Raw genomic sequence first — 57,144 nt, forward strand, 5'->3', positions numbered from 1 at the left:
TCGAAGGCGTCAGATTCAACGACGGCGTCGCACAATCCGACGCCACCCAGAGCCGCGCCGCCTGATCACGCCGCGTCACCCAAATTCCGCCATAGCTCCCGGGTTGCCGCAGGAAGGCGCTAATCAATTATAAACATGTTTGTTTCATATAACTTTTCACATCCCGGCGTCGCGGCGGACGGAAGGAGACCACGCAGCATGCCGCAGGCCATCTCTTGAGTAGCGGCCCGAGTCTGCCGGGGGGCGCGGGCCGATGACGACGAATGGAAGATCGCATGCGCTCGCTGTCCATATCCCTCAAATTCAATCTCGTTCTCGCCCTGTTTGCCGTCTTCGCCCTCGCATCCGGCATCTATTCCAGCCTTGCCATCGCCCGGATCGATCGCCACGCCGAAAACATCACCAGAACGCTGGCCCGCGCCGAGACGCTCGAAATCCTCGCCAACCGCGCCATCCAGACCTTCGTGGTCGATCGTGAGTGGCAGGCGCTGGCCACCACGCCGCACGCCTACGCCAGGGCAGGCGAGGGGGCCCGGCAGTCAATGACGTTCTTCAACACCATGCTCGATGACGCGATCAAGGCGTTGCCATCCGAGCGCAAGCCGCTGGCAGACTTCAAGCGCCGCGGCAACGCGCTCGCCCGCGAGAGCTGCGTCGCGGCGCAGCCGCCGGTGAACGGCAATACGGATGTGATCACCGATCCGCCGACCCGCCAGCGCCTGCTGACCGTCTGCCTCCCCACCCTGCCGCCGCTCACGGCGGACATGATCGCCGAGCGCGTCCGGATGGACAGGCTGACCAGCGCCCGCCTCGCCGCGATGTCGCATGAAACCCGGAACACGATCCTCGTCACCCTGATCGGCCTGATCGCCGGCTTCATCCTGGTAATGGCGGTGGCCCAGCTCATCATCCGCCGCGGTGTGACCGGGCCGCTGCGCGCGCTCGGCGGCACCATGATGCGGCTGATGCGGGGCGATCTCGATGTGCAGGTCGAGGTCGAGCGGCGCGACGAAATCGGCGACATGGCGCGCTCCGTCGCGGTGTTCCAGGAGAACGCCCGCAAGACGCTGAGCCTCGAACAGGAAGCCGCCGCGATGCGCGCGCGCGAGGAGGCGGAGCGCGCCCGCAGCGAGGCGGAAAAGGCCGAGGCCGCCGCGCAGCAGATGTTCGTGGTCGGCGAACTCGCCCAGGGCCTCGCCAGCCTGTCGAACGGCGATCTGACCATCCAGCTGACAAAGCCCTTCGCCGGCGTCCACGAGCAGTTGCGGCAGGATTTCAACATGGCGGTCACCCGCCTCGGCGAGACGACGCGCGCGATCGCCGAGGCCGCGCAGAAAATCTCCATGGTCTCGACCGAGATCACCGAGGCGACGGACAATCTGTCCAGCCGCACCGAACAGCAGGCCGCCAGCCTCGAGCAGAGTGCCGCCGCGATCAACGAACTCACCGCAACCCTCAACCGCACCGCGACCAGCAGCGCCGAGGCGCATCAGGTGACCCTGACCGCGCGCGAACGGGCGGAAACCTCGGGAACGGTGATGCGCGAGGCCGTCGTCGCGATGAGCGCGATCGAGGCATCGACCAGGCAGATTTCCGACATTCTCGGCGTCATCGACGAAATCGCCTTCCAGACCAATCTCCTGGCGCTGAACGCCGGGGTCGAGGCGGCGCGCGCGGGCGATGCCGGGCGGGGCTTCGCCGTGGTCGCAACCGAAGTCCGCGCCCTGGCCCAGCGCTCGGCCGATGCGGCGAAGGAGATCAAGACGCTCATCGGCAAGTCGGATCGCGAGGTCACCACCGGGGTGAAACTCGTGAGCAACACCGAGCAGGCAATGCTCGGCATCCTCGCCGAAGTCGGCACGATGAGCGGGCTGATCGCCGAGATCGCGGAAGCGGCGAAGGAGCAGGCCACCGGGCTCGACCAGGTCAACACCGCGGTCGGCCAGATGGACCAGATGACCCAGCAGAACGCGGCCATGGCCGAGCAGACGACCGCCGCGACCCGTGGATTGATGGGAGAAGCCCAGTTCCTCGCCGAGCGGGTCGCCCAGTTCAAGCTGGGCCAGCCAGTCGCGACGTCCGCCCCACCCCGTCCCGCCCCATCTCGTCCCGCAGCGTCCCGTCCCGCAACATCCCGGCCGGCAACCGCGCCCCGCAAGCCTACCGCAGCACCGGCTGCCGCGGCACAATTTGCCGAAACCGACGGACAGGCCTGGGCGGAATTCTGAGGGATCGCCCGCCGGCGCTGCGCCTTCCATCGGCCGAAAACGAAATCCCCTTTCCACCCGCGAGGATGGAAAGGGGAGTGTCGGAAGCTGGAGCACGTTCCGATCCGAAAGGATCGGATGACGCTCCAAGGGCCCGCGTCAGGCCGAACGCCGTGTCACGCCGTCATCGGCGCCGCACGGCACCCGGCCGGGTTTCAGGCGTGCAGGGTCTTGAGATAGGCGATGATATCCAGCGCCTGGGCCTTGCTCAGGCGGCCCTTCCACGCGGGCATGGGCTGATCGAGCCGGTCGCCATCCTCGTCGCGCGCATCGAGAATGGCGCGGACAAGCAGCTTGGTGCTGTGGTGATAGGTGTTTTCAAGCCCGGGGGCGCGCAGGTTTGCCGACACCGCCTTGCCGAAATGCACGCCACCGGCGCCGTTCGCACGATGGCAGCCGCTGCAATGCGCCATGTAAAGGGTCTTGCCGGTGGTGACCGCGCTGGCATGCGCAAGGCCGGTGCCGGCCAGCAGCGAGGCGAAGATCGCGCCAACGATAAAGCGTTTCATGATGTCAGGCTCCTGTGACCTAAGAATAATGCTGGATTGGACGCGGCGAACGGCGAAAGACCGATCATCTGACCTGAAGTTTTCAAACCTGTACGCCAGATGCGCGTGTATCTGCAACGAAACGACCGGTGTCAATCAGGTCGAGGGCCGTTCCCGAACCATCGTTCCGAAGACAAGGTGTGGTCTTTCCGTTCTTGCTGATAAATTGCAGAGGTTACGATTTATTTCATTACTGTGAAATCACCATGACAATTTCTCACCCGCACCCCAGCCCGTCCCGCTTCCCTTGCCGCGCGCGGCAAATCACATTTCTTCAATGTAACAAAAAAATCACCGAAATCCACCAAAGGCGTGATCCTATTTTTCAATTTATTCTGTAAAACAACTTTCACATATGAGTATCCCCGGCGAATTTCGGCTCGAAACCATCCGGAAACCCTCGCTCATCCGCCCGATATTGTCCTTCTGCCCGGGGCGTGACTTCAAACCTTAACGTGACGAAACGTAACCTCCCCTCTAGACGCGGGCCCATCGTTCACCGCTTGGCTGGAACCCGCGACATCGCCCTTGTCGCGCTCCGCGTTTACTCTGGGAGAGAGCCGGATAATGAAATTATCCAACATCGTTTCCGTTAGTTCGACACTGCGCACCGCCTTGCTCGCGGGCGCCAGTGTGTTCGCGCTCATGCCACACGCTCACGCCCAGACCGTCAGTGCCGGACAGGTTTCGGCGACGGCGACCACGAAATATTACACGCATCTTGGCAAATCGAGCGTCAAGCTCACCAAGAAGAAAATCTTCAAATCCGAGCAGTCGCAGGCGGTCGTCAGCCGGCAGGACATCCAGGCCCTCGGCCCGTCGACCAGCTCGGCCGGCGCGCTGTCCGCGGCGCCGGGCGTGCAGATCCGCGGCTATGGCGGCAATTCCGATACCGCCCGCTACCAGATCCAGCTGCGCGGTTCGAAGGTCGGCTGGTCATCGACGAACGGCGACGCCGAGCGCAACGGCCTGACCGTCCTGTTCGACGGCATTCCGATGAACAACACGATTTCCCATAACGGCCAGTGGGACTCCAACGAAATCCCCATCACCCAGCTCTTCAGCGGCATCAACGTCATCTACGGCCCGGGCAACCCGGATACCCGCTGGTTCGACTCGGTCGGCGGCACGATCAACTATGTCCCGGTCCAGCCCACCAAGCGCCCGCACTACCAGGTCGGCATCGCCTATGGCAGCCAGCAGACCGAAAACCTCCATTTCATCTTCGATACCGGCGAATACAATGGCTGGAGCGGCGTCATCGGCGGCGGCTATGCCGGTGCCAAGAGCTACTGGGGCGGAACCTCGGTCGGGCACTATAGCTGGCCCGCCCAGTCGCACGCGATCTATGCAAAGCTGGTCAAGGATTTTTCCAACGGCTCGCTCAGCTTCGCTGTCTATAACGACAACAACGTCGAATACGCGCCGCGCCCGAATTTCATTCCGCTGACCCCGATCCCCGGCGTCACCGTCACCGGCTATTCCGGCTCGCCGCTGTTCAGCCAGCAGACCTCAGGGTTCTACGGCACCGGCACGCCGGATATCTGGTTCAAGCAGCTGCAGGTCCGCGACACCATCCTCTACAGCAAGATGTCGGTCGCGCTGTCGAAGGACATGACCTTCCATAACAATATCTGGTATCGCTGGGGTCATCGCGTCCATTACCGCGTCAACAATTACGGCACCAATTCGCCGCTCGCGGGTGCGGCCTACGCCCCGAACTCGACCAACAGCGAATATTATTACCCGACCACGAATCAATATGGCGATAATCTCTATTTCGATTATCACCTGCCCTATAACGACATCAAGTTCGGCGGCTATGTCATCTACGAGCGGTATTACTCGCCCTACCGCGGCTACAACTATCTCGGCGTTGGCGGATCGACCCAGCAAAATCCGGCGCAAATCCAGAAATTCACTGTCTACACCACCTACGCCAACGCCTTCCTGCAAGACACGATCCACCCGTTCAAAGGGTTCTCGATCACGCCCGGCATCGCCGAGGTGTCCTACCACACCGATTTCCACAACGATCTTCCGATCGGTGGCACCAACCAGATCGGCGCCGGCGATGGCTCCAAGACCTTTGTCCGCGCCGAACCCTCGATCGGGCTGCGCTACGAGGTCACACCCTGGGCCGCGCTCTACGGCAGCATGGCGATCTCCTACCAGAACCCGACCGACAATGCCTTCGGCGCCAACCAGCAAAATCCTGTCAACCTCTCGATCCTGAAGCCGACCCAGGCGCGCGACTACGAAATCGGCCTCAAGCTGTTCAGCGATCACGTGCCCTATTTGCATCACGCGACGCTGAACCTGAACTACTTCAACGATACGCTGACCGACGAAGCGATTTCAATCTATCATACGAACATCGTCAGCTCCTCGCTGGCGGCGGCGAATGCCCGGCTGCAGGGCGTGCAGCTCGATGCCTCGGTCGAGCCGAATTTCCATTGGCGCGGCTTCGTCAATGCAAGCTTCGACAACAACAAGTATCTGCAATACGAGACCGGCGGTGTCGTCTATCACAACGAGCCGATCTCCTATAATCCGAACCTGTTGCTGAATTTCGGCCTGAACTACCGCACCTTCGTGGGCTCGACGCTGGTGACCCTCGGCTTCCTCGATCAATATACGGGTTCGCAGCACTACTTCAACAACAACACCAACAACGTCTCGTCGCGCAAGCTGTCGGGGTTCAATGTCGCCAACCTCTCGATCACGGCGAACATTCCGGTGCCGAAAAGCCTCTCGCGCGGCGTGAAGGTTCTCGAACTCTCCTTCAACATCAACAATCTCTTCGACACCAAGTATAACGACAACGGCTACATCACCGCCGGTGGCTATTTCGGCACCAACTCGCTCGGCACGAATACCGCCAACACGATCCTGGTCCAGCCGGGCGCGCCGCGGCAGTTCATCGCGGGTCTGACCGCGAAGTTCTGAGAGCGCTGTCCGGTCCGGTCGGGTGTTCCAACCCGACCGGCGCTATCGAAATGTTAGAGCACGTTCCGATCCATCCGGATCGGGACGTGCTTTATCCTCTCGATAACCGGCGCATCTTTATCCAGTCAGATGATTTCATCTGATTGGATGATGCTCTACCCCGGCCGCACGCCGCCTGCCGCCATCGCCATGTCCGCAGGTGCTGCCTGCGGCATCGGCCCGGCAAGCCGCACCTCGGAGACCGGCAAGGCAAGCTCCGCCCCGTGCAGCCGCACGATCCGCCCCAGCTCGATCAGCAGCCGCTCCTGGATCGCGAGCGACTCCGCCCACACCACCGTCCGGGTGAAGCACCACACCATGATCTGCAATGCGTGCGTGCCATACTGGTCGAAATACACCATCGCGCCGAGCGACTGGTCGATGTCGGGATGATTGTCGACATGCTGGCGGCACGCCTCGGTGATCGCTTCCAGCCGGTCGAAATCGGCGTAGCGGATCGCGATCGTGGTGCTGATCTGCCGCGCCTGCATCCGCGGCGGCGTCTGCACCACCGATGAATTGAAAATCTGGTTCGGCACGTAATAGGGCCTGGTGTCGAAGCCGCGCAGCGTCGTGGTCCGCCAGCCGATATGCTCGACCGTGCCATACACGTTCTGCGAGGGCAGCACGATCCACTCGCCCACCTTGAACGGCCGGTCGAGATAGACCACCAGCGCGCCGAACAGGTTGGCGGTCACACCCTGCGCGGCGAAGCCGACCGCGATGCCCGCCACCCCGCCAAAGGCGAGCAGGCTGGCGATCGAGAAATTCAGCTCCCGCAGCACCATCATCCCGATCACCGCGACCACGAGAATGCGCGTGATCTTGCCGATCGCATCGACCAGCATCGGGTCCGGGGTCTCGCCGCGCCGCGCCGCGACATGCGCCGGATAGGCGCGCTCGCCCACCGCGACCACGCGCAGCGCCGCCCAGGCGATCGTCAGCAGCATCACCACCTTGAGCACCACCGGCAGGATCGCCAGCAGACCCGTGAGGCGCAGCGGCGTCGCCACCGCGAGGGCGGTGAAATACAGCGCCAGCGCCCAGATCCCGACGACGACCGGCGGCAGCAGGCGGGCGAAGATCGCGGCGCGCATCCGGTGCCCGTGCCGCTCCGACCAGCGCGCGAGGATCCCCAGCGCCGCGCGCGAGGAAGCGGTGCCGCCGATGCCGAGCAGCAGCGCGACCGCCACGCCGATGATGGTCGAAAGATGGGCCATCCAGAACGATGCCGTTCCGGCCACGAGATTCTGCATTTGTGTTCGCTCCTCCGCGGATGGGCCCGGCAGGTGAGCGCCGGGGCGGAGTCCGTGCCGCGCACGGACCTTGGGGCATGAACGGCGGGCGAAGCCCCCGCGCACGCACGATCAGTCGGTGCTCTGGAGGTGGGGGCGGGGAGGGGCGCTGTAAACCCGGCGGCGGCGAATCCGCTTTCGCCTTGCCCACCCAAGGCACTTCATGGTCTTGTTTTGTTCATGACGATCGCCCTTCGCTTCGCCGCCATCATCGATGGTCTACGCCGCGCCGTCGCCGCGCGCGCGGTGAAGGATGCGTTCTTTGTGTTCGACCAGACGATGAAGCCCGCATCGCCGCACCGGCCGCTGGTGGTCCGGCTCTGGACGTGGCTCGGCCGTCTGTCCCGCCGCTTCGCCGCCCTTGCTGCCGGCGCCCCGAAGAAGCGCGCCCCGAAGAAGCGCGCTCAAGCCCCGCAACTTTCCCCCTCTCGCGCAGCCATCTCCAGCACGGCCAACCCCCTGCCGCGCCACCGCGCCTGGCTGCTCGCCCCGGTGCCCGAATCCCGTTGCAGCGCCAGCCAGCTCCGCGCCCTGCTCGACGATCCCGAAGCCCTCGCCCTGATCGGGTCCGATCCGCGCTTCGCCCGGCTGCTCCGCCCGCTCTGCCACATGCTGGGACTCCGCCTGCCGCCCTGTCTCGTCAGGACAGCGCGGCCGCGCCCGGCCCAGCCACCGCCGCACCAGGCGCATGATCCGCGCGTTGCACCCGCCGGCGCTTCGCCCGTCGCATCCCCTGGCACATCGCCCGGCATATCGCCCGGTACATCCTTTGGCATATCCTCGGACGTCCCGCCGCCATGGCTGCATCCGCCGCCGGTGCCCACCTGAAACGCGACACCGCATCGCTCCGCACCCACAGGGTCGCGGAGCCGCCCGCGCTGCCCGCGCGGGTCAATCCCGGCTCAGAGTTTCGCCGTCGTCTCCGCCGGCAGCTGCGCCCGCCGCTCGCTGTAGCGATCCACCAGATACTCGGCCCGGTCGCGCAGCAGCCAGGTGAAGCGCACCAGCTCCTCCATCACATCGACCAGCCGGTCGTAATAGGGCGAGGGCAGCATCCGCCCGTCCGCGTCGAATTGCTCATAGGCCTTGGCGACGCTGGACTGGTTGGGAATGGTGAACATCCGCATCCACCGCCCGAGCAGGCGCAGCGTGTTCACCGCGTTGAAACTCTGCGACCCGCCCGAAACCTGCATCACCGCCAGCACTCGCCCCTGGGTCGGCCGCACCGCGCCGATCTCCAGCGGAATCCAGTCGATCTGGTTCTTCATCACCCCGGTGATCGCGCCATGCATTTCCGGGCTGCACCAGACCTGCGCCTCCGACCACAGCGAGAGCGCGCGCAGCTCCTGCACCTTCGGATGATCGGCCGAAACGCTTTGCGCCACCGGCAGCTCGCGCGGATCGAAAATCCGCGCCTCCGCCCCCATCAGCCCGAGCAGCCGCGCCGCCTCCTCGGTGAGAAATCGCGAATAGGAGCGCTCGCGCAGCGATCCATACAGCAGCAGCACCCGCGGCCGGTGCGTCGCCCGCGCCACCGGCTCCAGCCGCGCCGGATCGGGCATGACAAGACACGCCCGCTCGAGCGCCGGAAACCCGTCACCGCCACCATCCCTGAACCGCTCGTCCTGCTGCATCACCCGCCCCATGTTCCCATCACGACCCCACCGCCAAGCGGCCCGATCCCCTATGACGAAACACCCCAAAGGTCCATGTGCGACCTGCAGCACCGAATCCAGTGGCGGAGGGAAAGTCCGCTCGTTTTGTATAAAATATGTTTTGGAGCATCATCCGATCAGATGGAATCATCTGATCGAATAAAGATGCTCTGTTTATCAACAAGATAGAGCACGACATCCAATCCGGATTGATCGGAACGTGCTCTAGAAGACGGCGTGATCTCCACGTTCCGGCGCGGGCGCTCCAGCTAGAACTGAGCGGTAGAAGTCAAAAAGGGTTTGCGTTCCCGTCGAAGGCGTTGCGGTTGCGTCGTAATCGCCCGTTTTCGGGTCCAATACGAGCATGGATTCAGTGGCGTAATAGCGGCCGATTCGCGCCAGTTCCGCCTTTTGCGCCAGCGACGGCGAGATGCGGCCCAGGGCCCCGAGCCCCCCCGCAATCATGTCGAGGAGGGCCACCGGCACCGATCGAAATTTGGGCGGGCGGCCCAGCAGCGCGAACAGGGCCTCGCCCTGCTGACGCGGTGTGATTGCGTCACCGGGGCCGCCGATCGGCAGGATGCGGTTCCAACGATCTTCCTCCTGGAGGCAGTCAGCAATGTAATCAGCCAGATCGTCATCGCTGATGGGCTTGCAGGCGGTCAGGTTGCCGTTGCCAAAGACCAGGAAGGGTTGCCCGCGCCGCACGCGCTCGATTTGGCCCGACAGCGACTTAAAGAAGGCTGTCGGTCGCACGATGGAATAGCTCAAGCCGGACCCGATCAGCGCCGCTTCGAAGGCAAGCTTGGCTTGCTGAAAGGCGAGGAGCGGCTTTTGTACACAGATGGCGGACAGCAGCACAAAATGGCCGACGCCGGCCTGCCTCGCAGCATTCAGAACGTTGAGGTGAGCGCCATAGTCGATCGCCCAGGCGTCTTTGGGCGCACCCGTGCGCGAGGCCATACAGGATACCAGGGCGTCGAACCGCTCGCCTGCAAATCCGTCGCGAGAAAGCGAAACAGCGTCGGTTGGATCCAGCACCCTTACCGTTGCTCCCTGCAAGGCCCTAGCGATCTCCGCCTGCCCAAGCGATCCGCCAACGCCAGAGCGCGTCCGGACGAAACAGACAACCTCGTGCCCACGCCGCACGAGTGCTGCGGCCGTCGCGCGGCCGATGGTGCCGCTGGCTCCAAGGACACAAACGCGTTTGCGCACCTTCGCGCGAGGTGCGTCTGGCGTAGTCGCGGGTTCGACGGTGCGGGTGAGCCCCAATTCCAGCACGGTTGTCCCTACGCTCTCCGACATGGTCTCATCAACAGCCCGGCTCGCACGTTGCAGCCAATTTTGAGGTTTGTACCACATCGCGCGGTATCGTGATCTGGGCCGCCTTGGTGCTGCTGGCCGAAGCCGGATGGCTTATTCGAAGTCTGGTTCAGCACGTGATCGGAGGGTAGGAAAGCGAGTCCGCAATTTTACGATATCATAGCATTCGTCGGTGTATCCCGGTTGCGAAATTCAATTGCTCCCTAGGTATTACCCATGAGCACCCCCATAGCCGGTCAGACCGTTGCCACTCTCGATTCCGCCACCGTCGCAGGCGTTGCGGACGAAGTACCCGGACTGATCGGCGACCTTCGCTCAGATCATGCGGGGGAGACCGGGGCTGTGGCGATCTACCGGGGGATCCTGGCGATATCCCGCGATCCTGCCGTCCGACATTTCGCGCTGGCGCATCTGGCGACCGAACAGGAGCATCTCGCCCGCCTCGGTGCGTTGCTGCCGCGTGGCCAGCGCAGCATTCTATTGCCAATCTGGCGCGTTGCCGGCTGGCTCACGGGCGCACTGCCCGCGCTGGTCGGGCCGCGGGCGGTCTACGCCACGATCGACGCGGTTGAGACCTTTGTTGACCACCATTACGAGGAACAGGTGCGCAAACTGCCAGATCATGGGCCTGGCGGCGCGCTGCGCGCGCTGCTGGTCGCCTGCCAGGCGGATGAGGTGGAACATCGTGATCAGGCGCGGGCCGCGGCCATAGCCGGCCCCGGCAGGCTGACGCTGGGATGGCAGTGGCTGGTTGGCGCCGGCAGCGCGTTGGCCGTTTTGGCTGCCCGGCGGGTGTAATGACCGCCCGTCCAACCGTTTATTACGATGGCGGCTGTCCGGTTTGTTCGCGGGAGGTCCAGGTCTACAAGGCCCGCGGCGGATCTGCTTCCTTCGTCTGGGTGGATGTGGCGCAGGCGGACGAGGCAGCGCTTGGACCCGGATTGACGCGCGATGCCGCACTGGCGCGCATGCATGTGCGGCGCGCGGATGGGACCATGGTCAATTGAGGGGTATCTCGTGAGACGGATTAGGACGCCGCCACGGAGGAAAGTGATGAGATTTCAGGTGGTTGATACTGATTGAGATCGCGTGAGAAGCGAAACTGGCGGAGGGAGTGGGATTCGAACCCACGGTACGTTTTCACGCACACACGCTTTCCAAGCGTGCGCCTTCGACCGCTCGGCCATCCCTCCGGCGCAGCGGCTTCATAGCCAACAACCGCGCCGGGCTCAAGCGGGGGGTGGCGTTATTCCTCGGCGGTGTCGAGATCGAGCAGGGCAGGGGCTTCGGTGGGGTCGAGCTCGTCGATGTCGCGCAGCTTGCGGCCGACGGCGCGGATGCGGACCTGGGTGCTGTCGATCCCTTTCGAGAGCTGTTCGGCACGTTTCGCCAGCGCCTCGATGCTCTCGCCAAGCTTGCCCCATTCGAGCTTCACCGCCGAGAGGATGCGGCCGATTTCGCCGGCGCGGCGCTCGAGCTGGACGGTGAAATGGCCAACCCGGATCGTGTGCAGCAAGGCGGGCAGCAGGCTCGGGCTCTGGATCAGCACCCGGTGCTCGCGCTGCACCTGTTCGACCAAGCCGGGAATCCGGGCAACCTCGGCGAACAGGCCCTCGCTCGGCAGGTACAGGATCGCGATATCCGTCGTGCGGGGCGGGCGGATGTATTTCTGGGCGATCTTCTTCGCCTCGTCGCGGATGCGGGCGCTGAGCGCCCGCAGCGCCTGGGTTTCGCCGTCGCGGTCGCCCGCCTCGGCGGCGAGCAGCAGGCGGTCGTAATCCTCGGTCGGGAATTTCGCGTCGATCGGTAGCCAGACCGGCTGATCCCCCTCGCGCACCGGCATGCGCAGCGCGAATTCGACCGCCTCGGCGCCGTTAGGATCGGCGCGGAAATTGGCTTCGAACGTGCCGGGCGGCAGCGTGTCGTCCAGCGTCTGGCGGATCTGCGCCTCGCCCCAGCCGCCGCGCGATTTCACGTTGGCGAACAGCCGCTTGAGATCGCCCACCTGGGTGGCGACCGACTGCACCTGGCCGATCGCCTGCTGTACCTGGGCGAATTGCTCGGCCACGCGCTGGAAGCTCTCGCCGATCTTCTGCTCCAGCGCCGATTGCAGCTTCTCGTCCACCGCGGCGCGCATCGCGTCGAGCTTGGCTTCATTGCCGGTGCGGATTTCATCGAGCTTCTGCTCGACGCGGCCGCGCAGCGCCTCCTGCCCCTCGCGCAGGGCGAGCGAGACGCCGCCGAGATCGCGGTTCATCCGATCGGCGAGCAGCGTCTGGCTCTCGGTCAGCCGGGCGATCGCGGCCATGGTCTCGCTGAGCCCCTGGGCGCGGCCGGCCTGCGCCGCCGATTCGGCCTCGGCCAGCTTGCCGGCGAGCAGGAGGGAGAGGTCGCTCATCGCGCCGTGCAGCCGCGCGAGCTGCTCGCCCTGCGCCCGCGCGCCGTCCTGCACGCGGTCGAACGCCTCGCGCAGCCCGGCGCGGGATTGTTCGGCGATCTCGCCGCGCAGGGCGGCGATCTGGCGGGATTGCAGGAGCGCGAGGGCGACGAGGATCGCGGTGCCGATCGCGGCGATGGCGGCGGCGAGCACCGGGCTCAGGCGTCCATCTTCAGGGCGGCGAGGAAGGCGGTCTGCGGGATTTCGACCTTGCCGAACTGGCGCATCCGCTTCTTGCCCTCCTTCTGCTTCTCCAGCAGCTTGCGCTTGCGGCTGATGTCGCCGCCATAGCACTTGGCGGTGACGTCCTTCGACAGCGCACCGAGGGTTTCGCGGGCGATCACCCGGCCGCCGATCGCCGCCTGGATGGCGATCTTGAAGAGCTGCCGGGGGATCAGGTCCTTCAGCTTGGCGCAGATCGCGCGGCCGCGGGTGTCGGCGACGGAGCGATGGGCGATGAAGGCCAGCGCGTCTACCGGCTCCTGGTTGACCAGGATGGAGATCTTCACGAGATCGCCGTCGACATAGTCGTCCATCTGGTAGTCGAAGCTGGCATAGCCGCGGCTGACCGATTTCAGCCGGTCGTAGAAATCGAACACCACCTCGTTGAGCGGCAGCCGGTAGACCGCCATGGCGCGGTTGCCGACATAGGTGAGGTCGACCTGCTGGCCGCGGCGCTCGTTGCAGAGAGTAAGGACGGCGCCGAGATAATCGTCCGGCACCATGATGGTGGCGCGGATCCACGGCTCCTCGATATGGTCGATGATCGAGCCGTCCGGCATGTCCGCCGGGTTGTGCAGCTCCATCATCTCGCCGCTGGTCTTGTAGAGCCGGTAGACCACCGAGGGCGCCGTCGCGATCAGGTCGAGATCGAATTCGCGCGACAGGCGCTCCTGGATGATTTCGAGGTGCAGCAGGCCGAGAAAGCCGCAGCGGAAGCCGAAGCCGAGCGCCGCCGAGGTCTCGGCCTCGTAATGGAAGCTCGCATCGTTGAGCCGCAGCTTGGCGAGGCTGTCGCGCAGCTTCTCGAAATCGTCGGCATCGACCGGGTAGAGCCCGCACCAGACCACCGGGATCGACGGCTTGAAGCCGGGCAGGGGTTCGGTGGCGGGGACGCGGTCGTCGGTGATCGTGTCGCCCACGTTGCAGTCGGCCACCGTCTTGATGGCGGCGGTGATGTAGCCGATCTCGCCGGGGCCGAGATCGGCCTGCGGGGTCAGCTTCGGCGAGAAGGTGCCGACCTGGTCGATGGTATGGACGGCGCCGTTCGACATCATGCGGACGCGCTGGCCCTTGCGCAGCCGACCGTCGCGCACGCGCACGAGAATGATCACACCGAGATAGGGGTCATACCAGCTATCGACCAGCATCGCCTTGAGCGGGGCGGCGGCGTCGCCCTTCGGCGGCGGCAGGCGGGTGACGAGCGCTTCCAGCACCGCCTCGATATTGATGCCGGTCTTGGCGGAGATCTCCACCGCGTCCGATGCGTCGAGCCCGATCACGTCCTCGATCTGCTGCTTCACCCGCTCGGGCTCGGCGGCCGGCAGGTCGATCTTGTTGAGCACGGGGACGATCTCGTGATTGGCGTCGATCGCCTGGTACACGTTCGCCAGCGTCTGCGCCTCCACGCCCTGCGAGGCGTCGACCACCAGCAGCGAGCCCTCGCAGGCGGCGAGCGAGCGGCTTACCTCGTAGGCAAAATCGACATGGCCGGGCGTGTCCATCAGGTTCAGGACATAGGTCTGGCCGTCCTTCGCCTTGTAGTTGAGGCGCACGGTCTGCGCCTTGATGGTGATCCCGCGCTCTTTCTCGATATCCATGTTGTCGAGCACCTGCTCGGTCATCTCGCGGGCGGAGAGCGCGCCGGTGGTCTGGATCAGCCGGTCGGCCAGGGTCGATTTGCCGTGGTCGATATGGGCGATGATCGAGAAGTTGCGGATCAGTTCGGTGGGGGTCGAGGTCATGCGCGCTCTTTAATCGAGATCGGGGCTTCTGTCAGCTTCATTGCGCGGCGGCGGCGCCCGGCCGGTGCGGCGCTGATCGATATATCTCGGTCGCATCGCGCCATTGAAAAGAGCGATCGGTTGCGCCACACACGCTTGCGGTCACGGAACGGTGACGCGGCGGGACGTGACATCGGCGCTGTGCCTTCCCATGTCCCGGACAGGATCGGCGTTCTGCCGATACGCCCGCTCCGGCACCGGACCGTCGTCCATCACGACCTGCGTTGAGGAGATCTGCATGAACCCCCTGAAACAACTCGCTGAAGCCGGGCAGGCGCCCTGGCTCGATTTCGTGCAGCGTGGCCTGATCGAGGGGGGTGAGCTTGCCGCCATGATCGAGCGCGACGGGATCAGGGGGGTGACGTCGAACCCGGCGATCTTCGAAAAGGCGATCGCGCATGCGCCGGAATACGGCTCGGCGTTCGAGCGCTTCGTCGCCGCCCATGACGGCACGCCGATGGAGATCTACGAGCATCTGGCGATCGCCGACATCCAGGCCGCGGCGGACGCGCTGGCGCCGGTCTACCGCGACACCTCCGGGCGCGACGGGTTCATCAGCCTCGAGGTCTCGCCCTATCTCGCCAACGACACGCAAGGGACGATCGACGAGGCGCGGCGACTCTGGGCGGCGGTGGACCGGCCGAACCTGATGATCAAGGTGCCGGCGACCTCGGCCGGAATCCCCGCGATCCACGCGCTGATCGCCGAGGGGATGTCGGTCAATGTGACGCTGCTGTTCGCCGTGCCGCGCTACGAGGCCGTGGCGCAATCCTACATCGCCGGGCTCGAGGATTATGCGGCGAAGGGCGGCGATGTCTCGAAGGTGGCCAGTGTTGCGAGTTTCTTCGTCAGCCGGATCGACAACGTGATCGACCGCGAGTTGCAGGCCCGGATCGATGCCGGCGGACCGGCGGGCACGATCCAGCCGCTGCTTGGTCAGGCGGCGATCGCCAATGCCAAGGTCGCCTATCAGAGTTTCCGCCGGATCTTCGCCGGCGAGGGCTGGGCCGCGCTCGCCGCCAGGGGGGCGCAGGTGCAGCGCCTGCTCTGGGCCTCGACCAGCGTGAAGAACCCCGCCTATCCCGACACGCTCTATGTCGAGCGGCTGATCGGCCGCGATACGGTGAACACCATGCCGCCCGCGACGATGGACGCCTTCCGCGATCACGGCACGGTGGTGCATGACGCGGTGGAACATGAGGTCGAGGCGGCGCACGCCGCGCTGACCGCGATCGAGGCGCAGGGGATTTCGCTGGCGAGCGTCACCCAGGACCTGGTCGAGGACGGCGTGCGGCAGTTCGCCGAGGCGTTCGACAAGCTGCTCGGCGCGGTCGCGGCGAAGCGCGAGGCGCTGGTCGCGGTCAATCCGGCGCGCATCGAGGCGCCGGAGGAGATCGCCCGCGCGGTGGACGAGGCCGCCGCCGGCTGGCGGGACGATGGCACGATCCGCCGGCTCTGGGCGGGCGATGCCCGCGTGTGGAGCGGGGCGGACGAGGCGGACTGGCTCGGGTGGCTCGGCATTGTCGGGCAGGAACACGCGCATGTCGGCACGCTGGTCCGCTTCGCCAACACGATCCGCGAGGCCGGCTTCACCCATGTCGCACTGCTCGGAATGGGCGGATCGAGCCTCGGGCCCGAGGTGCTCGCCACCAGTTTCGGCCACCGTCCCGGCTGGCCGCGGTTTCACATGCTCGACAGCACCGATCCCGCGCAGCTCCGCGCGCTGGAGGCGAAGCTCGACCTGGCGAGGACGATGTTCATCGTCTCGTCGAAATCGGGCGGCACGCTGGAGCCGAACATCATGCTCGCGCATTTCCGCGCCCGCATGATCGAGACGGTGGGCGAGGCCGGCTGGGCGCAGCATTTCACCGCCGTCACCGATCCGGGCTCCTCGCTCGAACAGGTCGCGAAGCAGGCGCATTTCGCGCATCTGTTCCACGGCGTGAAATCGATCGGCGGGCGCTATTCGGTGCTGTCGAAATTCGGCCTGGTGCCGGCGGCGGCGATGGGGATCGACGTGTCCGACCTGCTGGTGCGGACGGCGCGCATGGTCGCCTCCTGCGCGGCGAGCGTGCCGGCGGACCGCAATCCCGGCGTCCGGCTCGGCCTGCTGCTCGGCACCGCCGCAACGCGGTTCGGCCGCGACAAGGTCACGATCGTGACCACGAAGCGGATCGCCGGGCTTGGCGCCTGGCTCGAACAGCTGATCGCCGAATCCACCGGCAAGCACGGCCACGGGCTGATCCCGGTCGATGGCGAGGCGCTTGGCGCGCCGGCCGTCTATGGCCATGACCGCGTCTTCGCCCAGCTCGTGCTCAGGGGTGAGGAGGATGAGGCCCAGGATGCAAGGCTCGCCGCGCTGGCGCAGGCCGGGCATCCGGTGGTGCGGATCACGCTCGACGACGTCGCCCAGATCGGCCAGGAATTCTTCCGCTGGGAAATGGCGACCGCGGTGGCCGGCGCCATCATCGGCATCAACCCGTTCGACCAGCCGGATGTCGAGGCGAGCAAGGTGAAGACCCGCGCGCTGACCGACGCCTACGAGGCGGGCACGGCGGTGGCATCCCCCGCGCCGGCATTCAGCGCCAACGGCGTGGCCATCTTCGCCGACGCCGCCAATGAAGCGGCACTCGGCCGGCACAACACGCTGTCCGCCTGGGTGAAGCAGCATTTCCATCGCGCCGGGGCCGGGGATTATATCGGCCTGCTCGCCTATATCGAGCAGACGCCCGCGCATGAGGCGGCGCTGGCCGCCATCCGGCTGCGGCTGCGCGATGCCCGCAAGGTTGCGACCTGCGTCGGCTTCGGGCCGCGCTTCCTCCATTCCACCGGCCAGGCCTACAAGGGCGGGCCGAACACAGGCGTATTCCTGCAGATCACCGCCGACGACGCGGCGGATCTCCCCGTGCCCGGCCATCGCTACAGTTTCGGCCAGGTGAAGGGGGCACAGGCGGAAGGCGATCTCGGCGTTCTCGTCGAACGTGAGCGCCGGGCCATCCGCGTTCACCTCACCGAGGTGGAGGCGGGGCTGGCCGAACTGGCGAAGGCCATCGACCACGCCTTCGCCTGAGCCTCGAGCATCATCCGGTCAGATGAAACCATCTGACCGGACAAGGATGCTCAGGCTAACAGACTACAGAGCACGACATCCGATCCAGCAGGATCGGAACGTGCTCTCGAGCATCATCCGGTCAGATGAAACCATCTGATCGGACAAGGATGCTCGGGTTAACAGACTACAGAGCACGACATCCGATCCGGATGGATCGGAACATGCTCTAGCGGGCGCGCAGCTCCGCGCCCGACCGGAGACCATTGACGAGCGCCTGGCACGGCGGCCCCGCATCGCGGGACCGTCAGCGGCCCGGCGCGGCAACAGGAACGGAGACAGAGCCATGAAGATCGGTGTGATCGGCCTTGGCCGGATGGGCGCCAACATTGCCCGCCGCCTGATGCACGGCGGCCATGACTGCGTGGTGTTCGACACATCCGCGAAGGCCGTCGAGACGCTTGCGGCGGAAGGTGCGACGGGGGCGCGCGACCTCGCCGGCCTCGTGCGGGCGCTGGACCCGCCGCGCGTCCTCTGGGTGATGCTGCCGGCCGGGCGGATCACCAGCGAGACGATCGACGCGCTAGGCGAGATACTCGGGCGGGACGATGTCGTCATCGACGGAGGCAACAGCTTCTATCGCGACGATATCGCTCATGCCACGCGGCTGAACCGCAAGGGAATCCATTTCGTCGATGTCGGCACCTCGGGCGGCGTGTGGGGGCTGGAGCGCGGCTATTGCATGATGATCGGCGGCGAGGACGAGGTCGTCCGCCGGCTCGATCAGGTGTTCCGCACGCTGGCGCCGGGGCTTGGCGGGATCGAGCGCACGCCCGGCCGCGCCGCGCGCGATCCGCGGGCCGAGCTGGGCTACATCCATGCCGGGCCGAACGGCGCCGGGCATTTCGTCAAGATGGTGCATAACGGCATCGAATACGGGTTGATGCAGGCCTATGCCGAAGGGTTCGCGATCCTGCGCAACCGCGACGCCGAAGCGCTGCCCGAAGCGGAGCGATATGATCTCGATGTCGCCGACATCGCCGAGGTGTGGCGGCGCGGCAGCGTGATCTCCTCCTGGCTGCTCGACCTCACCGCCGCGGCGCTGGCGCGCGACGGGGCGCTGTCCGACTATAGCGGCTATGTCGAGGATTCCGGCGAGGGGCGCTGGACGATCAACGCCGCGATCGAGGAGGCGGTGCCGGCGGATGTGCTGACCGCCGCCCTCTTCGCCCGCTTCCGCTCCCGCCTCGATCATACCTTCGGCGAGAAGATCCTCTCGGCCATGCGCCAGGGGTTCGGCGGCCATCTGGAGCAGGGGCAGGGCGCGCAAGGGCAGGGCGGCACGACGCCGGGAGGTGCGGCATGACCGCGCCGGCGCAACCCTCCCGCCAGCCGGATGCGGCACCCGCCGGGCCGTGCAGCGTGGTGATCTTCGGCGCCGCCGGCGACCTGACCCGCCGGCTGCTGGTGCCGGCCCTGTTCAACCTTGCCAATACCGGGCTGGTGAACGAGCATTTCGGCCTGCTGGGCGCCGATATCGCCGATCTCGATGCCGCCGGCTGGACCGGCTCGCTGCGCGCGATGCTGGAGAGCTTCGTCGGCGATCCCGAGGCCGAGGACCAGATCGGCCAGGTCGACGATGCGGCGTGGAATCGCCTGACCGCGCATGCCGACTATGTGAAGGGCGATTTCACCGAGGATGCGTTCTACGAAGCCCTGAAATCCCGGCTGGAGGCGATCGAAGCCGCGCAAGGCACCGGCGGCAACCGGCTGTTCTACCTCGCCGTGGCCGACCGGTTCTTCGCGCCGATCGTCGAGCATCTCGGCCGCGCCGGCCTGCTGGCCGAGCACGCGGCGGGTGAGGGGGCGGCGAGCGAGAGGGCGTGGCGGCGGATCGTCGTCGAGAAACCGTTCGGCCATGACCTCGCCTCGGCCAGGGCGCTGAACCGGCGGTTGCTCGACGTGGTCGCGGAGCGGCAGATCTACCGGATCGATCATTTCCTCGGCAAGGAAACGGTGCAGAACATCATGGCGCTGCGGTTCGGCAACGGACTCTTCGATCCGCTCTGGAACCGCGACCGCATCGATCACGTGCAGATCACCGTGGCCGAGACGGTCGGCGTCGAAGGGCGGGCGAAATTCTACGAGCAGGCCGGCGCGCTGCGCGACATGGTGCCCAATCATGTGTTCCAGCTCGTCGCGATGGTCGCGATGGAGCCGCCGGTGGGCGTGCGGGCCGAGGCGATCCGCGACAAGAAACTCGAACTCTTCTCCGCCATCCGCACGATGCGGCCGGAGGATGCGGTGCGCGGGCAATATGGCGCGGGCGAGGCGTCCGGCCGCACGGCGCGCGCCTATCGCGAGGAACCGGGCGTTGCGGCGGCGTCGGACACCGAGACTTATGTCGCGCTGCGCCTTGCCATCGACAACTGGCGCTGGGCCGGCGTGCCCTTCTATCTGCGCACCGGCAAGCACCTCGCCGAACGCATGACGGAAATCGCCATCCGCTTCCGCAAGCAGCCGCTGGCGCCGTTCAAGGGCGCGTCGATCGGCGATCTGCCACCCAACTGGCTGGTGCTGCGCATCCAGCCCGATGAGGGCATCGCCATCGAGTTCGAGGTGAAGCAGCCCGGCCAGACCATGCGGCTTGCCCCGGCGCGGATGCAGTTCCGCTATCGCGACCGCTTCCGGCCGGAGCCGAATGTCGGCTACGAAACCCTGCTCTATGATTGCATGATCGGCGACCAGACGCTGTTCCAGCGGGCCGACATGGTCGAGGAAACCTGGCGCGTGGTCGGCGATGTGCTCGCTGACTGGGCCAGCCGGAAGGCGGAGGGATTTCCGAACTACCGCAGCTTCAGTGAAGGCCCGGAGGCGGCGGACCGGCTGCTGTCCGAGGATGACCCGACGCGGCGGTGGCGGCCGGTCGCGCTCGATCCCGCGGAGCACGGGGCGTGAGACGTGCGATCGATCTCGTGATCGCCGATGTCGACGGCACGCTGGTGACTGACGACAAGCGGCTGACGATGGCGACGCGGCAGGCCGTTGCCGCCTTGCGCGAGGCGGGCATCCGTTTCGCGATCACCAGCGGGCGGCCGCCGCGCGGCATGCGGATGCTGAGCGCGCCGCTCGGTATCGACACGCCCCTCGCCGGCTTCAACGGCGGCGTGATGATGGCGCCGGATTTCAGCCATGTCGTCGCCGCGCACGATCTCGATGACGGGGTGATCGGCCGGGCGGTCGGGTTGCTCGACGATCACGGGCTCGATGCCTGGCTCTATACGCATGACCGCTGGCTGGTGCGCGACGGCGCCGCGCCGCATGTCGCGCGCGAGCGGCGGACGGTGGCGTTCGACCCCGAGATCGTCGGGCGGTTCGACCTTGCCGGCCTGCATGGCGTGGTCAAGATCGTCGGCGTGACCGACGATGCGGTGCGGATGCAGGCCTGCCGCGAGGCCGCGCGCGAGGTGCTCGGCGAGGGTGTGACGGCGAATTGCTCGCAGCCCTATTATCTCGACATCACCAGCACGCAGGCGAACAAGGGCGCGGTGGTCGACGCGCTGGCCGAGCGTCTGGGCATTCCGCACGCGCGGATCGCGACCATCGGCGACATGCCCAACGATGTCGCCATGTTCGCCCGCAGCGGTTGCGCGATCGCAATGGGCAACGCGGATGATGATGTGAGGCGCAAGGCCCATTACACGACATCGACGAATGACGAGGACGGCTTTGCCGAAGCGATGCGGCGCTTCGTGCTGGAGGGGAGAACCGGATGAAACCCGTGCGTGGTGAACTTGTCGTGGTGCCGGATGCAGAAGCCTTCGCGGACCAGGGGGCGCGGCTCTTCGCGGCGGCGGCGGCGGCGGCGGCGGGCGAGCGCTTCGTCGCCTGCATTGCCGGCGGATCGACCCCGCGGGCGCTGTATGAGCGGCTCGCCGAGGCGCCGTGGCGCGAGACGATCGACTGGGCGCGCATCGATCTCGTGCTCGGCGACGAGCGCTTCGTCGCGCCGGAGGACGCGAAGAGCAATGTCCGGATGATCCGCGAGGCGCTGGTCGACCGGCTGCCGGTGCCGCCCCGCCTGCATCCGGTGCCCTTCGCCGGCATGACCGTCGATCAGGCCGCCGCCGCCTATCAGCTTGACCTCGCCGCGATCCATGGCGGGGAACTGCTCGATCCGGCGCGTCCGGTCTTCGATCTGTGCCTGCTCGGCATGGGCGATGACGGGCACACCGCCTCGCTGCTGCCCGGGCAGGAGGATCTGCTCGGCGAGCGGCAGCGCTGGGTGATGCCGGTGACCAAGGGGCGGCCGGAGCCGCGCGTCACCCTGACCTACCCGATCCTGGAGAGCGCGCGGCTGGTGGTGTTTCTCGTCTCCGGTGCCGGCAAGCGCGAGATGCTCGACCGCGTTCTCGGCGGCGCCGATCGCGATGCTCCGGCAGCCCGCCTCGCGCCGGCGGGGCGGCTGGTCTGGCTCGCCGATCGGGCCGCCGCCGGGCGCTGGGCAGGCTGAGGGGCGCGGCGCATGGGCATTGATCCTGAAATTGGCAAGCGTGCCGTGGCGCGCGAAGCCGCCGGTCTCGTCGCCGCCGGCATGCGGGTGGGGCTCGGCACCGGGACGACGGCGGCGCTCTTCATCGACGCGCTGGCCGCGCGCGTCCGCGCCGAGGCGCTCGACATCGCATGCGTCGCGACGTCGGAGCAGACGGCCGCACAGGCGGAGGCGCTCGGCCTGCGCCTCGCCCCGTTCGATGCGGCGCTCGATCTCGCGGTCGATGGCGCCGACGAGATCGAGTTCGGCACGCTGCGGCTGATCAAGGGCGCCGGCGGCGCGCTGCTGCGCGAGAAACTGGTGGCGCAATCGGCGCGGCGCTTCATCGTCATCGCCGATCGGCGCAAGCTGGTCTCACGGCTCGGCACGCGGGCGCGTCTGCCGGTCGAGATCGTCCAGCACGGGGCGGAGCGGACCTGCGCGCGTCTCGCCGAGCTGGGGCTTGCCCCGGCGCTACGCATTGCGGCGGGGACGCGGTTCATCACCGATGGCGGCCATCACATCGCCGATTGCACCCTGCCGGCGGATATCGCGCCGGAGGCGCTCGACTCTGGCTTGCGCACGATCGCCGGCGTTGTCGAGACCGGGTTTTTCCTCTCGGGCTGTGCTGCGGCGATCATCGGCGATGAGCATGGCGCGATCCGCAACTTCGACGGCGATCCGGTTTCGTCCGCCGGGCTGGCGCCGGTTGCCGCCATGCTGCGCCGCCTCGACCTGCCGAAGCCGGTCGCACCGCCGCGCCTCGCGGTCATGGGGGTGTCGGCATCCGGCAAATCCACCATCGGCCTGTTGCTGGCCGATGCGCTCGGCGTGCCGTTCTGCGACGGCGATGATCTGCACCCGCAGGCGAACCGGGCGAAGATGCACGCGGGCAAGCAGCTCGACGACGAGGACCGGATGCCCTGGCTGCACCGCATCGCCATGCGCCTTGCGGAATGGCGGAGGACGGGCACGGGCGGCGTGATCGTCAGCTCGCTGCTGACGCGCCGTTATCGCGACCTGGTGCGCGGCGGTGCGGGTCCATTCACGCTCGTTCATCTCGACGGGTCGCGAGAGCTGCTCGCCGCGCGGATCGCGGCGCGGCGCGGCCATTTCATGCCGGCCTCGCTGCTCGACAGCCAGCTCGCAACGCTGGAGCCGCCGGCGGCGGACGAGGATCCGATCGTCATGAACATCGATGCGCCGCCCTTTTCCATCGTGCGGCGGATCGTCGCCGAACTCGCGCGGCGACAGGGAGGCTGACAAGCAGTTTTGCAATGTCTGCCGCGGCCGCGGCGCGGCGGCGGACCCATGGCAGCGGGAGACAATCATGAGCCAGAGAATTGAGGATTACGCGATCATCGGCGACCGGCAGACGGCGGCGCTGGTGGGCAAGGACGGATCGATCGATTTCCTGTGCCTGCCGCGCTTCGATTCCGATCCGTGTTTCGCGGCACTGCTCGGCACGCGCGAGAACGGCCGTTGGCGGATCGCCCCGGATTTGCCGGTGCGCCGGGTGGAGCGGCGCTACCGGCCGGAGACGCTGGTGCTGGAAACCGATCTTCACACCGATGACGGCGCCGTCAGGATCACCGACTGCATGGTGCCGCATCCGCATGACACGACGCGGCTGGCCCGCATCGTCACCGGCCTGTCCGGGCGGGTCGCGATGCGGCTCGATCTCGTCTTCCGCTTCGGCTTCGGCGGGGTCGTGCCCTGGGTGCAGCGGCTGCCGGGCCATGAGGGGCTGGTCGCCATCGCCGGGCCGGACATGGTGGTGGTGTGGGGCGATGTGCCGATGACCGGGCGTAACCAGCACACCGAGGCGGCGTTCAGCGTCGCCGCCGGCGAGACGGTGGAATTCGGCCTCGAATGGCTGCCCTCGCACCGGCGGGTGCCGCGGCGGTTCAACGTCGCGGCGGGGGTGGAACAGGCGGCGGAGAGCTGGCGCGGCTGGGCGCGGCGTGTGCCGGTGGCCGGGCAGTGGGCGGAGATCGTCCGCCGGTCGCTGATCACGCTGCGGGCGCTGACCCATTGGGAGACCGGCGGGATCGTCGCCGCGGCGACGACCTCGCTGCCCGAGCAGCTCGGCGGCGGGCGCAACTGGGATTACCGGTTCTGCTGGCTGCGTGATGCGAGTTTCACGCTGCAGGCGCTGATGAATGCGGGCTATCGCGAGGAGGCGCATGCCTGGTCGCGCTGGCTCGACCGCGCGATCGCCGGCGGCGCGGATGATATCCAGATCATGTATGGCATCGCTGGCGAGCGGCGGCTGGAGGAGCGGACGATCGACTGGCTCGACGGCTATGAGGGCTCGCGCCCGGTGCGCGCCGGCAATGCCGCGGCCGGGCAGCGCCAGCTCGATGTGTTCGGCGAGGTGATGAACGCGCTCTACCAGGCGCATGTCGGCGGCGCGCAGCGGGACGAGAACAGCTGGAGCATCCGCCGCGTGCTGCTCGAAACCCTGGAGCGGATCTGGGCCGAGCCGGATGAGGGGATCTGGGAGGTGCGGGGCGGGCGGCAGCAATTCGTCCATTCCAAGGTGATGGCCTGGGTCGCCTTCGACCGGGCGATCCGCTCGGTCGAGGATTATGGCTATGACGGGCCGGTGGAGCGCTGGCGCGAGATCCGCCGGCAGATCCACGAGGAGGTCTGCGCGAAGGGGTTCGACAGCGGGATGAACAGCTTCGTGCAGGCCTATGGCTCGAAGACGCTCGATGCCAGCCTGCTGCTGATGACGATCGTCGGCTTCCTGCCGCCGGAGGATCCGCGCATGCGCGGCACCATCGCCGCGATCGAGCGGACCCTGTTGCAGGACGGGTTCGTCCGCCGCTACGACACGCAGTCCGGCAAGGACGGTCTGGAGGGCAACGAGGGCGTGTTCCTCGCGTGCAGCTTCTGGCTGGTGGACAATTACGCGATGATGGGCCGGCAGGAAGAGGCCGAGGCCCTGTTCGAGAAACTCGTTGCCCTGCGCAACGATGTCGGGCTGTTCGCCGAGGAATACGACACGGTCAACCGCCGGCAGATCGGCAATTTCCCGCAGGCCTTCACCCATGTCGCGCTGGTCAACGCGGCGCTGCGGCTCAGCGGCGCGGCACAGGTGGCGGGATAGGGGCCGGGCGGCGCATCGTCATTGACCGCTGCCGATCGCCGGGGACAGGATTACCAAATCTTCATCCAAGCGTGCGACGATCCGCCACCGGGTCCGGGAGACTGCCATGCCACGCCTTGCCAATCGCCTTGTCATTCGCCTCGCCGTGACGGTTGCCCTGGCGCTCGCCATGGTGCCGATCCTCGGCGGTAGGGCGCGCGCGGGTGAGGAGCAGCTGATTCTGACGCCGGGCAACATGCTGGCGCGAACCCATTCGACCGCGCTGCTCTTCACCATCACCGGCACCTATCGGCAGCTCTCCGTGACGCTCGTGTTCGACCCCGCGGCGAATACCTGCCGGATCGACGTGACATTCGTCACCGCCAGCCTCGCCTTGCCGAACGCGCTGGTGCGCGCGCAGGTGTTGTCGCGCGGGTTTCTCGATCCCGAGCAGTATCCGCAGACAAGCTTCACCGGGCATTGTGCCGCGGGCGGCACAAGGATCGACGGCAAGCTCACGATGCACGGGCAGACCCATCCGTTCAGCATGGTCCTGACAAAGCGGATGGCCGGCGGCAGGCTGGTCGGGTTTCACACGGTCGGCCGGCTGGACCGGCAGCGCTGGGGGATCGATGGGCTGAACATGCTGGTCGGCCGCACCATCACCGTGATCGACGACATCTCGCTTGACGGTCGGCGGCCGAACCCGGCCGGCTGACGCCATTCAGGCCTGCGCGCGGGTGGCAGGCGCGTGTGTGGCAGGCGGGCGGGCGTTGCGTGTCAGTGCGCGGCCGGCGGGCGCAACTCGCGCCGGAGGATCTTGCCGACCGGGGATTTCGGCAATTCCTCGTGGCGGAACTCGACGATCCTGGGCATCTTGTAGGAGGTGAGGTTGCGCCGGCAGTGTTCGAGCAGTGCCGCCTCGGTCAGCCGGTCCGATTTCGGCACGACCACGATCTTCACCCGCTCGCCGGAGACAGCGTCGGGAACGCCGATGGCAGCGGCCTCCCGCACGTCCGGGTGCATCATCACCACCTCCTCGATCTCGGAGGGATAGACGTTGAAGCCCGAGACCAGGATCATTTCCTTCAGCCGGTCGACGAGGCGGATGAAGCCCCGCTCGTCCATCACCCCGATATCTCCGGTTGCCAGCCAGCCCGCCGCATCGATCACCAGCGCGGTCTCCGCCGGGCGCTGCCAGTAGCCGCGCATCACCTGCGGGCCGCGCACGCAGATCTCGCCTTCCTCGCCGATGCCGGCCCAGCTGCCATCGGCACGGCGCAGCCGCACCATGGTCGAGGGCAGCGGCAGGCCGACCGTGCCGTTGAAGCCCATCCGGTCGGGATGGTTCATGTCGATCGGGTTCATGCAGACCACGGGCGAGCATTCGGTCAGGCCATACCCCTCGCTCACCGGCAGGCCGGTGGTGGCCTGCCAGCGCGCCGCGACGTCGGCCCGGGTCGCGGCGCCGCCGGCGATGACGAGGCGCAGGCGCGAGACGTCGAGGCGGCGAAACCCCTCATGGTCCAGCAGGTTGCTGAACAGGGTGTTGATCCCGACCATCACCTCGAATTTTTCGTGGCGGATGCTGCGCAGCACGTGGCCGGTATCGCGGGGGTTGGCGATCAGCACGTTGCGGCCGCCGAGCGCCATGAACATGAACAGGTTCACCGTCAGCGAAAACACGTGATAGAGCGGCAACAGGGTGAGGATGTTCAGCCGTGCGCCGGCGGCTTCACCGCCGCTCCAGGCCGAGGTCTGCAGGATGTTGGCGATGATGTTGCGGTGGGTGAGCATCGCGCCCTTGGCAACGCCGGTCGTCCCGCCGGTATATTGCAGGAAGGCGATATCGTCCTGGCCGGTCGGGACCGCGCGCAGGCCGGCTCTGCGTCCCTCCGCCAGCGCGGCGTTGAACCGCACCCCGCGCAGCCGGTGCGGCGGCACCGCCCTTGCGACGTGGCGGACCGAAAAATCGAGCACGAGGCCGCGCAGCCCGCCGATCAGATCGCCGATCGCGGCGATGACGACGGTTTCGACCCCGGTGCCCTCGATCCCGCGTTCGGCGGTGGCGGCGAAGGTCTCGAACACCACGAGCAGGCGCGCGCCGCTGTCGCGCAACTGGTGGTGCAACTCACGAGGGGTGTAGAGCGGATTGACGTTGACGACGGTGGCGCCGGCCAGCAGCGTGCCGAAGACCGCGACCGGGTATTGCAGCGAATTCGGCATCATCAGCGCAACGCGGTCGCCTTTGCCGAGCCCGCGCGATTGCAGGAACCCGGCGAAGGCCCGCGCCCGCTCAAGTGTTTGCGCATAGGTCATCGGCGCGCCGGCGCTGACGAAGGCCGGGTGCGGACCATGCTCCCGCACCCAGGCTTCCAGCATGTGGTTGAGCGAGGGAATGGCATCGAGCTGTTCTTCGATGTCGTGCGGAACGCCGTCGCGATAGGCGCCGAACCAGATGCCGTCCGTCGTGGCGTGGTCCTCGTATGTCACGGTCATCCGGTTGTCCTCCGTGAAATGCGGCAGGCGAAGATCCACCCTCGCCTGGCAATGATCCGTGATGGATGTTGTCTTTTGGTTAACGAGGTTACGTATACGACAATCAGTTCGGCTGACAAGGGGTCACGCGGAGATGTGAAGCGCCACGCCAGGCGCCGCGCGCAGACGCAAAGACTCGACACCATGGGTCGCGATCAGCGAGACATGGTATGAGTGGCCAAAAGCAGCGCCCGCGATCATCCGGTCAGGGCGAGCGATCCTGCCGGATGATGCGGGCGGCGGCGGTCAGGAAGCGGGGCGGAGTGCGGCGATCTCGCGCCAGGCGTGGCATGCGCCGGTATGCGGATCGATGACGACCGGCAGAACCCAGCGATGGGCGAACAGGCGCCGGATTGTGGCATTGCCGGCGACGGCGGCCTCGACGCGGGCGGCCGGCGCATGGATGACGACGAGCAGCCGCTGCGGCACATGCGCCGGGGTGCCGTCGTCATGGAACAGCGACTGGCGGGGCAGGCCGGTCCGCAGGTCGCCGCCATTGCCGAGCACCACGCCGATCCGGCCGACCGGGTTGTGCAGCGTCTTGTCGCCGGCGCCGAGGCGGTCGTTGTCGATCGTCGAGAACAGGTACTGGCAGTTGATCCATTGTGCGACGACCATCGGTGCCGCGAGGATGGCCGCCAGCGCCGCGCCGCTGTTGTCGTTTTCCCAGTCATAGCTGTGCAGGAAGGCGCGGCCGCCGAGATCGGCATCGCGGGTCATGGCGCGCGGGCCGATAATGAAGGCGGCGTTGCCGGTGAGGCCCCATTCGGGCCGGACATCCGCCCAGTGCGCGGCGGCCGTGTCGGGATCGTCGGTGGCGCGGCCCGGTGAAGCCGCGCGCGCGGCCCGGCTCGCGGCGGCGGCGCGGGCGAGATCGCGCGCGAGGGCGTCGATCGCCGCGGCGTGGCTGGCGGGGGCGGAAGCGGTGTCGAACAGGGTCACGGTTTCGGCCGTGGTGTTGTGTTCGGCGGCGAGGAACCAGGTACCCTCGGGGATCGGCTTGCCCTCCGCCGCGAGGGAGGTGCGAACCGCCTCGTCATTGAGGATGGCCGCCAGCGTGCGCGCATTGGCGCCGCCGCCATGGCCGCCGCAGGCGCCGCAATCCAGCGTCGAGCGATAGGGGTTGTTGCTGGCCTCGGCAGCATGGCCGACCAGCACGACGAGCGGCGCGGTGCCGGCCGTCGGCAGGCCGGTGAGGTCGAACAGCGCGCGGGCGCTGGCAAGCCGGGTCTCGAAGGGCAGGCCGGTGCATGTGCCATGCGGCGCGATTGCCGGCGCGAGGTGGGTCGGGTCGCCGTGCCACAGCCGCCGCAGCCGCCGCATCGCGCGCGGCGCCAGCGTGTTGGCGATCATCATCGCGGCCCCCAGCGGGCCCGCGGCCTCGGCGGTGGCGAAGCTGGTGCCGAGACCCGTCTTCAGCTCGCCAAAGCTCGCATTGGCCCGCGCCCCGGCGCGCCCGGCGGCAAGGCTGCGGCGGGCCGCCGCATCCGCTCCTGGCGCTGCGGCGAGTTCGAGATCGTGCAGCGGCGTGGCGAGTGCGGGAAGCTGCGGCCGGCGCTCGCCATCCGGCAGGCGCAGCGCGATGGGCAGGCCGAAAAATCCGGCATAGCCGAAGGTTTCGTAGGCGCCGGCCGCTTCGACCGCGCGGCGCAGCGGCTCCGACCGCACATCGATGCAGAAGACGAGTTGCGCTGCCGCGGGCGCGGCATCGGCGGTATGGTGCGGCTGGCGGGCGATGCGGGCGATCAGGTCGTCGCGATAGGCGCGCTCGGCGGCGTGCTGGAAGATCAGGCCGAGATCGGTGTCGTCCATCGCCGCGATATCGTCGAGCGCGGGGGCGGCGAGCACCGGCGAGAACCCGAAATGCCGGGCGATGCTGGCCCGGGTGGCGGCGGCCGCGTCACGCGGTGCGGGGAAGGCGGCGGCCGGCGCGCCGAGGGCGAGATCGCCGAGCAGCAGGAGCGCGATCAGGTCGGCCATGCTGGCCGGCGCGGCTTCGGTCTGCTCCCGTCCGGCATGCGCCTCGCGCCAGTTGATATGGCCGGCCCAGCCCGGCAGCCGTGCGACGCGCGCCGTCAGTGCTGCCATGCGGCCGGCATCCGGCACGCCCAGCCGGTCGAGCGCCCAGGCGATGGCGGGCAGGGCGGCACGCGGCGCCTGGCCCAGAAGGTCGGGGCGCGCCGCGAAGGCCGGCTCGTGCGGCAGCATGCCGAGCACGGCGGCGTAGAGTCCGAGGCTGCTGCCGGGCAGTTTCAGCGCGGCGGTGCCACGGTCGAAGAAGGTGGCGCACCAGCGGGCGACGAGCATCGCGGCAGGATCGGCGGGCGCGGGCATCGGCGGTGATGGCGGCAGGTCGAACAGTCGTGCCATCAGGCAGTCGAACGGGGTGACGTCCGGGCCAAGGCTGTGGAAGGCTGCATCCAGCCCGCCGAGCCGCTCGATCGCGATATCGCGCACGGCATCGCGCGGCGGCTGGCCCCGTTGCGCGAGGCTGCGCCAGAGATCGAGCTGCAGTGCCGCGCGGGCGCCATACTGCCGCGCCCCGGCGCGGATCGCGGTTTCGAACGGATGGTCCTCGAAGGCGGCGAGCGGGTTGACCGCGATAGCGCCATCCAGCGGCCAGAGCGCGGGGACGGCGCGCGCCGCGGCGGCGATCTGGGCGTCCAGCGTTTCGGTGGCCTCGGGAGCGGCGAAAGTGGGTCTGGCGAGATCGACATTCATGGGTCGGGTCCTTTCAGGCGTTCAGCAGCCGGACATGCAGCGGGCGGGGCAGGCCGGTTCCGCCCTGGCGCAGCAGCGCCTGCGCGACGCCGCCGGCGAGGAAGAGGGCCGCGAGCGCGAACACGAGGCCATCGCCGCCGGGGGACGCGGTGGGTGGGGCGGCGAGCAGCGCCTCGGTCGCGCCGAGCCCGGCGAGGTACAAGCCCGACAGGACGGGCAGCAGCAGGAACATCCGCTTCGTGCCGGCCGAGAGGGTGGCGCCAACCCCGGTGGCGATTGCCAGGGCGGTGGGCAGCAGCGCCGCGCCGGTGACCAGGCCATGAGCATCAAGCCAGGCGATGGCAGCGAGGGCGAGCAGTGCCGCGATCGCGGTGATGGCTGCGCCCTGCGGCCGCGCTGGCCGCAGCACCGGGCCGATGGCGGCGCCGGAGCCGAGGAACAGCCAGGCCTTGAACAGCCCGTGCGCGAAGAGGTGCCAGAGCGCCGCGGCATCGCCGCCGAGGCCGCAGGTGAGGATCATGAAGCCCATCTGCGCGATGGTCGATCCGGCGAGGGATTGCTTGATCTCCGGCCGGACGAGCTGGAGGAAGCCGCCCCAGAATGCCGCGAACAGGCCGGCGCCGATGGCGAGCGCCTGCACCGCCGGTGCGGCGGCGAGCACGGCGGCGAAGCGGATCAGCAGGAAGCCCCCGGCATTGACGAGACCGGCATGCATCAGGGCGGAGACCGGGGTGGGCGCCGTCATCGAGCGCATCAGCCAGGCGGAGAACGGCGGCAGGGCCGAGCGGGCCATCGCGGCGAGGAGGAGCAGGCCGGCGGCAAGGCCCTGGAGCGCGGCCGGCAGCGATGCGGCGCCGTTGATCATCGCCGCAATGTCCGGCGAGCCCGTATGGGCGCCGAGCAGGGCGAGGGCGGCAAGGAGTGCCGCATCGCCGATCACGAAGGCGCGCCGTGCCTGCTGCGCGGCGGCCGCGGCGGCGGGCGTCCCGGCATGGCCGATCAGCCCGGCAAGCAACTGGCCGCTGGCGACCCAGACCGGCAGGAACACCAGCGCATTGCCGGCATGGACGAGCACAAGAACCGAGGCCAGCAGCAGCGAAACCCGCGTTGCATAAGCACGGCGGCGCGGATCGGCGCGCATGTAACGGGTGGAGAAGGACAGCACCACGGCGCCCACGAAGCTGGTGAGCAGGGTAAGGCTCGCGGCGAGCCCGTCGGCCGGGCCGGGTGCGGCCCAAAGCTGCGCGATCAGCCCGGCCGCGGCGGCGAGGCTTGCCCAGCCGGCGCGTTCCGCGCGCCGCAGGCTGCGCTCGCCGCTGCGATCCGCCGCGGCGAAGGCGGCGCCACCAAGGGCGAAGCAGGCGGGAAGATAAGAAAAATCCATGTGCGGGCTCCTTCCCGCAATCCGGTATGACAAGGGCATTGATTTGTGAAACGAGTTATCGATATCTCAAGCATTGGAAAAATTAATGATGAGATGCCGATGCCCCTTCGCACCCTCGATCTCGACCTGCTGCGCAGTTTCGTGACCATCGCCGATGCGGGAGGCTTCACCCGCGCCGGGGAGATGCTGGGGCGCACGCAATCCGCCGTCAGCCTGCAGATGAAGCGCCTTGAGGACATGCTCGGCCGGCCGGTCTTCGCGCGCGGGCCGCGCCATCTGCGCCTGACCGACGAGGGAGAACGCCTGCTCGGCCATGCGCGGCAGCTGCTGCGGCTGAACGATGCGGCGCTTGCCGATCTGCTGGAGCCGGAAGTCGCGGGGCTGGTGCGGCTCGGCGTGCCGGAGGATTTCGCCACGGTGCATCTGCCGAAGGTTTTGGCGGCCTTCGTGGATGCGCATCCGAGAGTCGAGCTGGAAGTGACCTGCGATCTGACGCTCAACCTGGAGGAGGGGTTCCGGGCCGGGCGATTCGATCTCGTGCTGGTCAAGCGGGAGCCGGATGTGGCGCTGGAGGGCACGCGGGTCTGGCGCGAGCCGCTGGTCTGGGTGGCGCGGGACCGGCTTTCGGTCCCCGGGCAGGGGCCGGTGCCGCTGATCGTCTCGCCGCAGCCTTGCGTGTATCGGCGGCGGGCCGTCGCCGCGCTGGATGCGATCGGCTGCCCCTGGCGCTGCGCCTATACGTCGACCAGCCTTGCCGGAACCCAGGCGGCGGTGCGCGCCGGCCTCGGCGTCGCCGTGCTGCCGCGGGAGATGTGCCCGGATTTCCTGACGCCGTTGCCGCAGGGCGACCGGCTGCCGCCGCTCGCCGATACCGAGATCGCGCTGATCGAGTTGCCCGGCGCCTCGGCGACGGCGCACCGGTTTGCCCAGCACGTCGCCGCCGCACTCGAACGCGGGGCATAGAGCATCATCCGATCGGATGCGGCGATCGGGATCAGTTGCGCGATTCGAGGCGCTGGATCGATTTCAGCTGATGGGTGAATGCCGTGCGTCCGCCGGTATGGGACAGGCTCTGGACCGTGGCGCCCTGCTGCTGTTGCGGCCCGCTTGCGGCCGGCATGGCCTGTGCCGCGACCGGGGCTATGCCGACCATGATGGCGAGGGCGGCGGTGATCATCGTTCTTGTGCGCATGGAAAAACTCCGTGTTGGTGATGCGGGACGCGCCCGCTTGCAACGGAGATGGGTCGCCGCGGGTGGCGCCGGAACATCCGGGTGACGGCTAATACTCATGCCGTGCGCGTATGAGCGGGCGGGGCACCGCCAACGCTGCGGTGAACGGTGCGGCGCCGGCACGGCGATGGCGAGGCGCCAGGGCATTGACGCGGACCGCCCGGGTTTGGTTCGATGCGATCATGAAAACAGGAATTCTGCGTTGTGCCTCCCTGGTGGCGCTGTTCGCCAGCCTTGCCGGCGGTCTTTCGGGCTGCGGACTGGCGGCGGCGCCGTGCCGGGTGACATCGGCGGGGCTGAAGATCATCCCGCTGGTGGGGCCGGTGGCGGCGGCGCCAAGCGATGCCTGCGCCAACGCGATCGACCCGACGCCCACGCGAAGCTGATCCTCTACTCCTCCTGACATCGCCCGCTGCCGCTGAGGGTGCGGAGACTGCTGGCCGCCGCGCCCGGTGCGGACGCGGCGGCGGAGCAAAAGATCAGGCGGAGGCTTTGGCCTCGCGCCGGCGGTCGTGCAGGATGAACTCGGTGTAGCCGTTCGGCTGGGTGCGACCCTTGAGAACGAGGTCGCACGCCGCCTGGAAGGCGACACCGTCGAAGCCGGGCGCCATGTTGCGATAGGCCGGGTCGCCCGCGTTCTGGCCATCGACCACCGCGGCCATGCGCTTCATCGTCTCCATCACCTGGGCCTCGGAGACGATGCTGTGATGCAGCCAGTTGGCGATGTGCTGGGCGGAGATGCGCAGGGTGGCGCGGTCTTCCATCAGCGCGACGTTGTGGATGTCCGGCACCTTGGAGCAGCCGATCCCCTGGTCGATCCAGCGGACGACGTAGCCGAGGATGCCCTGGGCGTTGTTGTCGAGCTCCTGCTGGATGTCGTCCGGCTGCCAGTTCGGGCGGTCGGCCAGCGGGATGGTCAGCAGGTCGGTGAGCGAGCCCATCGGGCGGGAGGCCAGTTCGGCCTGGCGGGCGGCGACATCGACCATGTGGTAGTGCAGGGCGTGCAGCGTGGCCGCGGTGGGCGAGGGCACCCAGGCGGTATTGGCGCCGGCGCGGGGGTGGCCGACCTTCTGGTCGAGCATGGCCGCCATCGCGTCGGGCGCGGCCCACATGCCCTTGCCGATCTGGGCGTGGCCGGGCAGGCCGCAGACGATGCCGATATCGACGTTGCGGTCCTCATACGCCTTGATCCAGGGCGTATTCCTGATCTCGTTCTTGCGGATCATCGGGCCGGCCTCGATCGAGGTGTGGATTTCGTCGCCGGTGCGGTCGAGGAAGCCGGTGTTGATGAAGAAGATGCGGCTGGCGGCGGCGGCGATGCAGGCCTTGAGATTGGCCGAGGTGCGGCGCTCCTCGTCCATGATCCCCATTTTCAGCGTGTCCGGCGCGAGGCCGAGCAGGGCTTCGGTCGCGGCGAAGAGGCTGTTGGCGTAGGCCACCTCGTCGGCGCCGTGCATCTTCGGCTTGACGATGTAGACCGAGCCGGCGCGGGAGTTGCGCAGCCCGCTGGTGCGGCGGATGTCATGCAGGCCGCAGAGGGAGGTCACCACGAGGTCGAGCATCGTCTCGGGGATCGGTTTGCCGGCGGCATCGAGGACGGTGTCGGTATAGATGTGGTGGCCGACATTGCGGACCAGCATCAGCACCCGGCCGGGAAGGGTGAGGGTCGAGCCGTCCGGCGCGGTGTAGGCGCGGTCGGGGTTGAGGGCGCGGGTAAAGGTCTTGCCGCCCTTCTCGACCTGTTCCTCCAGCGTGCCGGCCATCAGGCCGAGCCAGTTGCGGTAGACCAGCACCTTGTCCTCGGCATCGACGGCGGCGACGCTGTCCTCGGCGTCCATGATCGAGCTGATCGCGGATTCGACGATGAGGTCGGCGATGCCGGCCTTGTCCGTCCGGCCGATCGGGCTGGTCGGGTCGATCGCGATCTCGACATGCAGGTTGTGATGGCGGAGCAGGATGGCGGTGGGGGCGGCGGCGTCGCCGCGATAGCCGACGAACTGGTCGGCGTGTTTGAGGCCGGTCTCGCCGCTTTCGAGCACGGCGGCGAGATGGCCGTTGTGCACGCGCAAGGCGCGGATATCGGCGTGGCTGCCGGTCGCCAGCGGGAAATGATCGTCGAGGAAGGCGCGGCCGCGGGCGACGACGGCGGCGCCGCGCTGCGGGTTATAGGCCTTGCCGCGCTCGAGCCCGCCGGATTCGGAAATGGCGTCGGTGCCGTAGAGCGCGTCGTAGAGGCTGCCCCAGCGGGCATTGGCGGCGTTCAGCGCGTAGCGGGCGTTCATCACCGGCACGACGAGCTGCGGGCCGGCGATGGCGGCGATTTCGGGATCGACGCGCGCCGAGGTGACCTTCACCGCGCCGGGCTCGGGCTTGAGATAGCCGATCTCGCGCAGGAAGGCCTCGTAGGCGGCGGGGTCGATCGGCTGGCCACGGCGGGAGCGGTGCCAGTCATCGATCGCGGCCTGGAGACGGTCGCGCTCGGCGAGCAGCTCGGCGTTGCGGGGGGCGTGGCGGGCGACCAGATCGGCAAAACCCTGCCAGAAGGAAGCCGGCGCGAGTCCGGTGCCGGGCAGCGCCTCGGTCTCGATGAACTGGTGAAGCTCGGCGGCGACGCGCAGGCCCGCCGCGTCCACGTAGGTCTGAGTCATTGGTTCGTCTCCTTGATCTGCGCGGTTTTTGGCCAAACCGGCCGGTCTTGTCGAGGGGTGGGAGGCGCTTGCAGCGCTGCCATGGGCAGATCTGCCCCGCCCGGGCTTGATATCGCCGCCTCCCTCCGCAATTAACAGGGCCGATCATGAACATCCGGTGACGCCGGACGGACGAACGACGGAGTTTTCCCGACAGATGAGCGCCTTCAATACCGAAACCGTCACCCAGGTCCATCACTGGACCGATCGGCTGTTCAGCTTCACCGTGACCCGCGATCCGGCGTTCCGCTTCATCGCCGGGCAATTCACCATGATCGGGCTCGAGGTCGAGGGCAAGAAGCTGCTGCGGGCCTATTCGATGGCCAGCGCAAGCTATGACGATCATCTGGAATTCTTCAGCATCAAGGTGCCGGACGGACCGCTGACCTCGCGGCTGCAGCACGTCAAGCCGGGCGATCCGGTGCTGGTGGGGCGCAAGCCGACCGGCACACTGCTGGCCGACAACATGCACCCCGGCGAGCGTCTCTATCTTCTGGGCACCGGCACCGGGCTCGCGCCGTTCATGAGCATCATCCGCGAGCCGGATATCTACGAGCGGTTCAGCCAGGTGGTGCTGATCCATGGCTGCCGGCACATCAGCGACCTCGCCTATGAGGATTACATCACCAAGACCCTGCCGGCGGACGAGTTCATCGGCCCGCAGGTCTCCAGACAGCTGCTCTATTACCCGACGGTGACGCGCGAGCCGTTCCGGCATAACGGGCGGATCACCCAGATTCTCGAAACCGGCAATTTCGGCCCGGGGATCGACCTTCCGCCGCTCGCGCCCAAGGGCGACCGGGTGATGCTCTGCGGCAGCCCTGTCTTTCTCGACGACATGGTGCAGCTGCTGGAGCGGCGCGGCTTTACCGAGGGCAGTTCGTCCCGCCCCGGCGAATACGTGATCGAGAAGGCGTTCGTCGAGAAATGATGCGGGGACGCTGAGGGCGCCGCCGCGCCGGGAGCGGCGCGGTCCAGACCAGTCCGCCGCGCCGGGAGCGGCGCGGGTCAGGCCGATTTGGCCAGGCGGTCGAACCGGAGCAGGCGGGCGAGCAGGGCGGGCATCTCCGCCAGGGGGATCATGTTCGGCCCGTCGGAGGGCGCACGGTCGGGATCCGGGTGGCATTCGATGAAGACCGCGGCGCAGCCGACCGCAAGGGCGGCGCGGGCGAGGATCGGGGCGAATTCGCGCTGGCCGCCCGACGCGGTGCCCTGGCCGCCCGGTTGCTGGACCGAATGGGTCGCGTCGAATACCACCGGATAGCCGGTCTGCGCCATGATCGGCAAAGCCCGCAGGTCGGAGACCAGGGTGTTGTAGCCAAAGGAGGCGCCGCGCTCGGTGAGCAGGATGCGTTCGTTGCCGGTGCTGGCGATCTTGGCGGCGACGTTGCGCATGTCCCACGGCGCGAGGAACTGGCCCTTCTTGACGTTGATCGCCCGACCGGTATGGCCGGCAGCCAGCAGCAGGTCGGTCTGGCGGCAGAGGAAGGCGGGGATCTGCAGCACGTCCACCGCCTCGGCGGCGGGGGCGCACTGGGCGGCGTCGTGCACGTCGGTCAGCACCGGGATGCCGAATTTCGCCCGGATATCGGCGAGGATCTGCAACCCCTGCGCCATGCCGACGCCGCGCCCGGCGGTGAGCGAGGTGCGGTTGGCCTTGTCGTAGCTCGACTTGAAGATCAGGCCGATGCCAAGCTCGCGCGTCATCGCCGCGAGCGCGCCGGCGACCTCGCCCGCATGCTCGGCGCTCTCGATCTGGCAGGGGCCGGCGATGAGGGTGAAGGGCAGGTCGTTGCCGACGCGCAGATCGCCGATCTCGACCGTCTTCATGATCATACCAGCCTCATCTGCTTGACCGCCGCCTCGATGAAGCCGGCGAAGAGCGGATGCGGGTCGAAGGGTTTCGATTTCAGCTCGGGGTGGTACTGCACGCCGATGAACCAGGGATGGTCGGGGTATTCGACGATTTCCGGCAGCAGCCCGTCCGGCGAGAGGCCGGAGAAGCGGAGGCCGGCGGATTCCAGCCGCTCGCGGTAGTGGATGTTGACCTCGTAGCGATGGCGGTGGCGTTCCTCGATCGTCGCGGCGTCGCCATAGACGGCACGGACGAGGCTGCCCTCCACCAGGGTGGCGGCATAGGCGCCGAGGCGCATGGTGCCGCCGAGATTGCCTTCGGCGGCGCGGCGCTCGATCTCGTTGCCGCGGGCCCATTCGGTGAGCAGGCCGACCACCGGCACCTCGCAGGGGCCGAATTCGGTGGAGGAGGCCTGGGGCAGGCCGGCGAGATTCCGCGCCGCCTCGATCACCGCCATCTGCATGCCGAAGCAGATGCCGAGGAAGGGGACGTTGCGCTCGCGGGCGAAGCGCACCGCCTCGATCTTGCCGCCGGTCCCGCGCTCGCCGAAGCCGCCGGGGACGAGGATGCCGTGCACCCCGTCGAGCCGGGCGACGGCGCCGGGCTGCTCGAAGATTTCGGAATCGACCCAGTCGAGCCGGACCCGCACCCGGTTGGCGATGCCGCCATGGGTCAGCGCCTCGCCGAGCGACTTATAGGAGTCGAGCAAGTTGGTGTATTTGCCGACGACGGCGATGGTGACCTCGCCCTCCGGGTTGTGCACCGTCTCGACGATGCGGCGCCAGCGATCGAGATCGGGCTCGGCATCGTGCGGCAGGCTGAAATGGCGGAGCACCTCGCGGTCGAGCCCGGCCTCGTGATACGAGATCGGCACCTCATAGATCGTGCTCACGTCGAGGGCGGGGACCACCGCCTCGGGGCGGACATTGCAGAACAGCGCGATCTTGCGGCGCTCGCCCTCGGGGATCGGGCGGTCGCAACGGCAGATCAGCATGTGCGGCTGGATGCCGACATTCAGCAATTCCTTGACGGAATGCTGGGTCGGCTTGGTCTTCAGCTCGCCGGCGCTCGGGATGTAGGGCACCAGGGTGAGGTGGACGAACATCGCATCGTGCGAGCCGAGTTCGTTGCCGAGCTGGCGGATGGCTTCGAGGAAGGGCAGGCTCTCGATGTCGCCCACCGTGCCGCCGATCTCGACGAGGACGAAATCGAGCCCGGCGGTGTCGCGCAGGATGGCCTGCTTGATGGCGTCGGTGATGTGCGGGATCACCTGCACGGTGGCGCCGAGATAATCGCCGCGGCGCTCGCGGGCGATGACCTCGGAATAGATGCGGCCGGTCGTCGCGTTGTCCGACTTGGTGGCGTGCACACCGGTGAAGCGCTCGTAATGGCCGAGATCGAGATCGGTCTCGGCGCCGTCGTCGGTAACGAAGACCTCGCCGTGCTGGTACGGGCTCATCGTGCCCGGATCGACGTTGAGATAGGGGTCGAGCTTGCGCAGGCGGACCGAATAGCCGCGGGCCTGAAGCAGCGCGCCGAGGGAGGCGGAGGCGATACCCTTGCCGAGCGAGGAAACCACGCCGCCGGTGATGAAGACATACCGGGTCATGGGCCTTCGCCATAGCAGAGGGCGGCGCGGTGCAAAACCCCGCGCCGGGCAAAAGAGGAGATTCGCATTACTGCTTTGTCGGCGCCGGGGCGCTCGGTGCGGGTTTTGCGGGGGGTGCCGTCTTGGATGGCGCCGCCTGGGATGTCGCCTTCTGGGCAGCAACCGGCGCCGCGGGAGCCGATTCGCCAGGGACCGGCGGCAGCGGGGCGAGCGGCGAGGCGGGGGCGGCGTTTCTTGCCGGGCCTGCCGGCGACGGCGCGTTCAGGATCGCCTCGGCCGAGCCGCCGCCGCTGTGCCGGTAGAGCAGGGCGAGAACCAGCGAGAGCACCATGAACAGCGTCGCCAGCACCGCGGTGACTCGTGTGAGCAGGTTGGCGGTGCCGCGCCCGGTCATGAAGCTGCCCATGCCCTGGCTGGTGCCGAGGCCGAGGCCGCCGCCCTCGCTGCGCTGGATCAGCACGACACCGATCAGGGCAATGGTTATGAACGCCTGGAGGACGAGCAGAACGGTAATCATGGGAGCGTGGCGGCCTTTCGGAGTGACGCGCGGGTTCTAGAGCATCAGCCCGCCGGATGGAACCGCCCGGCGGGGTCTGGACATCCGATTGTCGGGTCGATGCTCTGATGACCAGTCAAGATAGAGCACGACATCCGATCCACCGGGATCGGGACGTGCTCTAGTCCCGCGGGGCGGCGGAGGCAATCGCGAGGAAATCCTCTGCCTTGAGGCTGGCGCCGCCGACCAGGGCGCCGCCGACCTCGGGCAGAGCGAGCAGGGCAGCCGCGTTGGAGGGTTTGACCGAGCCGCCATAGAGGATCGGCATCGTCGCCCCGGCGGCGCCGAGCTGGCGGCGCAGGGCAGCGCGGATCGAGGCGTGCATCGCCGCGACATCCTCATCGGTGGGGGTGCGGCCGGTGCCGATCGCCCAGACCGGTTCATAGGCGATGATCCCGGGGGCGATGACGCCGGGCACGGTCTGGCCCGCCAGCTCCTCCGGCAGACTGCCGGCGAGCTGCGCGCGGACCACGGTTTCGGCCTCGCCGGAATCGCGCTCCGCCTCGGTTTCGCCGACGCAGATGATCGGGATCAGGCCGGCGGCGATCGCGGTGCGCGCCTTTTCACGCACGATGGCCGAGGATTCGGCATGATCGGCGCGGCGTTCGGAATGGCCGAGAATGACATGGGTGGCGCCGAGTTCGGCCAGCAGATCGGCCGACAGATCGCCCGTGTGCGCGCCGGAGCGCTGTACCGCGCAATCCTGCGCGCCGAGGGCGACCGGGGCGCCGGCGAGGGCAGCGCGCAGCGGGGCGATCAGCGGCGCCGGCGGGCAGACCAGCAGCTCCGCACCCGGGGACGTGGCGCGCAGCGTTTCGGCATAGGCGGCGATGCCGGCGAGTGTGCCGTTCATCTTCCAGTTTCCGGCGATCAGCTGGGGCATCCGCGTCTCCCTTTGCAATGGCGCGAAGGAGGTAGACGAGGCGGGGCCGGGTGGCAATCGGGCGCGCCCGTGGTAAGACGCGGCTTTCCCGCTGGATGAGGTTGCTGCCGCATGCTTTCGATGATCCGCCAACTGCTCGACAATTGGATCGTGCGCGCGTTTTTCGTCGTGCTGATCGGCGTGTTCGTGTTCTGGGGCGTCTCCAGCGTGGTGATGGGCATCGGCGCCTCCGACGCGATCGCGACCGTGGGCGGGCAGCCGATCAAGATCGAGGCGGTGAATGCAGACTACCAGCGCACGCTGAACGCCTACGCGACGCGGAACAGCGGCCGCGAACCGAGCAAGGGCGAGCGTCGGCTGTTCGCCGATCAGGCGCTGGGCTCGGCGATCGACCGCGCGGCGATGCAGCTCGAGGCGCGGCGCATGGGGGTGGTGGCACCGCCCTCGGCGATCCGCCAGCAGGTTTTCGCGATCCCGGCCTTTCACGGGCCGGACGGCAAGTTCGACAAGGCGACCTTCAACGCCGTGCTCGCCAATCACAGCCTGACGCCGGCGGCGTTCATGGCCGAGATCGCCAGCGGACTGAAATCGTCGCAGATCATCGATGCGCTGACCGCCGGGGTGAACGCGCCGGCGCCGCTGGTCGACCAGATCTTCGCCTATGCCGCGCAGGAGCGGACGGTGCAGTTCGCGACACTGCCGCTCGCCGACGCCACCCCGCCGCCGGCCCCGGCCGAGACCGTGCTGCGGCGCTATTGGCGGGATCATCCGGAGCGGTTCTCGACGCCGGCCTTGCGCGTGGCCGACGTGGTGGTGCTGTCGCCGGCGCTGATCGCCAGGGGCGAGACGGTGACGCAGGCCGAGATCGCGGCGCAATACCAGCAGGAGAAGGCGAAATTCGCGCAGGCGCCGAAGCGGACCGTCGAGATCGTCACAGCGGAGGACGCGAAGAGCGCGGCCGAGCTGGCGAAGACCTGGAAAAGCGGGGCCGACTGGGCGGCGGTGCAGAAGGCGGCGGCGGCGGCGAGTGCCACCGCTGTCGTCATGACCGACGCGAAACCCTCCGACCTGCCCTCGGCGGCGCTGGCCAAGGCGGTATTCGCGGCGACGCCGGATGAGGTCTCCGCTCCGGTGAAGGGTTCGCTCGGCATCTACGTGTTCAGGGTTACCAAGGCGGTTGCCGGCGGCGACAAGCCGCTCTCCGCGGTGACGGACCAGATCCGCGCCGAGATCCAGCTGCGCAAGGCGCGCAACGTGGTGGACAATACGCTGAGCCACCTGCAGGATGCGCTGGCGGGCAGCACCGCACTCGGCAAGCTGCCGGCGAGCCTGCATCTCGCCCAGGCGCAGGTGAGCGTGGACCGCCAGGGAATGACGGTGGACGGCAAGCCGGCGGGGATTCCCGGGCCAGCGGCGCTGCGGCAGGCGATCGTCAAGGCGATTTTCGACACTGCCCCCGGCAATACCCCGCAGGCGGTGAGCGGGCCGGGCGATAGCTATTATGCCATCGCAGTCCACCGGATCATCAAGCCGGCGCTCAAGCCCTATGACAAGGTGAAGGCCGATGTGCTGGCCGACTGGACCGGCGCGCAGGTGGAGCGGCAGGAAGAGGTCGCGGCGGCGAAGCTGCTGACCGCGGTGAAGGGCGGCAAGAGCCTGGCGGCAGCGGCCTCTGCGGCAGGGCTGACGGTAACGACCGCGGCACCGATGACGCGCGCGAAGCCGGCCAAGGGCGTGCCGCCGCAACTCGCCCAGGTGGCGTTCAGCCTGAAGAAAGGCGAGCCCACCATGGTGCAGACGCAGGCGGGGTTCGTCGTCGGTGTGGTGACCGACATCGCCGAGCCGAAGCCGGGCAGCAACGAGGCGTTCCGCCAGCGCATTTCCGAGTCGCTCGGGCAGTCGATGCAGAACGACGTGCTGCAGACCTATGCCGCGGCGCTGCGCCAGCGCGACCATGTCAAGATCAACACCAAGCTGTTGAACCAGATCAGCAATTGAGGCCAGCGAGATGACATCCGAGACCAACCAGCACGCCCGTTTCCGCGCCGCCTATAATGCCGGGCGGGGCGCGCTGGCCTGGCGCCTGCTCGCCGCCGACCTGATCACGCCGGTCGCCGCCTTCCTCAAGCTCGCGCATGGCACGGCGCATTCCTTCCTGCTCGAAAGCGTCGAGGGTGGGGCAGCGCGCGGGCGCTATTCGGTGATCGGCTTCGCACCGGACCTGATCTGGCGGTGCGACCGCGGCGAGGTCAGCGTGAACTGCGATCCGGCCGCGGATGCTGAAGGCTATGCGGCCGATCCGCGCCCGGCCTTCGAGAGCCTGCGCGACCTGATCGCGGCGACGCGGCTCGACCTGCCGGACCATCTGCCGCCGATGACCGGCGGGCTGGTCGGTTATCTCGGCTATGACATGGTGCGGCTGATGGAGGAGTTGCCGGCGGAAAAGCCGGACGTGCTCGGGATTCCCGATGGCGTGCTGATGCGCCCGGGGGTGTTCGCGATTTTCGATTCGGTGCGCGACGAAATCACGCTGGCCGCCCCGGTCTGGCCGCGCGCGGGGGTTTCGGCGGCGGAGGCGTGGAGCCTCGCGACCGGGCGGATCGAGGCGGCGATGGCGGCCCTCGACCGGCCGACGCCGGCGCTGCCCGGCCATGCCGCGCCGGCCGGGCCGGCGAGTTCGAACATGAGCGAGGACGAGTTCCGCGCGATGGTGCTGCGGGGCAAGGACTACATCGCCGCCGGCGACGTGTTCCAGGTGGTGGCGAGCCAGCGCTTCGAGCAGGAATTCACGCTCCCGCCTTTCGCGCTGTATCGCTCGCTGCGGCGGATCAACCCCGCGCCGTTCCTGTTCTTCCTCGATTTCGGCGCCTACCAGGCGGTCGGTTCCAGCCCTGAGATCCTAGTGCGGCTGCGCGACGGCACGGTGACGATCCGCCCGCTCGCCGGCACCCGCCGGCGCGGGGCGACGCGCGCCGAGGACGAGGCGCTGGAGACCGAGCTGCTGGAAGACCCGAAGGAGCGCGCCGAGCACCTGATGCTGCTCGATCTCGCGCGCAACGATATCGGCCGCGTCGCCGAGATCGGCTCGGTCAACGTGACCGAGAGTTTCGTGATCGAGCGGTTCTCGCACGTGATGCACATCTCCTCGAATGTCGAGGGCCGTATCCGGCCCGAGGCCGACGCGCTGGACGCGCTGATCGCCGGCTTCCCGGCGGGCACGCTCTCGGGCGCGCCGAAGGTGCGGGCGATGGAGATCATCGAGGAGTTCGAGCCCTCGCGGCGCGGGCTCTATGGCGGGTGCATCGGCTATTTCGCCGCCAACGGAACGATGGATACGTGCATCGCGCTGCGCACCGCGCTGATCAAGGACGGGCGGCTCTATGTCCAGGCCGGGGTCGGCATCGTCGCCGATTCGGACCCCGACGCCGAGCTTGCCGAGAGCCACGCCAAGGCGCGCGCGCTGTTCCGCGCCGCCGAGGATGCCGGCCAGTACGTCACCCCCAACGAGGCGCCGGCACGATGATCCTGCTGATCGACAACTACGACAGTTTCACCTTCAACCTCGTCCAGTTCTTCGGCGATCTCGGGGCGGAATGCGCGGTGCATCGCAACGACCGGATCAGCGTGGAGGAGGCGCTGGCGATGCGGCCGGAGGCGATCGTGCTTTCGCCCGGGCCATGCACGCCGAACGAGGCGGGGATCTGCCTCGACCTCATCGCGGCGGCGGCCGGCAAGGTGCCGATTCTCGGCGTCTGCCTCGGGCACCAGGCGATCGGCCAGGCCTTCGGCGGGCGGGTGGTGCGCGCGCCGGTGCCGATGCATGGCAAGATCTCGCCGATCCGGCACCAGGGGTCGGACGTGTTCGAGACGCTGCCCGACCCGTTCGAGGCGACGCGCTATCACTCGCTGATCGTCGAGCGCGAGGGATTGCCGGAGTCGCTGATCCCCACCGCCTTCACCGAGGACGGGCTGATCATGGGGTTGCGGCACCGCGACCTGCCGATCTTCGGCGTGCAGTTCCACCCCGAGAGCATCGCCACCGCGCACGGGCACACGCTGCTGCGCAACTTCCTTGGCATCGCTCGCGGGCGGAACCAGGGGGCGGGCGAGATTCTCGCCGATCTCAAGCCGGTGCTCGACCGGCTGGGGCGGGGCGAGACGATGTCCGAGGAACTGGCCGAGGCGGCGTTCGGCGCGGTGATCGACGGCAAGGCGAATGACGCGCAGATCGCCGGGATGCTGATGGCGATGCGGGTGCGGCGCGAGACGGTGGCGGAGCTGACCGGCGCGGTGCGGGCGATGCGCGCGCGGATGCGGCCGATTGCGGCACCGCCTGGGGCGATCGATGTCTGCGGCACCGGCGGCGATGGCGTGGGCACGCTCAACATCTCGACCGCGGTGACCTTCGTGCTCGCCGGCGCCGGCGTGCCGGTGGCCAAGCACGGCAACCGCGCGCTCTCCTCGCGTGCTGGGGCGGCGGATGTGCTGACCGCGCTCGGCGTGAAGGTGGAGCCGCCCTTCGAGCGGCTGGCGGCGATCCTGCGCGAGGCGGGCTGTGTGTTCCTCTACGCGCCGCGCCACCATGCGGGGCTGCGCCATGCCGCCGCGGCGCGGATCGCGCTCGGCACCCGCACGATCTTCAACCTGCTGGGCCCGCTCGCCAACCCGGCCTCGGTGAAGCGGCAGCTGGTGGGCGTGTTCGACCCCGCCTGGGCGCGACCGATGGCGGAGACGCTGGCCGGGCTCGGCACCGAGCGGGCGATGGTGGTGCATGGCCAGGGGTTGGACGAGCTGACCATTGCCGGGGAGAGCCATGTCGTCTCGCTCGAGGGCGGGCGGATCGTCGAGATGACGGTGACCCCCGAGGATGCCGGGCTTGCCCGCGCGCCGCTGGAGGCGATCATCGGCGGCGATGCCGCGCACAACGCCGCGGCGCTGCGCAACCTGCTCGCCGGCGCGCCCGGCGCGTATCGCGATGCCGTGCTGCTGAACGCGGCGGCGGCGCTGATAGTTGCAGGGCGGGCGGAAACCCTGCGCGAGGGCGCGGCACTCGCGGCCCGCGCGATCGATGACGGTGCCGCCGCGGCGGCGCTGGAGCGGCTGCGCCGCGCCGGCACGGCGGCAGACGCGGCAACAACCCGGGAAATGGCCTGATCCAATGAACGAGACGATCGAACAGGACGTGCTGAAGACGATCTGCGCCGACAAGCTAGCCGAGGTTGAGGCGGCGAAAGCGGAGACCGGGCTTGAGGAGATGCGCGCACGGGCGAAGGATGCGCCGCCGCCGCGCGGCTTCGCCCGGGCACTGATGGATGCTGCGGCCTCCGGGCGGACCGGGTTGATCGCCGAGGTCAAGAAGGCGTCGCCCTCGGCCGGGCTGATCCGCGCTGATTTCGACCCGGCGGCGATTGCCCGCGCCTATCAGGAGGGCGGGGCGGTGTGCCTTTCGGTGCTGACCGACCGGAAATATTTCCAGGGCGAGGTGGCGCATCTGCAGGCGGCGCGCGAGGCGGTGGACCTGCCGGTACTGCGCAAGGATTTCATCCTCGACGAGTGGCAGATCTACGAAAGCCGCGCGATGGGGGCGGACTGCATCCTGCTGATCATGGCGGCGCTGAGCGACGAGCAGGCGCGGGCGTTCGAGGAGCTGGCGAGCGCGCTCGACATGAGCGTGCTGGTGGAAGTGCATGACGAGGCGGAGCTTGATCGCGCGCTTGGGCTGCAGGCCCGGTTGATCGGCATCAACAACCGCAATCTCAAGACGATGCAGACCGATATTGCGGTCTCGGAGCGGCTGGCCGGGCAGATCCCGCCGGAGCGCTTTGTGGTCGCGGAAAGCGGCATCCGCGACTATGCCGACATCACCAGGCTGAAGGCGGTGGGGGTGCAGGGCATCCTGGTCGGCGAGAGCCTGATGCGGCAGGGCGACATCGTCGCCGCGACGCGCCGGCTGCTCGGGCTCGGGGCATGAGCCTCACCCATATCGACGAGCGTGGGGCGGCGCGGATGGTCGATGTCTCGGGCAAGGCCGAGACGGCGCGGGAAGCCACCGCCGCCTGCCACGTGACGATGCGGGCGGAGACCCTGGCGCTGGTGACCGCGGGCACGGCGAAAAAGGGCGACGTGCTGGCGACGGCGCGGATTGCCGGGATCATGGCGGCGAAGCGGACCTCGGAGCTGATCCCGCTCTGCCATCCGCTGGCGATTGCCGGGGTGATCGTGGAGCTGGAGCCGGATGCGGCGTTGCCGGGCATCCGCATCGCGGCGACGGTGAAGACCACCGGGCCGACCGGGGTGGAGATGGAGGCGCTGACCGCGGCCTCGGTCGCGGCGCTGACGGTATATGACATGCTGAAGGCGGCGGAGCGGGAGATGCGGATCGAGGGGCTGCGGGTGATCCGCAAGTCCGGCGGGAAATCGGGCGATTTCAGACAGGAGTAAGCGATGATCAGCGTCGAGGAGGCACGAGCGCGGATTCTGGCGCTGATGGCGCCGACCGGCGCGGAAATCGTCCCGCTGGCGGCGGCTGCGGGTCGGGTGCTGGCCGAGCCGGTGGTCGCACGGCTGACCCAGCCGCCGCATGACGTTTCGGCGATGGACGGGTTCGCGTTGCGCGCCGCCGATGGCGTGGCGGGGACGCGGCTGCGGGTGATTGGCGCGGCGCCGGCAGGGCACCCGTTCGCGGGGACGGTGGGGCCGGGCGAGGCGGTGCGGCTGTTCACCGGCAGCGTGGTGCCGGCCGGGGCGGACGCTATCATCATTCAGGAAGACACCGAGCATGACGACGCCTCTGTGACGCTGCGCGAGGCGGCGCGGCCGGGGCGGCATATCCGCCGGGCGGGCCAGGATTTCGCTGCCGGCGAGACGCTGCTGGCGCCGGGGCGGGTGCTGGGCGCGCGTGATGTCGGGCTGGCGGCGGCGGCGAACCATCCCTGGCTCGCGGTGCGGCGGCGGTCGGTTGTCGCGGTGCTGGCGACTGGCGACGAGATCGCCATGCCGGGCGAGCCGATTCCGCCGGGCGGCATCGTCAGTTCCAATTCGCACGCGCTGGCGGCCTATATCCGTGCGGTGGGTGGCGAGGCAATGATCCTGCCGGTGGCGCCGGACGATCGCGCCGCGATCGGGGCGGCGGCGGAAGCGGCGGCGCGGGCCGACCTGCTGGTGACGACCGGGGGGGCGAGCGTCGGCGCGCATGACCTGGTGCAGGCGGGGCTGGCCGAGCGGGGGCTCGACGTCGATTTCTGGAAGATCGCGATGCGGCCGGGCAAGCCGCTGATGGCGGGGATGCTGGGCGGCGTGCCGGTGCTGGGGCTGCCGGGGAATCCGGTGTCAGCGCTGGTCTGCGCGGTGCTGTTCCTCGGCCCGGCGATCGCGCGGCTGACCGGGCGGGCGGACGATGCGCCGCCGACCGAAGCCGCGCGCTGCACCGTGGCGCTGGCGGCGAACGATCATCGGGCGGACCATCTGCGGGCGACGCTGGCGCGGGATGCGGCGGGCGACTGGAGCGTGACGCCGTTTCCGGTGCAGGATTCGGCGATGCTGAGCCGGTTGGCGCAGGCCGATGCGCTGCTGCTGCGTGCGCCAAATGCACCGGCCGAGCCGGAAGGCGCGATCGTGCGGGTGATCAGGCTCGACTCATGCGGGATGTGAGCAGTTTCTGATCCAGGAGATCAAAATCCGCTCACAAGCCTTTGCCATTTCAAAAAAAATCAGACGGCGAGGCCGGCCAGCAGGACGAAGACGATCACGAACTGGACGGCGTTGACCCAGACCGAAAGCCGGTGGCCGCGCTGGAAATCGACCTGATTGCCAGCGTCGCGCACCGCATTGAGATGCGGCATCCATTCGAGCCAGAGCCAGAGGGTGACGCCGGTGACGATCACCGCCAGCAGCGCGTACCACGGGTTGCCGCGGATCAGCAGGCCGATGGCGGCGAGCGCCGAGGTGACAATGATGAACAGGTAGTAGCGCGGGAAGGCGGCCCGGATGAACGGGCCGGCCACGTCCGGCGGCAGCTTCGAGAAGACCAGCGGGGTCATCACCCCGCCGAAGAACAGCATGCCGCCGAACAGGGCGGCGAGCGCCATGACCGCGATGAAGCTGCCCATCTCCGTCATCTCCTCAGTAGCGGTAGTCGTCGTGCTTGAAGGGGCCGGCGGCCTCGACGCCGATATACTCCGCCTGCGCCCGGCTCAGCTTCGTCAGCTTGGCGCCGACCTTCTCGAGATGCAGGGCCGCGACCTTTTCGTCGAGATGCTTGGGCAGGACGTAGACCTTCCGCTCGTAGCGGCCGGACGGTGCGTTCCACAGCTCGATCTGCGCGAGAACCTGGTTGGTGAAGCTCGCCGACATGACGAAGGAGGGGTGCCCGGTGGCGTTGCCGAGATTGACCAGCCGGCCCTCGGAGAGAACGATCAGGCGCTTGCCGTCGGGGAAGACGACCTCGTCGACCTGCGGCTTCACGTTTTCCCACTTGTAGTTGCGCAGGCTCTCGATCTGGATCTCGGAGTCAAAGTGCCCGATATTGCAGACGATGGCGCGGTGCTTCATCGCCCGCATGTGGTCGGCGGTGATGACGTCGATATTGCCGGTGGCGGTGACGAAGATGTCGCCCTTCGGCGCGGCCTCGTCCATCGTGATGACTTCGTAGCCTTCCATCGCCGCCTGGAGGGCGCAGATCGGGTCGATTTCGGTCACCATCACGCGGCAGCCGGCATTGCGCAGGCTGGCGGCCGAGCCCTTGCCGACATCGCCGAAGCCGGCGACGACGGCGATCTTGCCGGCCATCATCACATCGGTGCCGCGGCGGATGCCGTCGACCAGGCTTTCGCGGCAGCCATAGAGATTGTCGAATTTCGACTTGGTGACGCTGTCGTTCACGTTGATGGCGGGGCAGAGCAGCGAGCCGTCGCGCGCCATTTCGCGCAGGCGATGCACGCCCGTCGTGGTTTCCTCGGAGATGCCACGGATGTCGGCCATCATTTCGGGGTATTTGTCGTGCATCAGCTTGGTGAGGTCGCCGCCGTCATCGAGGATCATGTTCGGCGTCCAGCCGTCCGGGCCGCGCACCGTCTGTTCGATGCACCACCAGAATTCCTCCTCGTTCATGCCCTTCCAGGCGAAGACCGGCACGCCGGCGGCGGCCACACCGGCGGCGGCGTGGTCCTGGGTCGAGAAGATGTTGCAGGACGACCAGCGGACGGTGGCGCCGAGATCGACCAGGGTTTCGATCAGCACCGCGGTCTGGATCGTCATGTGCAGGCAGCCGGCGATGCGCGCACCCTTGAGCGGCTTTGATGTCCCGAATTCCGCACGCAGGGCCATCAGGCCCGGCATTTCGGTTTCAGCCATCGAGATTTCCTTGCGGCCCCAGTCGGCGAGTGTGATGTCGCGGACCTTGTAATCCGTGGGCTGGTTGGCGTCGGGCATACGAATGTCTCCGTCTGGATTCTGGTCGGGATATAGGGGGTGGTCGGGTGATTGCAAAACGTTTCGGCGAGCGGATTACACCGCCGCGCCGAGGATGCGTGCGCCGATCGCGATCAGCAGCGTGCCGACGGTGCGCTCGATCCACAGCCCGGCGCGGCGATAGGCGCGCTGGACGCGGGCGCCGGAGAACAGCAGGGTGACCAGGCAATACCAGGCGGCTTCCTGCAAGCCGACGACCGCGATGGCGGCAAAGGTCATCCAGAGCGGGATATGGGCGGGCAACAGGGCAACGAAGATGCTGGTGAAGAAGATCACGATCTTCGGATTGCCGAGATTGAGTGCTGCGCCGGTGGCGACGGCGCGCAGGAAGCCAAAGCTGCCATTGCCGGCGGGGCCGGCAAGGTCGAGCTTCGGCGGCGGGGCGCGCCAGGCGCTGATGCCGATCCAGACCAGATACAGGCCGCCGGCGATCTGGATCGCCTCATAGAGCGTTGCGAAACGGGCCATTACGAGGGACACGCCGAAGCAGGCGGCGGCGGCCCAGGTGGTGGCCGCAATGGCGACACCGAGGCTGAGGCCGAAGCCCGCCGCCCTGCCGCGCCCGGCCGCTGCCCGGCTGACCAGCAGGAAGGCCGGGCCGGGGCTGATGATGCCGATGAAGTTGGCGAGCGCCAGTTCGGCCAGCGGCAGTGCGTAGGGTGACATGGTCAGGTGTTCATGGCCTCGAAGAAGTCGTTGTTGGTCTTGCTGTATTTTAGCTTGTCGAGCAGGAAGTCCATGGCCTCGCCGGGGCCCATCGGGTTGAGGATGCGACGCAGCACCCACATTTTCGACAGCGTCGCGCGCTCCACCAGCAGCTCTTCCTTGCGGGTGCCCGACTTGGTGATGTCGATCGCCGGGAAGGTGCGCTTGTCGGAGAGCTTGCGGTCGAGGATGAGTTCGGAGTTGCCGGTGCCCTTGAACTCTTCGAAGATCACCTCGTCCATGCGGCTGCCAGTGTCGATCAGCGCGGTGGCGATGATGGTGAGCGAGCCGCCTTCTTCGATGTTGCGCGCGGCGCCGAAGAAGCGCTTCGGCTTCTGCAGGGCGTTGGCATCGACGCCGCCGGTGAGCACCTTGCCCGAGGAGGGGACGACCGCGTTGTAGGCGCGGGCGAGGCGGGTGATCGAGTCGAGCAGGATCACCACGTCGCGCTTGTGCTCGACGAGGCGCTTGGCCTTTTCCAGCACCATCTCGGTGACCTGGACGTGGCGGGTCGCCGGTTCGTCGAAGGTGGAGGCGACGACCTCGCCCTTCACGGTGCGGGCCATGTCGGTCACTTCCTCGGGGCGCTCGTCGATCAGCAGCACGATGAGGAAGGCTTCGGGGTGGTTGGCTGAGATCGAGGTGGCGATGCTCTGCAGCATTACCGTCTTGCCGGTGCGCGGCGGGGCGACGATGAGGGCGCGCTGGCCCTTGCCGATCGGGGCGATGAGATCCATCACCCGGGCGGTGTAGTCCTTCTGCTGGCCCTTGGCCGGCGGCGGCGCGTCCTCGACTTCCATCCGCAGGCGCTGGTTGGGATAGAGCGGGGTGAGGTTGTCGAAATTGATCCGGTGGCGCACCGCGTCCGGCGCCTCGAAATTGATCGTGTCGACCTTCTGCAGCGAGAAATAGCGCTCGCCTTCCTTGGGCGCGCGGATCTCGCCGGCGACGGTGTCGCCGGTGCGCAGGCCGAATCGGCGGATCTGCGCCGGAGAGACGTAGATGTCATCCGGCCCGGGGAGGTAGTTGCTCTGCGGGCTGCGCAGGAAGCCGAACCCGTCGGGCAGGGTTTCCAGCGTGCCGTCGCCATGGATCGCCTGGTCGTTCTCGGCATAGGCCTTGAGAATGGCGAACATCATGTCCTGCTTGCGCAGCGACGACGCGTTCTCGACCTGCAGTTCCTCGGCGAGGTTGAGCAGGTCGGTCGGGGATTTGGCCTTGAGTTCGGCGAGCTTCATGGGGATTCCGCGAGGTGAGGTGCCCGTGGCGTAAAAGGGGACGGGCCGGTTCGGAGTGTAATTGGGAGAATGCCCGGTAACGAGCCGGAGGCGGCGGGCGTGTTTGTCCCGCTGTGACGCACACATGGCGCAACTGCGGCGCGAGGTCAAGATTGAACGAAAGGGCAGATCACCGCGAGACGCGGGTTTACAAGCCGGATTTCAGGTGCAAATCCGCGTCTGGTAACGGACAGATGCGGGAAATTGTCTGATGGCATCGCAATCGGTGGCGGGTTTTGCCGGCTCTTTGGGCACACGCGAGGCGCGGGCGGCAAGCCCGGAAAGCCGGCGGATGGTGGCGATCTGGCTGTTCGTCAGCTTCGCGCTGATCGTCGAGATGTTCGGAATCGGCGCCTATGTGCAGAACATGAATGCCGGCCTGTCGATCATGACGTGGCAGCCGGTCTCGGGCGTCATTCCGCCGCTGACCCATGCGGCGTGGGAGCGGATGTTCGCGCTCTACAAGACGATTCCGCAATACAAGCAGCTCAATCACGGCATGGACCTTGCCGGGTTCAAGGCGATTTTCTGGCCGGAATGGATCCACCGGATGTGGGGCCGGCTGCTCGGCTTCGATTTCGGCGTGCCTCTGGCCTGGTTCCTCTGGACCGGGCGGATCGAGCGGCGGCTGCGGCCCTGGCTGGTGACGCTGTTCGTCCTGGGTGGGGTGCAGGGGCTGATCGGCTGGTGGATGGTCGCCTCCGGCTTCCAGCCGGGGCTGACCGAGGTTTCGGTGTTCCGGCTCTCGGTGCACTATTGTTTCGCGACCCTGCTCGCGATTGCCGTGTTCGCCACCGCGCTGACCGTGCTGAAGCCGGCCGAGGCGCGGCTGCCGCCGGCGGAGGCTGCGCGCTATGCGGGGGTGCGGCGGATCGCGATGGGCTCGATCGTGCTGATCGTGATCGCCATCGTGGCGGGGACGTTCCTCTCCGGAACCCATGCCTATACGATCGATAACACGTTCCCGCTGATGCAGGGGCGCTGGGTGCCGCCGGATTACGCGGCGCTGCATCCGTTCTGGACCAATTTATTCCTCAACAAGGCGGCGACGCAGTTCGACCACCGGCTGCTCGGCACGGTGGCGGCGGCGGGCGTGCTGGCTGCGGTGGTAGTGGCGGTCCGCGCCGACCTGCCGGCGCGGGCGCGCGACGCGTTCCTGGTGATGGGCGCGCTGCTGATCGTGCAGTATATTCTCGGCGTGACCACGCTCGTCTCGAAAATCCTGGATATCGGCATCGTGCACCAGCTCAACGCGGTGCTGCTGCTGGCGGCCGCGGTGTGGGCCTGGTTCGAACTGCGCGGGCGGCCGGCATGAGCGGGACGGCGGCGCGGGGGGACCGGCTGGTCGGCACCTGGCTGCTCGTCATCTGTTTCATGATCTTCGGCATGGTGGTGGGCGGCGGCCATGCGCGGACGATCGGCGCGGGGTTCGTGATCCAGACCTGGCAGCCCTTTACCGGCATCATCCCGCCGCTGACCCATGCCGCATGGGAGCACGCCTTCGGCCTCTACAAGGCGACGGCGCAGTATCAGGCGATGCAGTCGAAGATGACGCTCGCTCAGTTCCAGTCGCTCTATCTGCCGATGTTCCTCGACCGCGACTGGGGACGGTTGATGGCGGTGGTGTTCCTGGTGCCGCTGGCGGTTTTCCGGCTGCGGGGGCGGATTTCGAACCGGCTGGCGGCCTGGCTGCTGTTCCTGTTCGCGCTCGGCGCCGGCGAGGCGGCGATGGGCTGGTACATGACCTATCAGGGCATGACGAGCCGTATCCTGCAGCCTTCGCCGCTCTATCTCGGGCCGCATTTCGTGCTGGCGATGCTGATCTTCACCGCAATGCTGTGGACCGCGCTGACGCTGCGTTCTCCCGAACCCGTGAGGCTGCCGGGCCTCGCCCGGTTGCGCGGGCTGCTGAGCGTCTCGATCGGGCTGATCATCGCCACGATCGGCCTCGGCGCGCTGGTGGCGGCGAGCGGCGCGCTCAAGGTTTACAATACATTCCCGCTGATGGACGGCCACGCGCTGCCGCCGCATGCGCTGGCGCTGAATCCGCTCTGGCTCAATTTCCTCGCCAACAAGGCAACGGTGCAGTTCGATCACCGGGTGGTGGCGACGGTGACGGCGATCGTTGTCGTCATCGCGGCGGCGATGGGGCTGCGCGCGCCGGTGGGGGCGAAGGCACGCGACCTGTTCCTGCTCTTGGCCGGGCTGGTTTCGCTCCAATATATTCTTGGCATGAGCACGCTGGTCTCGGGTATGGCCGAACTCGGCTATGTGCACGAGCTGAACGCCGTGCTTCTGCTCGCCGCCTGCATCGCCTGCCGCCACGCTCTGCGGGGTGCGACGGCGGCGGTGCCGCTTCCCGCCTATGAAATGAAGGCCGCTGAATGATGTCCGACACGATGCAAGACATGCTCGCCACCGCCGACCGGCTGTTCCATGGCAATGACGGGCTCGACGTGATCGAGGCGCGGCGGGCCATCGCCCCCGTGCTGGAGGCCGCCGACGATGGCGAGCTGTTCCTGGAATATCGCGAATCCGAGGTGGTGAGCCTGGATGACGGGCGGATCCGCAATGCGAATTTCGACAGCCGGCGCGGTTTCGGCCTGCGCGCGGTGACCGGCGAGGCGGCGGTCTATGCCCATGCCGGGGAGATTTCCGACGCGGCCCTGGCGCGCGCGGTGGAGACGCTGCGCGCGGCGCGGCAGGGCGATGCCGGCACGGTGGCGGTCGCCCCCGCGGCGGCAACGCGCAGGCTCTATACCGAACATAATCCGCTCGCGGAGATGCCCTTCGCGGCGCGGGCGGCGCTGCTCGGCGAGATCGACGCCTATGCCCGCGGCGCCGATCCGCGCGTGGTGCAGGTGATGGCGAGCCTGGCCGGCGAGTGGCAGGTGGTCGAGATCCTGCGGGCGGATGGGGTGCGCGTGGCCGATGTGCGGCCGCTGGTGGTGCTGCATGTTTCCGTGGTGATGGAGCAGGACGGGCGGCGCGAATCCGGCGGCCACGGCGCCGGCGGGCGCGCGACCTATGAGGGCGTGACGGCGCCGGCCTTCTGGCGGGCGGCTGTGGACGAATCGATCCGCAAGGCGGCGCTGAACCTCGACAGCGTGCCGGCGCCGGCCGGCGAGATGCCGGTGGTGCTCGGCGCGGGCTGGCCGGGCATTCTGCTGCATGAGGCGATCGGGCATGGGCTGGAGGGCGATTTCAACCGCAAGAAGACCTCGGCCTTTGCCGGGCTGATGGGCAAGCGCGTTGGCTCGAAAGGTGTCACCGTGGTCGATGACGGCACGATCCCTGACCGGCGCGGTTCGCTGAGCGTGGATGACGAAGGGACGCCGAGCGGGCGCACCGTGCTCATCGAGGACGGCATCCTGACCGGCTACATGCAGGACCGGCAGAACGCGCGGCTGATGGGCATGACGCCGACGGGCAATGGGCGGCGGCAATCCTACGCGCATCTGCCGATGCCGCGGATGACCAACACCATCATGCTGGAAGGCGAGGCCAGCCAGGAGGACATGATCCGCTCGGTCAAGCGCGGCATCTATGCGGCGAATTTCGGCGGCGGGCAGGTCGATATCACCTCGGGCAAGTTCGTGTTCACCGCCTCGGAAGCCTACCTGATCGAGGATGGGCGGGTCGGCGCACCGGTGAAGGGGGCGACGCTGATCGGCAACGGGCCGGACGCGCTGACCCGGGTGGAGATGATCGGCAATGACCTGGAACTCGATCCCGGCATCGGCACCTGCGGCAAGAACGGGCAGGGCGTGCCGGTGGGCGTCGGGCAGCCGAGCATCCTGATGGGCGGGCTGACGGTGGGCGGCACCGCCTCCTGAAACGATGACCGCCGGCCCGGGGAACCGGACCGGCGGGTTCAGACGTCGATGGCGCGCCGATCGATCAGCGCGGCGTGAGCGCTGCCACTCCCGGCAGGGTCTTGCCTTCCATCCACTCAAGAAAGGCGCCGCCGGCCGAGGAGACATAGGTCAGGCGATCGGTGACGCCGGCAAGGCGGAGTGCGGCCACCGTGTCGCCGCCACCGGCGACCGAGATCAGCCCGCCGGCCGTGGCCTCCGCCACCGCAGCGGCGAGGCGCATGGTCGAGGCGTCGAAAGGCGGGGTCTCGAAGGCGCCGAGCGGGCCGTTCCAGATCAGCGTTTTCAGCGCTTTCACCGCAGCGATGATTGCCTCGGTGGTGGCGGGGCCGACATCGAGCGCCATTGCGTTCGCCGGCACCGCGTTCGCCGGTACGGTTTCGGTGGGCGGGTTCGGCGCGAAGGTCTCGCTGACCACGAAATCCGACGGCAGCAGGATTCGGCAGCCATGCGTCGCCGCGGCTTCGACGATGGCGCGGGCGGTATCGTGCAGGGCGGGTTCCTGCAGCGACTTGCCGAGTTCCGCGCCCTGGGCGGCAAGGAAGGTGTTCGCCATCGCGCCGCCGATCACCAGCAGGTCGACCTTGGTGATCAGGTTGGTCAGCAGGTCGAGTTTGGTGGAGACTTTCGAGCCGCCGACGATGGCGCCGACCGGGCGCTTCGGGTGGCTGAGCGCGGCTTCGAGGGCGGCCAGCTCGGCCTGCATCAGCCGGCCGGCATAGGCGGGCAGGAGATGGGCGAGACCCTCGGTGGTGGCGTGGGCGCGGTGGGCGGCGGAGAAGGCGTCGTTGACGAAGATGTCGCCATTGGCGGCGATCGCCTTCGCCAGGCCAGCGTCGTTGCTCTCCTCGCCGGGATGGAAGCGGGTGTTTTCCAGCACGAGGATGTCGCCCTCCGCCATCGCGGCGACGGCAGCCCCGGCCTCGGGGCCGATGCAGTCAGCGGCGAAGGCGGTGGGCCGGCGCAGCACCTCACCGAGCGCGGCGGCGACGGGGCGGAGCGACATCTCCGGCACGACCTTGCCCTTCGGCCGGTCGAAATGCGACAGCACGATCACCTTCGCACCCTTGCCGGCGAGCTCGACGATGGTCGGCGAGAGGCGCTCGATGCGGGTGAGGTCGGTGATCCGGCCGTCGCGCAGCGGGACGTTGAGGTCGGCGCGCAC

46 protein-coding genes and 1 tRNA gene (1 of these 47 only partly in view) are annotated in these 57,144 nt (G+C 68.0%); 25 read left to right on the forward strand and 22 right to left on the reverse strand.

Going from position 1 to position 57,144, the window contains the following annotated elements; translation table 11 throughout:
• Positions 1–275 precede the first annotated feature (275 nt).
• Positions 276–2,228, forward strand: a complete 1,953-nt coding sequence (locus B7Z76_RS08350) for a methyl-accepting chemotaxis protein (protein WP_291343301.1) — start codon at positions 276–278, stop codon at positions 2,226–2,228.
• Positions 2,229–2,422: 194 nt separating this feature from the next.
• Here the strand turns inward: B7Z76_RS08350 and B7Z76_RS08355 are convergent, their stop codons facing one another.
• Complete coding sequence (locus B7Z76_RS08355; protein WP_236656489.1) at positions 2,423–2,776, reverse strand: cytochrome c; 354 nt, start codon at positions 2,774–2,776, stop codon at positions 2,423–2,425.
• Between the two features lie 606 nt (positions 2,777–3,382).
• On the opposite strand from B7Z76_RS08355, the gene B7Z76_RS08360 reads away from it, so the two are divergent.
• Positions 3,383–5,764 carry a TonB-dependent receptor gene (locus B7Z76_RS08360; RefSeq protein WP_291343303.1) on the forward strand — a complete coding sequence of 794 codons (2,382 nt, stop codon included), beginning with the start codon at positions 3,383–3,385 and terminating at the stop codon, positions 5,762–5,764.
• Between the two features lie 155 nt (positions 5,765–5,919).
• Here the strand turns inward: B7Z76_RS08360 and B7Z76_RS08365 are convergent, their stop codons facing one another.
• Positions 5,920–7,059, reverse strand: a complete 1,140-nt coding sequence (locus tag B7Z76_RS08365; protein WP_291343305.1) for a mechanosensitive ion channel family protein — start codon at positions 7,057–7,059, stop codon at positions 5,920–5,922.
• A gap of 219 nt (positions 7,060–7,278) precedes the next feature.
• Between B7Z76_RS08365 and B7Z76_RS08370 the strand changes: the two genes are divergently transcribed.
• Positions 7,279–7,926: a hypothetical protein gene (locus B7Z76_RS08370; protein ID WP_291343307.1), complete on the forward strand. Its 648-nt coding sequence runs from the start codon at positions 7,279–7,281 to the stop codon at positions 7,924–7,926.
• Positions 7,927–8,000: 74 nt separating this feature from the next.
• Here the strand turns inward: B7Z76_RS08370 and arsH are convergent, their stop codons facing one another.
• Positions 8,001–8,744, reverse strand: a complete 744-nt coding sequence (gene arsH, locus B7Z76_RS08375; RefSeq protein WP_291343309.1) for an arsenical resistance protein ArsH — start codon at positions 8,742–8,744, stop codon at positions 8,001–8,003.
• Between the two features lie 234 nt (positions 8,745–8,978).
• On the reverse strand, positions 8,979–10,115 hold the full coding sequence (locus B7Z76_RS08380) for an NAD(P)H-binding protein (protein WP_324483016.1): 1,137 nt from the start codon (positions 10,113–10,115) through the stop codon (positions 8,979–8,981).
• Positions 10,116–10,292: 177 nt separating this feature from the next.
• On the opposite strand from B7Z76_RS08380, the gene B7Z76_RS08385 reads away from it, so the two are divergent.
• Together B7Z76_RS08385 and B7Z76_RS08390 are read left to right on the forward strand one after the other, a co-directional pair.
• Positions 10,293–10,874, forward strand: coding sequence for a demethoxyubiquinone hydroxylase family protein (locus tag B7Z76_RS08385; protein WP_291343312.1), 582 nt, complete (start codon positions 10,293–10,295; stop codon positions 10,872–10,874).
• Positions 10,874–11,083 carry a thiol-disulfide oxidoreductase DCC family protein gene (locus tag B7Z76_RS08390; protein ID WP_291343314.1) on the forward strand — a complete coding sequence of 70 codons (210 nt, stop codon included), beginning with the start codon at positions 10,874–10,876 and terminating at the stop codon, positions 11,081–11,083. The genes B7Z76_RS08385 and B7Z76_RS08390 overlap by 1 nt, the downstream gene beginning before the upstream one ends.
• Before the next feature lie 96 nt (positions 11,084–11,179).
• On the opposite strand, the gene B7Z76_RS08395 is transcribed toward B7Z76_RS08390, so the two are convergent.
• The 4 genes from B7Z76_RS08395 to B7Z76_RS08410 all read right to left on the reverse strand — a co-directional run bounded on the left by B7Z76_RS08395 (position 11,180) and on the right by B7Z76_RS08410 (position 14,756).
• Positions 11,180–11,269, reverse strand: a tRNA-Ser gene (locus tag B7Z76_RS08395).
• A gap of 53 nt (positions 11,270–11,322) precedes the next feature.
• Complete coding sequence (locus B7Z76_RS08400) at positions 11,323–12,666, reverse strand: DNA recombination protein RmuC (RefSeq protein ID WP_291343316.1); 1,344 nt, start codon at positions 12,664–12,666, stop codon at positions 11,323–11,325.
• A 5-nt stretch (positions 12,667–12,671) separates the two neighbouring features.
• Positions 12,672–14,477, reverse strand: coding sequence for a translation elongation factor 4 (gene lepA / locus B7Z76_RS08405; RefSeq protein ID WP_174504674.1), 1,806 nt, complete (start codon positions 14,475–14,477; stop codon positions 12,672–12,674).
• 141 nt (positions 14,478–14,618) lie between these two features.
• A complete protein-coding gene (locus B7Z76_RS08410; protein ID WP_174504675.1) occupies positions 14,619–14,756 on the reverse strand; it encodes a hypothetical protein in 138 nt (45 codons plus the stop codon).
• Between B7Z76_RS08410 and B7Z76_RS08415 the strand changes: the two genes are divergently transcribed.
• From B7Z76_RS08415 to B7Z76_RS08450, 8 genes are all read left to right on the forward strand, one after another.
• Positions 14,755–17,586 carry a bifunctional transaldolase/phosoglucose isomerase gene (locus B7Z76_RS08415; protein ID WP_291343320.1) on the forward strand — a complete coding sequence of 944 codons (2,832 nt, stop codon included), beginning with the start codon at positions 14,755–14,757 and terminating at the stop codon, positions 17,584–17,586. The genes B7Z76_RS08410 and B7Z76_RS08415 overlap by 2 nt on opposite strands.
• Positions 17,587–17,911: 325 nt before the next feature.
• Positions 17,912–18,931 carry a phosphogluconate dehydrogenase (NAD(+)-dependent, decarboxylating) gene (gene gnd / locus B7Z76_RS08420; protein ID WP_291343321.1) on the forward strand — a complete coding sequence of 340 codons (1,020 nt, stop codon included), beginning with the start codon at positions 17,912–17,914 and terminating at the stop codon, positions 18,929–18,931.
• Positions 18,928–20,523 carry a glucose-6-phosphate dehydrogenase gene (gene zwf, locus B7Z76_RS08425; RefSeq protein WP_174504678.1) on the forward strand — a complete coding sequence of 532 codons (1,596 nt, stop codon included), beginning with the start codon at positions 18,928–18,930 and terminating at the stop codon, positions 20,521–20,523. The genes gnd and zwf overlap by 4 nt, the downstream gene beginning before the upstream one ends.
• On the forward strand, positions 20,520–21,341 hold the full coding sequence (locus B7Z76_RS08430; RefSeq protein WP_174504679.1) for a Cof-type HAD-IIB family hydrolase: 822 nt from the start codon (positions 20,520–20,522) through the stop codon (positions 21,339–21,341). The genes zwf and B7Z76_RS08430 overlap by 4 nt, the downstream gene beginning before the upstream one ends.
• Positions 21,338–22,078: a 6-phosphogluconolactonase gene (gene pgl, locus B7Z76_RS08435; protein WP_174504680.1), complete on the forward strand. Its 741-nt coding sequence runs from the start codon at positions 21,338–21,340 to the stop codon at positions 22,076–22,078. The genes B7Z76_RS08430 and pgl overlap by 4 nt, the downstream gene beginning before the upstream one ends.
• Before the next feature lie 12 nt (positions 22,079–22,090).
• Complete coding sequence (gene rpiA, locus B7Z76_RS08440) at positions 22,091–23,359, forward strand: ribose 5-phosphate isomerase A (RefSeq protein WP_291343325.1); 1,269 nt, start codon at positions 22,091–22,093, stop codon at positions 23,357–23,359.
• 67 nt (positions 23,360–23,426) lie between these two features.
• The gene (locus B7Z76_RS08445; RefSeq protein WP_291343327.1) at positions 23,427–25,211 is read left to right on the forward strand and encodes a glycoside hydrolase family 15 protein; all 1,785 of its coding nucleotides are present in this window, start codon (positions 23,427–23,429) and stop codon (positions 25,209–25,211) included.
• A gap of 106 nt (positions 25,212–25,317) precedes the next feature.
• The gene (locus B7Z76_RS08450) at positions 25,318–25,908 is read left to right on the forward strand and encodes a YceI family protein (RefSeq protein ID WP_291343329.1); all 591 of its coding nucleotides are present in this window, start codon (positions 25,318–25,320) and stop codon (positions 25,906–25,908) included.
• Between the two features lie 62 nt (positions 25,909–25,970).
• On the opposite strand, the gene B7Z76_RS08455 is transcribed toward B7Z76_RS08450, so the two are convergent.
• From B7Z76_RS08455 to B7Z76_RS08465, 3 genes are all read right to left on the reverse strand, one after another.
• A complete protein-coding gene (locus B7Z76_RS08455; protein WP_291343331.1) occupies positions 25,971–27,689 on the reverse strand; it encodes an AMP-binding protein in 1,719 nt (572 codons plus the stop codon).
• Between the two features lie 285 nt (positions 27,690–27,974).
• Positions 27,975–30,449, reverse strand: coding sequence for a putative inorganic carbon transporter subunit DabA (locus B7Z76_RS08460; RefSeq protein ID WP_174504684.1), 2,475 nt, complete (start codon positions 30,447–30,449; stop codon positions 27,975–27,977).
• Between the two features lie 13 nt (positions 30,450–30,462).
• Positions 30,463–31,833 (reverse strand): proton-conducting transporter membrane subunit, encoded by a 1,371-nt coding sequence (locus B7Z76_RS08465; protein ID WP_174504685.1) that lies wholly within the window; start codon positions 31,831–31,833, stop codon positions 30,463–30,465.
• Positions 31,834–31,932: 99 nt separating this feature from the next.
• Between B7Z76_RS08465 and B7Z76_RS08470 the strand changes: the two genes are divergently transcribed.
• A complete protein-coding gene (locus B7Z76_RS08470) occupies positions 31,933–32,796 on the forward strand; it encodes a LysR substrate-binding domain-containing protein (RefSeq protein ID WP_174504686.1) in 864 nt (287 codons plus the stop codon).
• A 31-nt stretch (positions 32,797–32,827) separates the two neighbouring features.
• Here the strand turns inward: B7Z76_RS08470 and B7Z76_RS08475 are convergent, their stop codons facing one another.
• A complete protein-coding gene (locus tag B7Z76_RS08475) occupies positions 32,828–33,025 on the reverse strand; it encodes a hypothetical protein (protein ID WP_174504687.1) in 198 nt (65 codons plus the stop codon).
• A gap of 221 nt (positions 33,026–33,246) precedes the next feature.
• On the opposite strand from B7Z76_RS08475, the gene B7Z76_RS08480 reads away from it, so the two are divergent.
• On the forward strand, positions 33,247–33,450 hold the full coding sequence (locus B7Z76_RS08480; RefSeq protein ID WP_291343334.1) for a DUF6726 family protein: 204 nt from the start codon (positions 33,247–33,249) through the stop codon (positions 33,448–33,450).
• 93 nt (positions 33,451–33,543) lie between these two features.
• Here the strand turns inward: B7Z76_RS08480 and B7Z76_RS08485 are convergent, their stop codons facing one another.
• Positions 33,544–35,712 carry a malate synthase G gene (locus B7Z76_RS08485; RefSeq protein WP_291343335.1) on the reverse strand — a complete coding sequence of 723 codons (2,169 nt, stop codon included), beginning with the start codon at positions 35,710–35,712 and terminating at the stop codon, positions 33,544–33,546.
• Between the two features lie 196 nt (positions 35,713–35,908).
• On the opposite strand from B7Z76_RS08485, the gene B7Z76_RS08490 reads away from it, so the two are divergent.
• Positions 35,909–36,682, forward strand: coding sequence for a ferredoxin--NADP reductase (locus tag B7Z76_RS08490; RefSeq protein WP_174504690.1), 774 nt, complete (start codon positions 35,909–35,911; stop codon positions 36,680–36,682).
• Positions 36,683–36,759: 77 nt separating this feature from the next.
• Here B7Z76_RS08490 and kdsA read toward each other — a convergent pair whose 3' ends face one another.
• From kdsA to tpiA, 4 genes are all read right to left on the reverse strand, one after another.
• Positions 36,760–37,587: a 3-deoxy-8-phosphooctulonate synthase gene (kdsA, locus tag B7Z76_RS08495; protein WP_174504691.1), complete on the reverse strand. Its 828-nt coding sequence runs from the start codon at positions 37,585–37,587 to the stop codon at positions 36,760–36,762.
• A complete protein-coding gene (locus B7Z76_RS08500; RefSeq protein ID WP_291343337.1) occupies positions 37,584–39,215 on the reverse strand; it encodes a CTP synthase in 1,632 nt (543 codons plus the stop codon). Before B7Z76_RS08500 ends, kdsA begins: the two co-directional genes overlap by 4 nt.
• Before the next feature lie 67 nt (positions 39,216–39,282).
• On the reverse strand, positions 39,283–39,732 hold the full coding sequence (gene secG, locus B7Z76_RS08505; RefSeq protein ID WP_174504693.1) for a preprotein translocase subunit SecG: 450 nt from the start codon (positions 39,730–39,732) through the stop codon (positions 39,283–39,285).
• A 160-nt stretch (positions 39,733–39,892) separates the two neighbouring features.
• Positions 39,893–40,654: a triose-phosphate isomerase gene (gene tpiA / locus B7Z76_RS08510; RefSeq protein WP_174504694.1), complete on the reverse strand. Its 762-nt coding sequence runs from the start codon at positions 40,652–40,654 to the stop codon at positions 39,893–39,895.
• A gap of 120 nt (positions 40,655–40,774) precedes the next feature.
• Here tpiA and B7Z76_RS08515 point away from each other — a divergent pair, with 120 nt between their 5' ends.
• The 6 genes from B7Z76_RS08515 to glp are packed head-to-tail and all read left to right on the forward strand — an operon-like array spanning position 40,775 to position 48,304.
• Complete coding sequence (locus B7Z76_RS08515) at positions 40,775–42,652, forward strand: peptidylprolyl isomerase (RefSeq protein ID WP_291343339.1); 1,878 nt, start codon at positions 40,775–40,777, stop codon at positions 42,650–42,652.
• A gap of 10 nt (positions 42,653–42,662) precedes the next feature.
• Positions 42,663–44,177, forward strand: coding sequence for an anthranilate synthase component I (trpE, locus tag B7Z76_RS08520; protein WP_174504696.1), 1,515 nt, complete (start codon positions 42,663–42,665; stop codon positions 44,175–44,177).
• Positions 44,174–45,808 (forward strand): bifunctional anthranilate synthase component II/anthranilate phosphoribosyltransferase, encoded by a 1,635-nt coding sequence (locus B7Z76_RS08525; protein ID WP_174504697.1) that lies wholly within the window; start codon positions 44,174–44,176, stop codon positions 45,806–45,808. The genes trpE and B7Z76_RS08525 overlap by 4 nt, the downstream gene beginning before the upstream one ends.
• Positions 45,809–45,812: 4 nt before the next feature.
• Positions 45,813–46,625 carry an indole-3-glycerol phosphate synthase TrpC gene (gene trpC / locus B7Z76_RS08530; protein WP_174504698.1) on the forward strand — a complete coding sequence of 271 codons (813 nt, stop codon included), beginning with the start codon at positions 45,813–45,815 and terminating at the stop codon, positions 46,623–46,625.
• Positions 46,622–47,095 (forward strand): cyclic pyranopterin monophosphate synthase MoaC, encoded by a 474-nt coding sequence (moaC, locus tag B7Z76_RS08535; protein WP_291343342.1) that lies wholly within the window; start codon positions 46,622–46,624, stop codon positions 47,093–47,095. The genes trpC and moaC overlap by 4 nt, the downstream gene beginning before the upstream one ends.
• 3 nt (positions 47,096–47,098) lie before the next feature.
• Positions 47,099–48,304: a gephyrin-like molybdotransferase Glp gene (gene glp / locus B7Z76_RS08540; RefSeq protein ID WP_291343344.1), complete on the forward strand. Its 1,206-nt coding sequence runs from the start codon at positions 47,099–47,101 to the stop codon at positions 48,302–48,304.
• A 59-nt stretch (positions 48,305–48,363) separates the two neighbouring features.
• Here glp and B7Z76_RS08545 read toward each other — a convergent pair whose 3' ends face one another.
• From B7Z76_RS08545 to rho, 4 genes are all read right to left on the reverse strand, one after another.
• Positions 48,364–48,771 (reverse strand): DUF4149 domain-containing protein, encoded by a 408-nt coding sequence (locus B7Z76_RS08545; protein WP_236656494.1) that lies wholly within the window; start codon positions 48,769–48,771, stop codon positions 48,364–48,366.
• 4 nt (positions 48,772–48,775) lie between these two features.
• The gene (gene ahcY / locus B7Z76_RS08550; protein ID WP_174504701.1) at positions 48,776–50,083 is read right to left on the reverse strand and encodes an adenosylhomocysteinase; all 1,308 of its coding nucleotides are present in this window, start codon (positions 50,081–50,083) and stop codon (positions 48,776–48,778) included.
• A gap of 75 nt (positions 50,084–50,158) precedes the next feature.
• Entirely contained in the window at positions 50,159–50,788 is a 630-nt protein-coding gene (locus B7Z76_RS08555; RefSeq protein WP_174504702.1) for a LysE family translocator, read from the reverse strand.
• Positions 50,789–50,790: 2 nt separating this feature from the next.
• Complete coding sequence (gene rho / locus B7Z76_RS08560; RefSeq protein WP_174504703.1) at positions 50,791–52,065, reverse strand: transcription termination factor Rho; 1,275 nt, start codon at positions 52,063–52,065, stop codon at positions 50,791–50,793.
• Positions 52,066–52,315: 250 nt separating this feature from the next.
• On the opposite strand from rho, the gene B7Z76_RS08565 reads away from it, so the two are divergent.
• From B7Z76_RS08565 to tldD, 3 genes are read left to right on the forward strand one after another with little or no spacing between them, the layout of a single operon-like run.
• Positions 52,316–53,419: a COX15/CtaA family protein gene (locus tag B7Z76_RS08565; protein ID WP_174504704.1), complete on the forward strand. Its 1,104-nt coding sequence runs from the start codon at positions 52,316–52,318 to the stop codon at positions 53,417–53,419.
• Complete coding sequence (locus B7Z76_RS08570; RefSeq protein ID WP_291343349.1) at positions 53,416–54,492, forward strand: COX15/CtaA family protein; 1,077 nt, start codon at positions 53,416–53,418, stop codon at positions 54,490–54,492. Before B7Z76_RS08565 ends, B7Z76_RS08570 begins: the two co-directional genes overlap by 4 nt.
• Positions 54,489–55,940, forward strand: a complete 1,452-nt coding sequence (tldD, locus tag B7Z76_RS08575) for a metalloprotease TldD (RefSeq protein WP_291343351.1) — start codon at positions 54,489–54,491, stop codon at positions 55,938–55,940. Before B7Z76_RS08570 ends, tldD begins: the two co-directional genes overlap by 4 nt.
• Positions 55,941–56,004: 64 nt before the next feature.
• Here the strand turns inward: tldD and B7Z76_RS08580 are convergent, their stop codons facing one another.
• Positions 56,005–57,144 carry the 3' portion of a phosphoglycerate kinase gene (locus B7Z76_RS08580; RefSeq protein ID WP_291343353.1) on the reverse strand. 54 nt of this gene lie beyond the right edge of the window, so only the last 1,140 of its 1,194 coding nucleotides appear in the window; its start codon lies off the right edge, out of view; it ends in the stop codon at positions 56,005–56,007.

It is taken from the genome of Acidiphilium sp. 20-67-58 (assembly GCF_002255515.1).
Lineage (GTDB): Bacteria > Pseudomonadota > Alphaproteobacteria > Acetobacterales > Acetobacteraceae > Acidiphilium.

Coding starts and splice junctions, on each gene's coding strand:
- pgl (WP_174504680.1), top strand. CDS start 21,338: ATGAAACCCGTGCGTGGTGAACTTGTCGTGGTGCCGGATGCAGAAGCC.
- B7Z76_RS08470 (WP_174504686.1), top strand. CDS start 31,933: ATGCCCCTTCGCACCCTCGATCTCGACCTGCTGCGCAGTTTCGTGACC.
- trpC (WP_174504698.1), top strand. CDS start 45,813: ATGAACGAGACGATCGAACAGGACGTGCTGAAGACGATCTGCGCCGAC.
- B7Z76_RS08465 (WP_174504685.1), bottom strand. CDS start 31,833: ATGGATTTTTCTTATCTTCCCGCCTGCTTCGCCCTTGGTGGCGCCGCC.
- rpiA (WP_291343325.1), top strand. CDS start 22,091: ATGGGCATTGATCCTGAAATTGGCAAGCGTGCCGTGGCGCGCGAAGCC.
- B7Z76_RS08480 (WP_291343334.1), top strand. CDS start 33,247: ATGAAAACAGGAATTCTGCGTTGTGCCTCCCTGGTGGCGCTGTTCGCC.
- tldD (WP_291343351.1), top strand. CDS start 54,489: ATGATGTCCGACACGATGCAAGACATGCTCGCCACCGCCGACCGGCTG.
- B7Z76_RS08485 (WP_291343335.1), bottom strand. CDS start 35,712: ATGACTCAGACCTACGTGGACGCGGCGGGCCTGCGCGTCGCCGCCGAG.
- B7Z76_RS08385 (WP_291343312.1), top strand. CDS start 10,293: ATGAGCACCCCCATAGCCGGTCAGACCGTTGCCACTCTCGATTCCGCC.
- B7Z76_RS08565 (WP_174504704.1), top strand. CDS start 52,316: ATGGCATCGCAATCGGTGGCGGGTTTTGCCGGCTCTTTGGGCACACGC.
- B7Z76_RS08490 (WP_174504690.1), top strand. CDS start 35,909: ATGAGCGCCTTCAATACCGAAACCGTCACCCAGGTCCATCACTGGACC.
- B7Z76_RS08455 (WP_291343331.1), bottom strand. CDS start 27,689: ATGACCGTGACATACGAGGACCACGCCACGACGGACGGCATCTGGTTC.
- rho (WP_174504703.1), bottom strand. CDS start 52,065: ATGAAGCTCGCCGAACTCAAGGCCAAATCCCCGACCGACCTGCTCAAC.
- B7Z76_RS08545 (WP_236656494.1), bottom strand. CDS start 48,771: ATGACGGAGATGGGCAGCTTCATCGCGGTCATGGCGCTCGCCGCCCTG.
- B7Z76_RS08450 (WP_291343329.1), top strand. CDS start 25,318: ATGCCACGCCTTGCCAATCGCCTTGTCATTCGCCTCGCCGTGACGGTT.
- trpE (WP_174504696.1), top strand. CDS start 42,663: ATGACATCCGAGACCAACCAGCACGCCCGTTTCCGCGCCGCCTATAAT.
- moaC (WP_291343342.1), top strand. CDS start 46,622: ATGAGCCTCACCCATATCGACGAGCGTGGGGCGGCGCGGATGGTCGAT.
- kdsA (WP_174504691.1), bottom strand. CDS start 37,587: ATGATCATGAAGACGGTCGAGATCGGCGATCTGCGCGTCGGCAACGAC.
- lepA (WP_174504674.1), bottom strand. CDS start 14,477: ATGACCTCGACCCCCACCGAACTGATCCGCAACTTCTCGATCATCGCC.
- B7Z76_RS08460 (WP_174504684.1), bottom strand. CDS start 30,449: ATGAATGTCGATCTCGCCAGACCCACTTTCGCCGCTCCCGAGGCCACC.
- secG (WP_174504693.1), bottom strand. CDS start 39,732: ATGATTACCGTTCTGCTCGTCCTCCAGGCGTTCATAACCATTGCCCTG.
- B7Z76_RS08555 (WP_174504702.1), bottom strand. CDS start 50,788: ATGTCACCCTACGCACTGCCGCTGGCCGAACTGGCGCTCGCCAACTTC.
- glp (WP_291343344.1), top strand. CDS start 47,099: ATGATCAGCGTCGAGGAGGCACGAGCGCGGATTCTGGCGCTGATGGCG.
- B7Z76_RS08360 (WP_291343303.1), top strand. CDS start 3,383: ATGAAATTATCCAACATCGTTTCCGTTAGTTCGACACTGCGCACCGCC.
- B7Z76_RS08350 (WP_291343301.1), top strand. CDS start 276: ATGCGCTCGCTGTCCATATCCCTCAAATTCAATCTCGTTCTCGCCCTG.
- tpiA (WP_174504694.1), bottom strand. CDS start 40,654: ATGCCCCAGCTGATCGCCGGAAACTGGAAGATGAACGGCACACTCGCC.
- B7Z76_RS08415 (WP_291343320.1), top strand. CDS start 14,755: ATGAACCCCCTGAAACAACTCGCTGAAGCCGGGCAGGCGCCCTGGCTC.
- B7Z76_RS08570 (WP_291343349.1), top strand. CDS start 53,416: ATGAGCGGGACGGCGGCGCGGGGGGACCGGCTGGTCGGCACCTGGCTG.
- B7Z76_RS08370 (WP_291343307.1), top strand. CDS start 7,279: ATGACGATCGCCCTTCGCTTCGCCGCCATCATCGATGGTCTACGCCGC.
- B7Z76_RS08515 (WP_291343339.1), top strand. CDS start 40,775: ATGATCCGCCAACTGCTCGACAATTGGATCGTGCGCGCGTTTTTCGTC.
- B7Z76_RS08355 (WP_236656489.1), bottom strand. CDS start 2,776: ATGAAACGCTTTATCGTTGGCGCGATCTTCGCCTCGCTGCTGGCCGGC.
- ahcY (WP_174504701.1), bottom strand. CDS start 50,083: ATGCCCGACGCCAACCAGCCCACGGATTACAAGGTCCGCGACATCACA.
- B7Z76_RS08445 (WP_291343327.1), top strand. CDS start 23,427: ATGAGCCAGAGAATTGAGGATTACGCGATCATCGGCGACCGGCAGACG.
- B7Z76_RS08500 (WP_291343337.1), bottom strand. CDS start 39,215: ATGACCCGGTATGTCTTCATCACCGGCGGCGTGGTTTCCTCGCTCGGC.
- arsH (WP_291343309.1), bottom strand. CDS start 8,744: ATGGGGCGGGTGATGCAGCAGGACGAGCGGTTCAGGGATGGTGGCGGT.
- B7Z76_RS08410 (WP_174504675.1), bottom strand. CDS start 14,756: ATGCAGATCTCCTCAACGCAGGTCGTGATGGACGACGGTCCGGTGCCG.
- B7Z76_RS08525 (WP_174504697.1), top strand. CDS start 44,174: ATGATCCTGCTGATCGACAACTACGACAGTTTCACCTTCAACCTCGTC.
- B7Z76_RS08475 (WP_174504687.1), bottom strand. CDS start 33,025: ATGCGCACAAGAACGATGATCACCGCCGCCCTCGCCATCATGGTCGGC.
- gnd (WP_291343321.1), top strand. CDS start 17,912: ATGAAGATCGGTGTGATCGGCCTTGGCCGGATGGGCGCCAACATTGCC.
- B7Z76_RS08390 (WP_291343314.1), top strand. CDS start 10,874: ATGACCGCCCGTCCAACCGTTTATTACGATGGCGGCTGTCCGGTTTGT.
- B7Z76_RS08365 (WP_291343305.1), bottom strand. CDS start 7,059: ATGCAGAATCTCGTGGCCGGAACGGCATCGTTCTGGATGGCCCATCTT.
- zwf (WP_174504678.1), top strand. CDS start 18,928: ATGACCGCGCCGGCGCAACCCTCCCGCCAGCCGGATGCGGCACCCGCC.
- B7Z76_RS08380 (WP_324483016.1), bottom strand. CDS start 10,115: ATGTGGTACAAACCTCAAAATTGGCTGCAACGTGCGAGCCGGGCTGTT.